The organism is Intrasporangium sp., from assembly GCF_039812505.1.
GTDB lineage: Bacteria > Actinomycetota > Actinomycetes > Actinomycetales > Dermatophilaceae > Intrasporangium_A.
Window position 1 is genome coordinate 1 of record NZ_JBDIAQ010000003.1, and the last position, 57091, is coordinate 57091.

Here is a 57091-nt window from a genome sequence, read left to right on the forward strand (position 1 = left end):
AAGAAGTTCTCCTCGCTGCAGACCGCCCAGGACCCGCACATCACCTTCACCTACAACCGCAAACCCAACCCGGCCGCGATCCCGGACCTGGGCGGGCCGGCGGACGGCGCGAACTCGTTCACGACCCCGGGCACCGGGACGGTGCTGTTGTTCACCAAGGATGCGACCCCGAAGCTCTACTCGTCGGCGACCGACCCGGACGCCAGCAAGGTCGCGGTCACCTTCGAGGTGCACACCACGACGACCTCACCGTCATCGGCGACCCTGGCCGCCTCGTGCGTCACCGGGTTGGGCGCCTCGGGCGCGAAACTGTCATGCCCGGTGGGCACGCCCCTGGCGGAGAACAGGACGTACTACGTGCGGGCCGCGGTCAGGGACGAGCGAGGCCTGTGGAACGGGTCCTGGTCACCGTGGCGCACCTTCTACACGCTCTGGTCCGCCCCGCCGACACCGAAGGTGTCCTGCGACCGCGGCTACACGGCCGGGACGTGGACCGACACGGACCCGGCCGGCCCGGTCACCTGCAGCATCACGGCGGCCGGGGTGGCCGGCACGTACCAGGCGCCCGGCTACCTGGATGTCACCGTCGACGGGGTGACGCAGCCACGGCTGGCGATCACCCCGACCAACGACCCGGCCGTGGTGCACAAGACGGTCACATTCGCCGCGACCGCACGCGGCTACCACGAGATCAAGGTGACCGGGGTGTCCCGGTCGTTGACGCTCTCCGCGCAGGCGGTGTCCGGGTTCGGGTGGGGCGCCGCGTCGCTGTCCGCCCCGGCCGCGGGCACCGCCTCCTCCGGCAGCGTGCGCGTCATCGCCGGTGGCCCACCGAAGGGCACCGCCACGAGCGTGACGGCCAAGCTGCGCTGGCGGGTCGCCGGCGCCGGGAACGAGGCCACCGGCTGGACCGATGCCGCCGCCGGCCCGGTGACGGTCACCCCGGCCGGGACGGACCCGGCCACCCACAGCGCGGTGTTCGACCTGACCAGCGCGACCCGCGGCAGGCCGACGCGTCCGTGGACCTGCCCACCCGCACCCCGGTGCGGCTGGACGTGCAGGTCTGCTTCACCTACACCGGCGCCTCGACCAGCACGCAGTGCACCTGGTCACAGTCCCCGGTCACCGTCACCCGGCTGCCGCACGCGTTCGGTGCCGGCTACCCCACCGCCGACACCGGGATCGGGCAGGTCGCCCTCTATACCGGTGAGGTGGCGCTCGAGGCGACCGACGTGTCGGTGCCCGGCTACAGCGGCCCGATCACCCTGTCCCGTTCGCACGTCTCGTTCGCCGGGGACCAGTCCCTGCCCGGCTGGCCGGCCGACCCGGTGACCGGGGTGTTCGGGCCGGGCTGGACCGCGTCCCTGCAGGGCGGCCCCGCCGGGCTGGCCGGGCTGCAGGTGCTCGACAACACCGGCATCGACGGGTCGATCGCGTTCGTCGACGAGCAGGGCGAACCGCTGGTGTACGCCAACCCGGCCGGCACCCGCAGCTACCCGACCGGGGGCACAGTGGTCTACGAGCCGGCCACCCTGGACACCGACGCGGCCGGGGTGCGCCTGGGCGTGACCGGCACCGGCACCGGGATGCGGCTGATCCTGACCGAGCACGACGGGACCGTCACCACCTGGGCGCCGCTGGGCGCACCATCCCTGTCGGGCACGACCTGGCGCCCGGAGAGCATCAGCGAGCCCGGCCAGACCGGCCAGACCACCTTCGGGCGGGACCCGGCCGGGCGGGTCACCCGGATCCTGGCGCCCGTCCCGGACGGGATGACCGGCACCGCCTGCCCCACCTCCGGCGCCCTGGCCCGCGGCTGCCGCGCCATCGACATCGGCTACGCCACCAGCACGACCGCGACCTCGGGCACCCCCGGTGATGTGAGCGGGCAGGTCAAGACCGTGACCGCGTGGCTGTGGAACCCGGCCACCTCGGCGATGACCCCCACGATCGTGGCGGCCTACGCGTACGACACCTCGGGGCGGCTCGTGCAGGTGCGTGACCCACGCACCGGCCTGGGCACCGACTACACGTGGGAGGGCGCCAGCACCCGCATCGCCTCGGTGCGCCCCAGCGGCCTGGCCGCGACCAAGCTCGGCTACAGCACTGGGAGGCTGACCCAGGTCACCCGGGAAGCGCCCACCGCCGGGCAGCCGGACGTGACGACCGGCCGGTACGTGTACGCGGTGGCCACCTCCGGGACCGGCCTGTCGGACCTGAGCGCGACCAGCGTCGCCGCGTGGGGCCAGGCCAAGACCCCGAGCACGGGGTACGCCGTGTTCGGGCCGGACTACACCGGCCCGGTCACCGGCCCGGGCGTGGACTGGTCCTACGCGGACCTGTCCTACGTCGATGACCTCGGCTACACCGTCAACACCGCCGGCTACGGCGCGAACGCGTGGCAGGTCACCGCCACCGACTACGACACCGCCACCGGCGCCCCCGTCCGGGAGCTGACCGCCACCGCGACCGCGGCCGCCGCGGACCCGGCGATGAGCCCAGCGCAGGCCGATGCCCTCTCGACCCAGACGTTCTACAACAGCGAACAGCAGGACGGCTCCGGCAGCGTGATCCTGCCCGCGGGGGCGCGGGTCACCGACACGTACGGGCCGGCCCGGCAGGTGGCCCTAAGCGACGGCACCGCGGTGATCGCCCGCCCGTACACCCACACCGACTACGACCAGGGCGCCCCCAACGGCGGGGTCAACCCGGCCACCGGGCAGGCCTACTCGCTGCCCACCACCGTCACCGTAGCCGCCGCCGGGATCGGCGCGGACCTCGAGACCATCTCGAGCACCACCACCGGCTACGGCAAGATCGACACCAACGATCCCGGCGAGGGCGACGGGTGGGCGCTCGGGCTGGCCACCACGACGACCACCGGTGGGATCACTCGCACCACCGGTTACGACACGCTCGGGCGGATCACCCAGACCCGCCAACCCCTCTCGACCGGGGCCGACGCGGGCACCACGAGAACCGTCTACTACCGGCCGGACGCCCCGGCCGGCGCGGACCCGGCCTGCGTGAACCGGCCCGAGTGGGCCGGGCTGACCTGCCGCACCTACCCGGCCGCCGCGCCCAGCTCCGGCCCAGCCCTGCCGGGCGCCACCACGACCGGCTACTCGATGTGGCTGGCCCCGACCAACGTGGTGCAGACCTCCGGGACCGCCACCCGCACCACCACCACCGGCTACGACACCGCCGGTCGGGCCGTCTCGAGCCAGACCAGCACGGCCGGCCTGCCGGGCTCGGCGGCCCGGCCCGGCAGCTACACCCGCTACAACAGCGATACCGGCCTGGTGGACTACACCGGCTGGCTCGATGCTGCCGGCAGCGACGCCGAGCCGGTCGGGCGCACCAGCACCGGCTACGACCGGTGGGGCCGGGCCACCACCGTGACCGGTGACGCCGGGACCGTCACCACGACCTATGACACCGCCGGGCGCGTCGCGGCCGTCACCGACGCGAACGGCACCACCGGGTACGGCTACGACGGCCCCGGCGAACGCCGCGGCCTGCCCACCACCCGCACCGTCACCCGCCCCGGCACCGGCGGCACCCTGACCTGGACCGCGACCTATGACCGGGAGGGCCGGATCACCCGGCAGACCCTGCCCGGGCGGCTGACGCAGGTCACCGACTACGACCAGGGCGGCCAGCTCGTGGCCCTGTCCTACCTCGGGCAGGTCACCCCCGTGACCGTCGGCACCGACCCGGACACCGGCGAGCCCACCTACACCCCCGCCACCCCGGTGCAGGACCAGCCCTGGCTGACCTGGGCCACGGTGGGCGACATCACCGGCCGGGTCCGGCTGCAGACCACCGGCACCGGCGCGGCGTTCGACCAGGGCGCCGGCGTGGCCACCATCGAGGACGTCGCCGACTGGAACGCCCAAGCCGTCGGAGCCGGCGCCGGCTACGCCCGCGAGTACCGCTACGACAGTGCCGGGCGGCTGACCTACGCCCGCCACGCCGAGGCCACCCCCGACCCGGCCACCGGCACCCTGGCCAGCACCTGCACCGAACTGGCCTACACCCTCGATGCGAACGGCCGCCGCACCAACCTGGCCACCACCACCCACGAGGACGGCGACTGCGCCACCACCGGCACCGTGAAGGCCATGAACACCAGCGGCTGGGACGACGCGGACCGGCCCACCACCAGCCGGGCCGGCACCGGGACCTACGTCTACGACCTGCTCGGCCGGCAGACCAGCCTCCCCGCCGCCGACGCCCCCAACCCCGGCAACGGGGCCATCACCCTCGGCTACTACGACGACGACCTGCCCCGGGCCATCACCCAGGGCGAGACCAGCACCACGTTCACCCTCGACGCGACCGGGCGCCGCGCCACCCAGACCAGCACGGGCCCGGCCGGGATCACCACCACGGTGCGCCGGTACACCGACGACTCGGACAACCCCGCCTGGGTCGAGACCACCGCCCCTGGCGCGAACACACCCGTCACCACCCGGTTCGCCGAAGCCATCGACGGCGACCTGTCCGCCACCATCAGCCAAGACGGCGCCACCAGCCTGAACCTGGCAGACCCGCACGGCGACACCCTCACCACCGTCACCATCGAGGCCGCCCAGGCGGGCAGCACTCCCGCCGTGACCATCAACGGCTGGGCCGGCTACGACGAATACGGCACCCCCACCGACCCCGCTGCGACCGACCAGGTCGACGGGCCCACCGGCTACGGCTGGCTCGGCGCCAAACAACGCTCCACCACCAGCGACACCGCCGGCCTGACCCTCATGGGCGTCCGCCTCTACAACCCAACACGAGGACTCGTCACCTCAACCGACCCCATCCCCGGCGGCAATACATCATCGTATGTTTATCCCACCGATCCAGTAAATCAATTTGACCTGGATGGGCGCTGGTGCTTCATGGGCGTGGGCACAACGTGCACTCGATGGGCGACAGACAGGTATGGCCTGACATTCCCCATCCGCCCAAGTGTTCGGAACAAACTGACAACCAAGCACGGGCTTTCCCTATATGCGATCCGGGAGATTGCTGCGCGAATCAAATACTCACGCGCTGAGGGAAGCGCGAGAGTCTATATTTCCACGTTTTATGAATACTCTTGCTCGCGCACATGGTGGTTCGGAACAAAATGCTGGAGGAATGGAAATACCGCCACCGTTAAAATGATTGTTGATACGCGATCGTATGGAGGCGGTGGCATTAAGGGCTTGGTGACTATGTATTGCCTTGGGCGAACGGTGTGTCCCACGTGGCTGAACAAGAACCCCTGGAAGTAGGGTTGCGGTGGAGATCGAGAATGTCACAGGCGAGACTTGGGCTTCTTCTCTCAAACGCGAGGTGCGTAGGCAGACAGCCTTAGCCGGTGCAGGCGCAGAACTTGAGGGCCTCGTAGTCGAGATTGTTAACGCACATATGCTCACCTTAACCTGGTCGCCATCGATTTGGAAAGGCCGCGCCGGGATCATGCTGGAACGCGGGATGTTGAACCGTTATGACCTGCTTCGAGACCGGAGCCTGCCAGAGTTGGCGTTTTATGTGGTTCACCTCGGTCTGTTGGAACCGCGTGACATAGATGACTTTGAACCGCCGGATACCAAGGAGGTAAGGTGGCTTGAGGCAGATCGTTGGATTCCGGAATTCGATGCATGATCATAGGCTTCACGAGTAACTATTCAGGACCCCGGCGTGGCGCGGGGCTGATGTGGCTGGTGGTTCGGTAGGTTCTGGAGATGCCCGGTGCGTCGCTTGAGGAAGTCCTCGCGACGGTGACGCGGCTGCAGGCCCGGGTGGCCGAGTTGGAGACGGCGAATGCTGAGCTGGTGAGGGCGAACGCTGAGCTGGCGACGCAGAACGTCGAGCTGCGCCGTCGGCTGGGTATGAACTCGGGCAACTCCTCGAAGCCGCCCTCGAGTGACGGTCCGGACAAGGCACCACCGAAGTCGTTGCGCAAGAAGACCGGCCGCAGGCCGGGTGGGCAGCCGGGCCGGGCGGGGTCACGGTTGGAGCAGGTGACCGATCCGGACAAGACGATCGTGCACCGCCCGGGCAGGCGCGCCGGGTGCGCCGGGGTGTTGGGCCCGGACGCGCCGGTGGCCGGCCGGCCGGTGTGCGCCAAGTGTTCGACCTGCCGCAGATCGCCGTGGAGGTGACCGAGCACCAGATGCTCGCGGTGACCTGTGGGTGTGGGCACACCACCCGGGCGCAGGCACCGGACCGGGTGGCCGGCCCGACCAACCTGGGCGAGGGGATCACCGCGGTAGCGGTGTACCTGTCCACGGTGCAGCTGATCCCGATCGATCGGGTCGCGGCCGCGATCGAGGCGCTGTACGGCATCGCCGTGTCGACCGGGTGGGTCAGCTCGGCGCTGGAGCGGGCCGCTGCGGCAGTGGAACCGGCGAGCGAGGCGATCAAGGAGCAGATCGCCGGGTCCGGGGCCGCGTTCTTCGACGAGTCGATGACCAAGGTGTGCGGCAAACGCGCCTGGTTCCACGCCGCGGCCACCGGCACGCTGACCGCCTACCACGCCGACGAGCACGGCCGCGGGTTGGGCGCGATCACCGCGTTCGGGATCCTGGATGCGTTCGCCGGGGTCGCGGTGCACGACGCGTACGCCGCCTACTACTCGGACGTGATCAACCAGGACGGGATCACCCACGCCCTGTGCATCGCTCATATCCAACGCGAGCTGCGCGCGGTCGCCGAGCACGACCTGGCCGCCGGCAAGGACGGGTGGGCCGCACAGCTGCAGGCGCTGGTTGGCGACATGTTCCGCTGGCGCGACACGTGGCACGCCGCCGGACACGAGCAGGTCCCCAAGTTCAAGCTGGACAAGATCATCGCCGAGTGGGACACCCTGCTCGCGCGGGCGTTGGACGTGCACCCGCACCAGCCCGGCCGCCTCGCTGGGCAGACCCACGCCCGCCGCCTCGCGCTGCGGCTACGCGACCGCAAGGATGACTACCTGCGTTGGCTGACCGACTTCACGATCCCGGCGACGAACAACACCGCCGAGCAGTCCGTGCGGATGATCAAGACCAAGACCAAGGTCTCCGGCGGGTTCCGTACCCTGGCCGGGCTGCAACAGTTCCTTACCCTGCGCGGCTACCTGGACACCCTGCGCAAGAACGGACGCCACCTCATCACCGACCTACGCCACGCCCTCCAAGGCAACCCTTGGATCCCAGCCCCCGCCTGAGACCTGAGTAGTTACCCCCAGCTCGGTCGCCGGGACCTTGACCTGCTCGGCGACGAACCCCACCACCTCGTCCGGCAGCTCTGAGGTCAGGGCAAGGAACTCGAACCGCGCGCTCAACGCTGCACGAACCGCCGGTCACGCGCGAAGGCGCGCGCCAGGCTCGGAGCGTCCTCCGGTACATCGAGTGCAGCAACCAACACGTCGAACTGCTCTGCCGACATGAGCGTGCGGTCCGCACGGACCTGAAGGTGCGGCACTCGATCGAGCACCGCCCCACGCACGAACTCCGTCGCGGTGGTCTGCTCCAAGGCCGCCGCCACGAGGATGGCGGCCTTGTTCCGCTGAGACACGCAACTCGATGCGATCGGTCTTCGTCATGGCGAGGTGGTACTACACGTGTCCGTACAAGAGACCTGTGTTCTCGACCGATTCTCACACGCAGCATGACGACAGTAAGATTCGCCATCGGGGCCGGAACTACCACGCTGAGACGGTGATCCCACCCAGATCTCTGCGCGTCTTGCCGAGGTCACCGGCGGCAGTCCGTAAGGTCGCTGTGTGCGTGTCGGGTTGTCCTCGCTGATGGATGCCGGGCTGTCGGGTCTGGCCGCGGAGACGCGCGCATTCTATGGGCTTCGCAAAGCTGGCCGAGGACCTGGCAGCCTGGACGAGCTTCGCACGGCTCGAGCCGCAGCTCTCGAACCTGCCAAGACCAGTCCTGCTCCGAGCACCGAGCTGGTCGGTGACGGATACCGTCGGGTCCCGGCTCGGATTCACCTGCCGGCTCGAGATCCTGCCCAGGGCGTTCTGCTGGACATTCACGGCGGCGGCTTCTACATGGGCTCGGCTGCCGGAAGCGACGTCCGCAACAGGTGCCTTGCCGATGCGCTGAACATCGCCGTGGTCAGCGTCGACTACCGCCTCGCACCAGAGCACCCGTGGCCGGCGGCGCCCAATGACTGCGAGACGGTTGCGCTGTGGCTGGCGGAGCACGCCGAGTCCCGGTTCGATACGGCGACTCTGGCGATTGGCGGCTTCTCCGCCGGCGCGACGCTCGCAGTAGCCACTCTCCTCCGGCTTCGTGATCGCGGGGTCACTGCGTTCCGGGGCGGCGTGTTGCAGTTCGGTACCTACGACCTGTCCGCGCAGACGCCCGCCGGTCGGCTCATCCGCGACGAGTACTTTCTCGACGCGTACGCCGGGGCAGCGCCAGACCGGACGCATCCCGATCTTTCGCCGGCGTTCGCGGAGCTCACGGGCCTGCCGCCGGTGTTGATGATCGTCGGGAGCGAGGATGTGCTGCTGGAGGACAACCTTGCGATGTCCGCGCGTTTGGCGGCTGCGGGCGTCGAGTGCGATCTGCGTGTCTACCCGGCCTGCCCGCATGGGTTCACCGGACATCCGACGCCGATGGCACGGGCAGCGCTGGACGGAATCGACGGATGGCTTCGGGGCATTCTGGACGCAGGGCTTGCCGCCGCCGAGTAGCCGCTGTACCCGCAGCAGCGTGCTGGCGCGCCTGCTCGAGACCGTCGTCCTTCCGGCACGGGTAGCGGGGCGCGGCAGCGCAGGCCAGGGGCTGCCTGGCCCCGGAACTGGTTGTGGCGCGCCGGCACACACCCGCCCCGAACCGGCTGAGCTGTTCTGCGCCGCCCGTGCCACACGCCGTCCCCGTGGCACGATGACGCCCATGACCACGCGGCTGCTGCTGCTCGACTCCGCGAGCCTGTACTTCCGGGCCTACTACGGCGTCCCCGAGCGGTCCGCCCCGGGCGGGGTGCCGACGAACGCGGTGCGCGGCTTCCTCGACATGCTCGCGGTGCTGATCGACCGAGTCCGGCCCTCCCACCTCGTCGCGTGCTGGGACAACGACTGGCGACCGGCGTTCCGAGTTGCGGCCATTCCGTCCTACAAGGGCCACCGGGTCGCCGACGCGAGCGGCGCCGAGGACGTGCCGGCCGCGCTGGAGGTCCAGGTGCCGCTCATCGTCGACACTCTGGCTGCCGTCGGCTTCGCCCGGCTCGGGTCCGACGGCTACGAGGCCGACGACGTCATCGGCACGCTGGCCGCCAGGTACAAGACGGCGATGCCCGTCGACGTCGTCACCGGCGACCGCGACCTGTTCCAGCTGGTCGACGACACCACGGGACCGGTCCGGGTGGTCTACACGGCCAAGGGGGGCGTGCGCTCCCCCGACCTCGTCGACGAGGCGTACCTGCGCGAGCGGTACGGCATCGACGGTGGCCCGGCCTACGCGGACCTGGCCGTGCTGCGGGGTGATCCCAGCGACGGGCTGCCGGGGGTGCCCGGCATCGGCGAGAAGACGGCGGCGGCGCTGATCACGAGGTATGGCGACCTGGCCGCCCTCCGGGCCGCGCTCGCCGCCGGTGACCCGGCCGTCAAGGGGGCCCAGCGGGCCCGCCTCGAGGGCTCGGCGGCATACCTCGACGTCGCGCCGGGCGTCGTCGCCGTCGCCCGTGACGTGCCGCTGGACGACGTGGACCTCGCGGTCCCCGACCGGGTGGCCGACCCGGTCCTGATGAGCCGGCTCGCGACCGAGCACCGGCTCACCGCCTCGTTCGACCGCGTCCTGGACGCCCTGGGGATCGGCTGAGCCCGCCCCGCTCAGTCGACGCGGTCGGCTGCCACGACGCCCCGCAGCACCGAGGCGGCCGCCAGCCGCGCGGTCTCCTGCAGGACCGGGTCGCCCGCGTCGGTGAGCTGGCCCAGCAGGTCGATGACCTGCTTGCACCGCCGCACGAAGTCGCCGGCCGCCAGGTCGCTGCCGCGCAGCACCTCCTCGAGGCTGCGCCCGACGGCCCAGCGATGCACCGCCCAGGCGATACCCGCGTCCGGTGCCGCGGTGCGGGGCAGGCCGCGCTCGGCCTCGGCCGCGTCGATGCCCGCCCAGATGTCGGACATCCACTCGGCCGCCTCCCGGACGTCCTCGGTCGGCCACCGCGGGTTCAGACCCACCTGCTCGCGGCGGGGTTCGTGGACCAGCACCGACACCGCGGCGGCGAGCCCGGCCGGGTCGAGGCGCGCCCAGACCTCCCGGCGTAGGCACTCGGCGGCGAGCAGGTCGCGTTCCGTGTACAGGTGGCGCAGCGCTTCGCCGGGCCCGGTCACGTGCTGCCCGTCCGGCTCGAGGTAGCCCATCAGGACCAGCAGGTCGCAGGTCCGGTCGAACGCCCCGGCCACCGTGCTGGTGCGGCCCGCGATCCGGCGCTGCAGCCCGTCCGTCTCGCGCTGCAGCCGCCCCCACCGCTCGGCCCAGCGCGCATGGGTCTCCCGGTCGGGACAGCGGTGGCACGGGTGCTGGCGCAGCCTGCGCCGCAGCTCGTCGACCCGGTGGTCGGCGGCCGGCTCGGACGCGGGCCGGCCCGCGCGGGGCGGCGGGTCGTGCGGCAGCGCGGCGCGCAGCGTCGCCGCGAGGTCGCGCCGGGCCTTCGGGTTCCTGGGGTTGAAGTGGCCGGGGACCCGGATGGCGCCCACCGGCTCGATCGACTCCGGGACGTCGTGCAGCGAGAGCCGGCGCAGGTGGTGGTCCTCGGTGACGACCGCCGGCGAGGCGGTCGCGCCCTTGCCGGCCCGCGCCGTGAGCACGACGACCGCGAGCCCCCGGTGGCGGCCGGCGGGGATGCGGACGACGTCGCCGACCCGCAGCGACTCCAGAGAGGCCGCGGCCGCCGCCTGGCGGGAGGCCGAGCGGGCCCGGGCACCCTCCTTCTCCAGCCGGCGCAGCTCGGCCCGCAGGGCGGCATACTCGGCGAAGTCACCACGGTCGCACCGCATCGACTCCGCGTAGCCGGCCAGGGCCGCCTCGTTGCGCCGCACCGTCCGGACGAGGCCGACGACGGCCCGGTCGGCCTGGAACTGGGCGAAGGAGCTCTCCAGGATCGACCGGGCCCGGTCGCGGCCGACTTGGTGCACGAGGTTGACGGCCATGTTGTACGTCGGCCGGAAGCTCGACCGGAGCGGGAAGGTGCGGGCCCGGGCCAGCCCCGCGACGGCCTCCGGGTCCAGCCCCCGGTGCCACAGCACCACCGTGTGACCCTCGATGTCGATGCCGCGGCGTCCCGCCCGGCCGGTCAGCTGGGTGTACTCGCCCGGGGTCACCTCGACGTGGCTCTCGCCGTTGAACTTCACCAGACGCTCGATCACGACGGTGCGGGCCGGCATGTTGATCCCGAGGGCCAGGGTCTCGGTGGCGAAGACGGCACGGACCCGGCCCGCGGCGAAGAGCTCCTCGACGATCTCGCGGAAGGTCGGCAGCATCCCGGCGTGGTGCGACGCGTACCCCCGCGACACCCCCGCCACGAAGTCCCAGTAGCCGAGGACCCCGAGGTCCTCGTCGGCCAGTCCCTGGACGCGCTCCTCGACGAGCCGGCGGTTGCGCTCCCCCTCGGCGTCGGGCACCAGGCGCACGCCATGGGCCAGCAGCTGCGCCACGGCGGCGTCACAGCCGGCGCGGCTGAAGATGAAGGTGATGGCCGGCAGCAGCCCGTCCCGTTCCAGCCGGGCGATGACCTCGGCGCGGGTCGCGCCCCCACCGGGCCGGCCGCCCCGGACGAACCCGCGACCGCCGGGCCCCCCGCCCGGGCCGCCGGGCCGACCCGGCCGACCCCGCTCGTCGCGGCCCCGGCCCCGTTCGTCGCGCCCCCGGACGCGGCCCGGCGGTCCCCACGCCTCCCGCGCCTCGATGCTCCGGATGCTCTCCAGCAGGTCGGGGTTGACCCTGATGGGCCCACCCGCACCGGTCGGCTCCTCGGCGAAGAGGTCGAACAGGGTCCGGCCGACCATCAGGTGCTGCCAGAGCGGGACCGGGCGGTGCTCCGAGACGACGACCCGGGTCGCGCCGCGCACCTCGGCGAGCCAGGCGCCGAACTCCTCGGCGTTCGAGACGGTGGCCGACAGGGACACCACCCGCACGTCCGGGGGCAGATGGATGATGACCTCCTCCCACACCGCCCCCCGGAACCGGTCCGCGAGGTAGTGCACCTCGTCCATGACCACCCAGCCCAGACCCGAGAGGGTGCTCGAGCCGGCGTACATCATGTTGCGCAGCACCTCGGTGGTCATGACGACGACCGGGGCGGCGCCGTTGACCGACGCGTCCCCCGTGAGCAGGCCGACCCGGTCCGGGCCGTAGCGGCGCGCCAGGTCGGCGTACTTCTGGTTCGAGAGCGCCTTGATCGGGGTCGTGTAGAACGCCTTGCGACCCTGCTGCAGGGCCAGGTCGACGGCGAACTCGCCGACCACCGTCTTGCCCGCCCCGGTGGGTGCGGCGACGAGCACGTCGACTCCGTCCTCGACGGCGCGGCACGCCTCGACCTGGAAGTCGTCGAGCCGGAAGTCGAGCCGGGCGGCGAAGCCGGCGAGCCGGGGCCGGTCCGGGGGGGTCATCGTGGTCCCGGCGACGGCGGCCGCGGCGCCACGACGCGCAGGGCCCCGGGCACGACCTCGACCTCCACCGGCAGCGGCGCGAACGGCTCGCCGTCGGCCTGCGCGCGGACGCCGACCGCCTCCAGCCGGACCCGCACGGCTCGCCTGATCTCGACGTACGGGTGGCTGACGTGCCGTCCCGAGTAGACGGTGGGGAACACCCGGAGGAACCTCGGGACCGAGACCTCGTGCAGGATGAGCACGTCGAAGCGCCCGTCCGTCGGGTCGGCGTCGGGACAGATGCGCATCCCACCGCCGAAGGAGGCCGTGTTCGCGACCGCGACGAGCATCGCGCGGGTCTCGATGCGCTCCCCGTCGCACTCGACGACATAGGGGATGGGGCGGAAGACCGGCAGCTCGCGCAGGATCGCCAGCCCGTAGCGCAGCTGCCCGCGGGGCCAGCGCATCGCCTCGGCCCGGGCCGCCACGACGGCGTCGAACCCGGCCCCGAGCACCCCGCCGAACCAGCGCCGGTCTCCCGGGGTGCAGACCCGTCCGGCATCGACCCGCCGGGTGTGCCCCGCCCGGATCAGCGATACCACGGCCTCGGGATCGCGCAGCGGAAGCCCGAGGTTGCGGGCGAAGTCGTTGCCCGTACCGGTCGGCACGAGAGCCAGGTGCACGGTTCGTCCCGCGGTCAGGTTCACGCCGAGATGGGCCGTGCCGTCGCCACCGACGACGCACAGGGTGTCGGCCCCCGCCTCGATGGCCGCCTCGGCCCGGGTCCGGGCGGCCGCCACCGAGTCGCCGCTCGCGTCCGTCACCCGCGCGCCGGCCCGACGGAGCAGCTCGATCGTGTGTCGGCCGGCCGACCGGCCGGCGCCCTTGCCCGCAGCCGGGTTGACCACGACGGCGACGTGCCGGGCCGCCGCCCCGGCGCCGCCGGGCGGCGCGGAAAGGTGCTCGGACACAGCCGAACGCTACAGGGCCGACGCCTGGTCGTCGGGGACGTCGAGCCAGTCCGGCTTGTTCCGCTCGCGCCGCCGGTCGAAGAAGAACGCCAGCCCGACCGAGGCGAAGAAGAGGACCACCATGGGCAGCGCCAGCACGATCATGGTGTACGCGTCCGGGGTCGGGGTCATGACCGCGGCGAAGACGAAGATCACCATGACGGCGGGTCGCCACGCCTTCAGCAGGGTGCGCGCCGGCAGGACGCCGGCCAGGTTGAGTGCCACGAGGAACACCGGCAGCAGGAAGGCGCACCCGAAGGCGAGGATGAACTTCAGCACGAAGTTGAGGTAGGCCGTGCCCTCCTGCAGGTTGTAGACCCCGGTCGGGGTGAAGTCGAGCAGCACGCCGACGGCCTTGGGCACCATGACGAACGCGGCGTAGCACCCGGCGAGGAACAGCGGCACGGCGGCGGCCGCGAACAGCCGGGTGACGCGCTTCTCCTTCTTCGTCAGCCCCGGGACGATGAAGCCCCAGATCTGCGACAGCCACACCGGCGAGGTGAGGATGACGCCGACGAAGAGCGAGACGGTGATCTTCGTCGCGAACGGGTCGGTCATCCCGCCGAAGTTGATGTTGACCAGACCCGCGTCACCGCGCTCGGCGGCGACGTCCTTGAGCGGTTTGAGCAGCCGGCCGATGATCGCGTCGTAGTAGATCCAGCCGACGACCGCCCCGGCGAGGACCGCCCCGCCCGAGATCATGACGCGGTTGCGCAGCTCCCGCAGGTGGTCGGCCAGCGACATCCGCCCTTCGGGGTTGCGTTTGCGCAGCACGGACGGCCTTCAGCTCACGACTCGGCAGGACTTCGTCGGTATGCCGCCCGGCTCACACCGTGGTGTCGCCGCGGAGCCGCTCGGCCTCCGCGCGCGCCTCGGCAGCCTTGCGCTCGGCCTCGTCCGCCCGGGCCTCGGCGGCGCGCCGCTCCTCGTCCTTGGTGACGACGTCGCCCTTGATGGTGGCCTGCGAGGCGGCGCCGTCCTTCTTCATCTCGTCGACCTCGGACTTGAAGACCCGGGCCGAACGGCCGACGCTGCGCGCCATGTCGGGCAGCTTCTTCCACCCGAACAGGGCGATGATGATGATCGCGATGATGATGAGCTCTGGGGCTCCCAGGCCGGCCATGGTCGTCTCCTCAGACGTCTGGGCCCGGCCGAGGGCCGGGGCGATGCGGTGCTGCGTCTGCCAGTGTACGTTGCCGGGCCGGGCCCGGTGCCGGCCTCAGCCCGCGCCCGGCCCGTCGCCCACGCCCGGCCCGTCGCCCGTGGTTGCACCCGTCCGGTAGGCCCGCAGCGCGTCGCGCGCCTCCTCGGCGATCCGGGCGGCCAGCTCGACCGGACGCACGACGCGCGCGGCACCGCCCAGCTGCAGCACCAGACGGCGGACGAGGGCGACGTCGGCGACCCGCAGCGTCACGAGCGCCGAGCCGTCGGCCCGGTGCTGCACCGACTCGGTCGGGTAGTAGTCGCCGATCCAGGCCGCCTCCGGGCTCGCCTCGATGACGACGACGATGTCGTCGTCGCCGGGCACGAAGACCTCGTCGCCGGGGTCGCGCGGTCGCGCCCCCTCCGGTGGCGTGCCGTCGACGGGCAGCACGGTGGCCGCCTCGACCCGGTCGAGCCGGAACATCCGCACCCCCTGCGCCCGGTGGCACCATCCCTCGAGGTACCAGTGCCCGTCCAGGTTGAGCACGCGCATCGGGTCGACGTCACGCTCGGTGGCCTCGTCGCGGGAGGGCACCCAGTAGGTCAGGTGCAGCCGCCGGTGGCCTCCGAGCGCGGTGCGGACCGGCCCCATCGCCGGGTGCCGGCTTCCGTCGTCGATCTCGAGGTCGAGGGCCGGTCCGTCCAGCGCCGCGCTCGCCGCGCGCAGCTTGGCCAACGTCCGTTCGACCACGTCGGGCCGCACGAGCGAGGCGACGAGCGCGTGCAGGCCCGCCGTCAGGGTGACCGCCTCGTCGCGTGTCAGCCGCATCGGCGCGGCGATGTCGTCGGCGTTGGACAGGTAGATGTGTCCGTCCTCCCACTGCGCGTCGATGAGCTCCGCGTGCGTGCCGCCGGGGGTGCCGCAGACGAACAGCAGGCTGAGGTCCTGCTCGACCTGCTGCGTGGTGACCCCGAACTCGGCCGCCGCCTGCGCGACCGGCACCCCGGGGTGCTGCAGCAGCCACGGCACCATCGTCAGCAGCCGCTGCAACCGCTGGGTCGCGGTCTCCGGCGGGCGGCCCCGCGGCGTCATCGCGCCGCCCACTCGTGGGCGTGGGCCGCGCCGGCGAGTGCGGCCCGGACCAGCTCGACCAGCTCGTCGGGCGCGAGGGCCACCGCCGCCGCGCCGAGCGCGGCCACCTCGTGCTCGGTCCGCCCGCGCACCCACGCCACCTCCAGCTCGACCCAGTCCGGCCCGGCCGGCGCCTCGCGCAACGCCTGCCGTCGCAGGCTGTGGCCCGTGCCCCGGCGCACGCGGACGAGGGCCGTGCCCGGCTCGTCGTCGGGCTCGGACGTCCGCAGGTCCAGCGCGATGCCGGCGTCGTGCGGCACCTCGTAGCAGCCCGGCCGACCCTGCCGGCGCACCGGGCCCACCACCCGGCCCAGGCGGAAGGCCCGCTGCTCGCCCCGGTCGAGGTCGTGCGCGGCCAGGTACCACCGGCCGTGCCAGCTCTTCAGGGTCCACGGCTGAACATGGCGGGTCGAGACGGTGCCGTCGGCCCGCCGGTAGTCGAAGACGATCGGCTGCCGGGCCAGGACCGCGGCGTGGACGGCGGGAAAGGCCGGCTCCCTCGTGCGGATCCGGGGCTCCACCCCCGCGGGCACCGACTCGTCGACCTCCACGCCGGCCAGCCGCAGCTTGCGCAGTGCCGCCGCCGCCGACCCGCTGATGCTGGCTCCCGACCAGGCCCGGGCGGCGAGGGCGAGGGCGACCAGCTCGTCCGGCGCGAAGGAGATCGCCGGCAAGGTCGTCTCCGATGAGTCGATCCGGTAGCCGACCTCGTCGTCGAAGAATGGGTCCAGCACGGTGGCCCGGACCTGGATGCCGAGCTCGCGCAGGTCGTCCTTGTCGCGCTCGAACATCCGGTCGAACGCCTCGACGGACGAGGCGGTGCGGTAGTCGTCGATCGACTGGCGCAGGCGCTGCTTCGAGACGGGCCGGCGCGCCGACTTCAGCGCGAGGATGAGGTTGAGCAGCCGCTCCGTCTTCTCGGCGGAGGGCGAGGCAGGGCTCATGGCGTCAACCTATCCGGTCGGTACATTCACGACATGATCCAGTGGCGGTCCGGTGTCGTCGTGCAGCAGCGCTCCGGCTGGGCGGGCGCGAGGGAGTATGCCGCTCGGCTCGACTCCGGCGAGACGGTCCGGGCGCTCGGGTACGTCGACGTGGTCGGCGAGCTCGCGCCCGGTACCCGGGTGCTGCTCAACACGACCGCGCTCGAGCGCGGCCTGGGCACGGGTGGCCTGGCCATCGTGGTGGCCGCACCCGACGCCCTGCCCCGGCCGGTGCCCGAGGTGACCGCGGTGCCGGGCCATCTCGTCAAGGCGCGCTACACACCGAGCCAGACGATGGTGCTCGGCGTGGACGAGCAGGACAGCGCGCACCACGCGGTCCTGCGGGACGCCGACGACCTGGCCGGTCTGCCGGTCGTCGTCGCCGACCTGCACTCGGCGCTGCCGGCGATCGTCGCCGGGGCGCGGGCCGTCGAACCGGCGGTCGTGGTCGCCTACGTCATGACGGACGGCGGCGCCCTGCCGCTCGACTTCTCCCGCACGGTCGCCGGGTTGCGGGACGCGGGCTGGCTGGCCGCGTCGATCACCGTCGGCCAGGCGCACGGCGGCGACCTCGAGGCGGTCACCGTGCACACCGGCCTGCTGGCTGCCCGGCACGTCGTCGGGGCGGACCTCGTGGTCGTCGCGCAGGGCCCCGGCAACCTCGGCACCGGCACCCGGTGGGGCTTCTCCGGCACGTCGGCCGGCGAGGCGGTCAACGCCGCCGGCGTCCTGCACGGGCGTCCGGTCTGCGCTCTGCGCGTCTCGCAGGCCGACCGGCGCGAGCGGCACCGCGGGCTCTCGCACCACAGCCGCACGGCATACGGGCGGGTTGCGCTGGTCGCCGCGGACGTGCCCGTGCCCGTGCTGCCCGGCGCCTTCGGGCAGCTGGTGCGAGCGCAGGCGCACGAGCTGTGCGCGGGTACCGCCGGGCGGCTGGCTGCGCACGACGTGTCCTGCGACGGCCTCGACGCGGCCCTGCGCGCGGTCCCGGTGCCGCTGTCGACGATGGGGCGGGCCTACCAGGACGACCGGGCCGGCTTCCTCGCCTCGGCGGTCGCCGGCCGGTTCGCCGCCGCCCTGCTGTCGGGGGCCGGACCGTGACGGGAACGCCGCGCGGCTACCGCACGTCCTCGAGGTCGACCACGAAGATGAGGGTCTCCCCCGGTCCGATCGCCGCGCCGGCGCCCTTGTCGCCGTAGGCGAGCTCGGGTGGGACGGTCAGCCGGCGCCGGCCACCGATCTTCATCCCGGCGATGCCGCGGTCCCAGCCGGGGATCACCATGCCGACTCCGAGGCGGAACTCCAGCGGCCGGCCCCGCCCCCACGAGGAGTCGAACTCCTCGCCGGTCGAGCGCGCGACCCCGACGTAGTGGGCGCTGACGGTGTCGCCGGCCTTCGCCTCGGGACCGTCGCCCACGATGAGGTCCTCGACGACCAGCTCGGTCGGGGCCTCGCCCTCGGGGAAGTCGATCTCGGGCTTGGTGCGGTGCGGGTCGAGGGCCATGCTGCTCTCCTGGCTGGGGGTCGTGCGTCGGGCGTCGTGCGTCGCTGGTCGGGTGGCGCCGGCCGAGCCGCCGGTCAGTACGCGTCGAGGATGTCGACGACGAAGACGAGCGTGTCGGTACCGGAGATCTTGTCACCCATGCCCTGGGCGCCGTAGCCGTCCGCCGGTGGGATGACGAGCAGCACGCGGCTGCCGACCTTCTTGCCGACGAGGGTCTTGTCCCAGCCGGCGATCACCGCCCCGACGCCGATCGGGAAGTCGGCGGGCGTCCCGCGCTGCCAGGACGAGTCGAAGACGGAGCCGTCCTTCCAGAGCACGCCGTGGTACTGGGCGGTGATCGTCTGGCCCTTCTGCACGGCCGGCCCGGTGCCCTCGATGAGCGTGGCCTGCTCGGTCCTGGTCGGCGCGGCGCTCTTCGGGATCGTCACGGTCGGCGCCTTGGTCGGGCCGTCGGGGAAGGTGACCGTGGGCAGACCGGCCGGGCTCGGCCGCTGCGTGCCGGTGATCTCGGTGAGCCCGGTGCGCACGCTCTTGACATCGGCGACCACGACGATCGTGTCGGTGGGCCCGATGCCGAGGTTCGTGTTGCCGGCACTGCCGAAGCCCTCGCCAGGCGGGATCGTGAACGCGACCCTAGAGCCTCGCTGGACCCCGGTCAGCCCCTTGGCGATGCCCTTGACGATGTCGGTGCGGGCGAGCCGGAAGCCCTCGGCGGTGCGGCCCTTGCCGTACCCGTCGTCGAGCAGCTTGCCGCTCGTCCCGTTGAAGATCTGGGCCCGGATGAAGACGGTGTCCTTCGCGGTCGACTCCGGCCCGGTGCCTTTCACCAGGACGTGGCTGGTGACGGTGCTCGTGGACACCGGTTTGGCGGTGAACTTGACCTTGGGGGCGGTCTTGAAGTCGACCGGCCCGCTCGCGGTGACCGCGTCGATGCCGACCGCACCGGGCAGTGGGGTGGCGACCGCCGCGGTGCCTCCGGTGGTGGCGCCTTGGGTCGCCGGCGTGCCGGACGAGCCGCACGCGGCGAGGAGGGACAGGCCGAGCGCGGCGACGATGGCCGCCGCTGGACGGGTGGGACGCACGAGGACCTCAGAGGTGGTAGGGGGCGCAGGCGTGGTCACTGTAACCCGCGAAGGTATGAGCGGCTGCGCCCGCCCGGACCGGTCAGAGCACGCGGTGGCGAGGCGGCGCGGACCGTTCGATCGACTCCATGAGCCGCTCGACCCGCTCGTCGACCGCGCGGAACGGGTCCTTGCACAGGACGGTGCGCTGCGCCTGGTCGTTCAGCTTCAGGTGCACCCAGTCGACGGTGAAGTCGCGGCCGTGGGCCTGTGCCGCCCGGATGAAGTCGCCCCGCAGCTTGGCGCGGGTGGTCTGGGGCGGGCGCACCTTGGCCTCGAAGATCTCGACGTCACTGGCGACCCGGGCAGCCCGGCCGTGCGCCTGCAGCAGGTTGAACAGACCGCGGCGCCGGTTGATGTCGTGGTAGGCCAGGTCGATCTGCAGCACCCGTGGGTCGGACAGCCCCAGCCCGTGCCTGGCCCGGTACCGCTCGATGAGCTGGTGCTTGATCACCCAGTCGATCTCCGTCGCGACGAGGTCGAGCTCGCCGGTGCCGATCGCGTCGAGCGCTCGGCCCCACAGGTCGAGCACGTGCTTGACGTCGTCCGAGACGATTCCCTCGCGGTCGACGAACCCGGCCGCCTGGTCGTGGTACTCCCGCTGCATCTCGAGCGCCGACATCTCGCGGCCGTTGGCGAGCCGCACGGTGGCCCGCCCGGTGACGTCGTGGCTGATCGTGCGGATCGCCCGGATCGGGTTCTCGAGGGTCAGGTCGCGCATGACCACGCCCGCCTCGATCATCTGCAGGACGAGGTCGGCCGACCCGACCTTGAGCAGGGTCGTCGTCTCGGACAGGTTGGAGTCGCCGACGATGACGTGCAGGCGCCGGTACTTCTCGGCGTCGGCGTGCGGCTCGTCGCGGGTGTTGATGATCGGCCGCGAGCGGGTCGTCGCGGACGACACGCCCTCCCAGATGTGGTCGGCTCGCTGGCTCACCGCGAACGTCGCCCCGTGCGGCGTGGCGACGACCTTGCCCGCGCCGCAGGTGATCTGGCGGCTGATCAGGAACGGGATGAACATGTCCGACACGCGCTGGAAGTCGCCGGCTCGGCTGTAGAGGTAGTTCTCGTGACAGCCGTAGGAGTTGCCCGCCGAGTCGGTGTTGTTCTTGAAGACGAAGATCTCGCCCTCGACGCCGTCGTCCGCGAGCCGCAGCTGGGCATCCTCGACGAGACCCTCGAGGATGCGCTCGCCCGCCTTGTCCTGGATGACGAGCTCGCGCACCGAGTCGCACTCGGCCGTCGCGTACTCGGGATGTGAGCCGACGTCGAGGTAGAGCCGGGCGCCGTTGCCCAGGAAGACGTTGCTGGACCGCCCCCAGGCGACCACCTTGCGGAAGAGGTAGCGGGCCACCTCGTCGGGCGTGAGCCGGCGCTGGCCACGCGTGGTGCACGTGACGCCGTACTCGTTCTCGATCCCGAAGATGCGCCGCTGCATGGATCCACTCTAGGTGGCCGGGCTTTCGCCCGCCGCGAACGCGGGTTCCCGCGGGCGGCCGGACGTGCTCTGCTTGCCGGATGGCTCGCGTCCTCGTCCTCGGTGGCACCTCGTGGCTCGGCGGCCGGGTCGCGCGGGTGGCGGTCGAGGCCGGGCACGACGTGACCTGTCTCGCCCGGGGCCTCAGCGGCCCGGTCCCGCGCGGCGCCCGCCTCGTGCGCGGCGACCGTGACGACGAGGGGGTGTATGCCGCCGAGCTCGGCCGCGGCGCCTGGGACCTGGTGGTCGACCTGGCCCGGGCCCCCCGCCACGCCCGCGGCGCCGTCCGGACCCTGGGCGGTGCGGCCCGGGCCTGGGTCCTGGTCAGCTCGGTCTCGGTCTACGCCCGGCACGACGAGCCCGGGGCCGACGAGTCCGCGCAGCTGCTGCCCGCCCTGCGGGCCGACTTCGCCGCGCCCGAGCAGTACGGCGAGGGCAAGGCCGCCTGCGAGGCGGCCGTCACCTTGGCCCGCGGTCCGGACGCGCTGCTCGTGCGGGCCGGGCTCATCGTCGGGTCGGGCGACCGCAGCGACCGGTTCGGCTACTGGCCCGGGCGCTTCGCCCTCGCGGCCCGCGACGGCGGGCCGGTGCTGGTCCCGCGGCGCCGCGACCGGCCGGTCCAGTGGGTCCACGTCGACGACCTGGCGCGCTGGGTCGTCTCGGCGGGGCTGGCCGGGGTCACCGGGTTCCGGAACGCGGTCGGCCCGGCGGTCCCGCTGGGCGCCGTGCTCGACACGTGCGCCGCCGTGGCCGGGTTCACCGGGGAGCTGGTGCCGGCCACCGACGACGCGCTGCAGTCCGCCGGGGTGCAGGAGTTCATGGGCCCGCACTCGCTGCCGCTGTGGCTGGCCGACCCGGCGTGGTGCTCGTTCATGGACCGCAGCGGGGCCGCGGCTCTGCGCGACGGGCTCACCCACCGGCCGCTCACCGAGGTGGTCGCGGACGCAGCCGCGTGGGAGACGCGGCTGGGCCCGGCCCGGACCCGCAAGGGCGCCGGCCTGGACCGGGCCGAGGAGCGCTCGGTCATCCGCCGGTTGCGCTGACCGGCGCGGGCGACCCGCGTCGGGACGCTGGGACGGCCGGGCGGTGGGAGGGCCGGGACGGTGCGACGCCCGGGGCGGGTCACTCGACGCGGGGGGCGAGCACCCCGTAGTCCTCGCGCGTCACGGCCCGGTCCTGCAGCTGTCCGCTCGCGTCCGGCACGGCCACGGGTCTGCCGTCCTCGACCAGCTGCACCCCGGTGGCGAGGGTGTCGGCGGTGATGGTGAAGACGAGCTGGCCGAGCGCGTTGACCTGCTCCTGGACCGGGAGCCGGTCGAAGCCCGTCGGGACGTCGACGCGGGCGATGTCCCCCCGGCCCATCGACCCCCGCAGCGGCTGGACCGAGACGGGGATCGCCGAGCGCAGGCCCTGGGCCTGCTCGTCCGGCGACAGCGGCGCCGAGAGGGCGGCGAGGGTGGGCTGCAGGCCCGGCCCGGGCGCGACGGTGCGCGTCACCCGGAACAGGTGCGCCCCCTTCAGCAGGTAGACCTGCATGCTGAGCGGCACGCCCGTCATCACCGTGGACGGCACGGGGGCCGCGGTCTGCGGGGGGATGCTGATGACCACCGGGCGGTCCTGCGGACCGATGCCGCAGCCGGCGAGCAACAGGCCGCAGGCGGCATACGACAGCAGCCGCGCCGGCCGGCGGGCACGGTCGCGGTCAGCTGCGGGCACTGGGCAGGGTGATGACAAACCGGGCACCTCCCCCCACGCGGTCCTCGATCTGGACCGTGCCGCCGTGCGCGGCCACGTGGCGGCGCACGATGGCCAGCCCGAGCCCGACGCCGCCCTCCGTGACGGCACCCGCGCGGGCGAACCGGTCGAAGACGAGCGAACGGCGCTCGGCGGCGATGCCGGGCCCACGGTCGTCGACCTCGATCCGCACGTGATCGTCGTCCGCCCGCGAGAGCCGCACGGCGACACAGCCCCCACCGTGGGACTCGGCGTTCGTGACGAGGTTGACGATGGCCCGCTCGAGGCGCCTGCGGTCCACCACGACGGTCAGGTCCCGGGCGTCGTCCGCGACGGTCGTCACCGCTCGGCCGGCCGCGCTGTCCGCGGCGATCCGGACCAGCTGCCCGATGTTCGCCGGCGCCAGCACGAGCCCCTCCCCCGCGTCGTGCCGGGAGATCTCGAGCAGGTCGACGACCAGCGCCCGGAACCGCTCCAGGTCGCCCTCGAGCAGCTCGAGCGGCTCGCGCAGCTCGGCCGGCAGCTGGTTCTCCCGGTTCTTGATCACCTGCATCGAGTTCAGCATCGTGGTGACCGGGGTGCGCAGCTCGTGGCCGACGTCGGCCGCGAACCGGGCATCGGCCTCCACCCGGTGCTGCAGCTCGCCGGCCGTCCGGTTGAACGAGGCGGCGAGCGGAGCCAGGTCCGGGTCGTCCCCGATCGACAGGCGCGCGTCCAGCTGCCCGCCGGCGACCGCCGCGGCGACCGCGTTGAGCTCGTTGAGCGGACGCAGCGCGATGCCGCTGGCGACCCGGCCGAACGCCGCGCCGAGCAGCGTCGTGGCCGCCGCCGCCCCGGTCAGCACCCAGGACAGCGTGCGCAGCGTGTCCTCGGTCTCGTCCATCGGGAACACCTCGAAGAAGGCGTCGTCGCTCTGGGCGAGCGGTATCCCGACCGCGAGGTAGAGGCTGTCCTCGAGCCGGATCCGCTGGGTGGCCGTCTCGCCCGCGATCGCCTCGGCGATCAGCTCGCTGGGCAGCGTGCCGGGCTGCACCCGCGGCGAGGTCGCGTACCACCGTCCCGCGACGACCGCGGTCGCACCGATCGACCCGTTGGTGGGCAGCCCGCCCAGCAGCAGGGCCACCGACTCCCGGCGCAGGGCGATGCCCTCCGATACGAGCGACCGGTGCAGGTCGGCCTGGGCCAGGGCCGCCGACTGGCGCTCGCTCACCAGGTACCTGGAGACCACGCTCCAGGCGACGAGGGACAGCAGGGCGGACAGGGCCAGCGCGAGCAGTCCGAAGGCGAGCGACATGCGCTCGCGCAGGCCGAGGCGTCGCCCGCCCGGGATCCGCGGACCACGCTCCCGGCCGCGCACTACCCCACCAGCCGGTAGCCGAGACCCCGCGCCGTCACGACGTGACGGGGGTTGGCGGGGTCGCGTTCGACCTTCAGCCGCAGGCGGCGGATGTGGACGTCCACGATCCGGCTGTCGCCGAAGTAGCCGTAGCCCCAGACCCGGTCGAGCAGGTGCTCGCGGCTGCAGATCCCCCCGTCCGCGACGGCGAGCTCGGCCAGCAGGCGGAACTCCGTCCGGGTCAGGCTGAGCTCCTCGTCGTCGCGCCGCACCACGCCGTCGTCGAGCCCGATGCTCAGCTCGCCGCACCGGACCCGTCGGCGGCGCTGGTCGCCGGCGGGCTCGACCCGGCGCAGCAGGGCCCGGATCCGCGCGGCCAGCTCCTTGGAGACCAGCGGCTTGGTGACGTAGTCGTCGGCTCCCGCCTCGAGACCCGCGACGACGTCGTGGCTGTCGGTGCGGGCGGTCACCATGATGACCGGCACGTCGCTGTCCTTGCGGATCTCCCGGCACACCGAGAAGCCGTCGCGGTCCGGGAGCATGACGTCGAGCAGCACGACGTCGGGTGGCTGCTCGCGCATGGCGGTGAGGCACTGGGCGCCGTCGGCCGCCTCGGTCACGTGGAACCCCTCGTCCTGCAGTGCCATCCGCAGCGCCCGCCGTACCCGGGAGTCGTCCTCGACGAGCAGCAGCTGGCGGGTCATCCCCACATTCTCTCCCACCCGGCCGGCCCGGACCGGTCGTCTCCACGGCCGGCCGGCGTCACGAGAATGTCACATTCACCTCACGTTCATGACGTAGTCATGACACTCGCGTGACACCTGGGCGGCGACGGGGTACAGGGACGCCACCACCTGCCTACGTTGGCAGCCCAAGGGCCGGGACCGGTCACCCCGGTCCGGCGCCGGATCCACGAGACCTGGTCTCGAAGGAGAGTGAGATGACAAACAGGACGAAACGGGTCGCGCTCGTCGCTGCCGTGTCGACGCTGAGCATGATCGGCCTGGCGGCGTGCGGCGGCTCGAGCACGCCGAGCACCGGGTCGACCGGCGGGGGCGGCGGCAGCTCCGCGACGCCGGTCAAGGGCGGCACGCTCAACATGCTGGGCTCGGGCGACATCGACTACATGGACCCGAACATCAGCTACTACAGCATCGGCTACCTGGCCCTGCGGCTGTGGAGCCGGCAGCTGTTCAGCTACCCGGCGATCGAGGGCAAGACGATGAGTGCGGCCCCCGACCTCGCCGACGCGATGCCGACCATCGGCAACGGCATCAGCGCGGACGGGCTGACCTACACCATCAAGCTGCGCGAGGGGGCCAAGTGGAACACCAAGCCGGCCCGCCAGGTCACCGCCGCCGACGTCGTCCGGGGTCTGAAGCGGACCTGTAACCCGGCCCAGCCCTTCGGCGGGCTGCCCGACTACGAGGACCTCATCGTCGGGATGACCCAGTTCTGCAACAACTTCGCGAAGATCTCCGACAAGTCGGCCAAGGGCATCGCGGCCTACATGGACAAGACCGACCTGCCCGGGGTCCAGGCCAAGGACGAGCTCACCGTCGTCTTCAAGCTGACCCACCCGGCGAGCTTCTTCACCGACATGCTCACGATGCCAGCCTTCTCGCCGGCGCCCAAGGAGTACGACCAGTACGTCCCGGCGAGCGCCGAGCTGGCCCAGCACACCATCTCCGACGGTCCCTACCAGATCGACAGCTACACGCCGACCAAGAACATCACGTTCTCGCGCAACCCGGCCTGGGACGGTGCGACCGACCCGATCCGCAAGGCGTACGTCGACAAGGTCATCATCAACGAGACCGTCACGCAGGACTCGACGCAGCAGCAGCTGCAGACCGGCGGCGCCAGCGCCGACATGGAGTTCGACAACTTCCCGCCGCCCTCGCAGATCCCGGCGCTGATCGCCAAGAAGGACCCGAACCTCAACGTCGGCCCGACCGCGTCGACCAACCCGTACATCGTGTTCAACACCGCCTCCCCGAACAACAACAAGGCGATGGGCAACGTCAAGGTCCGTCAGGCGCTCTCCTATGCGCTCAACCGCAACAACATCATCCAGGTGCTCGGCGGCCCCACGCTGAACAAGCCGCTCAGCCGCGTGCTGCCGTCGAACATCGTCGGTGGTGAGCAGGGCTTCGACCTCTACCCGTACGACCCGGCCAAGGCCAAGCAGCTGCTCGCCGACGCGGGCTTCCCGAACGGCATCACCCTCAAGATGCTCTACCGCAACTCGTCGGAGGGCAGCAGCAAGACCTTCCAGACGGCGCAGCAGGACCTGTCCAAGGCCGGCATCAAGGTCGAGGGCGTGCCCTCGCCGAACGCGGACTTCTACACCAAGTACCTGCAGGTGCCCTCCGTCGCGCATCGCGGCGTCTGGGACCTGGCGGTGGCCGGCTGGGCCGCTGACTGGTACGGCAACGCGGCCCTGTCGTTCTTCAACCCGCTGTTCTCCGGCAAGCCGAGCTTCCCGCCGGTCGGCAGCAACTTCGGCCTGTACGACAACCCGACGTCCGACCAGATGATCACCCAGGCCGCGACGGCGAAGACCGAGGACGAGGCCCGCACCCTCTGGGAGAAGGCCGACAAGCAGGTCATGTCGGATGCCCCGTTCTTCCCGATCACCAACCCGCAACAGGTCAACTACCACGCCGCGCAGGTGCACAACGCCATCTACGTCCCCGCGATCCAGAACTTCGACCCGACGAACATCTGGCTCGCCGCGGACAAGCAGGGCGGCTGACCGGAAGGAAGGACACGATGGCTCTCCTCGAGGTGCGCGACCTGCGGGTAGCGTTCAACACCCCTGACGGAGTCGTCGAGGCCGTGCGCGGGCTCACCTTCGATGTCGAGCGTGGCACCACGCTCGCCATCGTCGGTGAGTCCGGCTCGGGCAAGAGCGTCTCGACGCAGACGATCACCGGCCTGACCCGCGGCGCCCGGATCTCCGGCTCGGCGGTCTTCGACGGCACCGAGCTGATCGGCGCCTCGGCGAGGACGCTGCGCGGGATTCGCGGCAAGCGGATCGGGATGATCTTCCAGGACCCGCTCTCGAGCCTGCACCCGTACTACTCGGTGGGCTGGCAGATCGTCGAGATGATCCGGGCCCACGACCACCACACGTCCACCGCGGCGGCCCGCCAGCGCGCCGCTCACCTGCTCTCGCTCGTGGGGATCCCGCGCGCCGAGAGCCGGATCGACGACTACCCGCACCAGTTCTCGGGCGGGATGCGCCAACGGGTCATGATCGCGATGGCGATGGCCCTCGACCCCGACCTGCTCATCGCCGACGAGCCGACCACGGCCCTGGACGTGACCGTGCAGGCCCAGGTCCTGGAGGTCATGCGCAACCTGCAGGAGCAGTACGGCACCGCGATCATCCTGATCACCCACGACCTGGGCGTGGTGGCCGAGATGTCCGACGAGGTCGTGGTGATGTACGCCGGGGCGGTCATGGAGAAGGGCACCCGGCGGACCGTCTTCTACGACAACCACCACCCCTACACCGAGGGCCTGCTGGCCTCCCTGCCCGCGCAGGGTGAGATCGGCGCACGGCTGACCCCCATCGCCGGGGCCCCGCCCTCGCTGATCTCCCTGCCGCCCGGGTGCCCCTTCGCGCCGCGCTGCCGGTACGCCTTCGACCTGTGCTGGGAGCAGGTCCCGCCGCTGGCCGAGGTGTACGACGACCCGAGCCACCTGTCGGCGTGCTGGCTGTCGAGCAACCGCGAGATGCGCCACCTCGACCGGCAGCACGCGGACGAGACGGAGGCGACCGCCGCCGGGTCCGAGTCCGAGGAGTGGTCGGCATGACGGAGGGGTGGTCGGCATGACGGACCCACTGCTGCGCGTCGAGGAGGTCGTCAAGACCTTCCCGGTGCACTCCTCGAGCCTGTTCGCCCGCGAGCGCGTGGTGGTCCACGCGGTCGACGGGGTCAGCCTCGAGGTGATGCCCGGCGAGACGGTGGGCCTGGTCGGCGAGACCGGCTGCGGCAAGTCGACCCTGGCCCGGTGCGTGGCCCGCCTCTACCCGTTGACCAGCGGCAAGGTCTGGTTCGACGGCAGGGACATCAGCACCCTGTCGCGCAAGGACCTGCGCCCCATCCGGCGGGACATCCAGGTCATCTTCCAGGACCCGTACGGCTCGCTGAACCCGCGCCGCCGGGTCGGCTCGATCATCGGCGACCCCTTCACGATCCACGGGATCGGGTCGCGGGCAGAGATCAAGCGCAAGGTCCAGGACCTGATGGAGCGGGTCGGGCTGAACCCGGAGCACTACAACCGCTTCCCCGCCGAGTTCTCGGGGGGACAGCGCCAACGGATCGGCGTGGCGCGGGCGCTGGCCCTGCAGCCCAAGCTGGTCATCTGCGACGAGCCGGTGTCGGCCCTGGACGTCTCGATCCAGGCCCAGATCATCAACCTGCTGATCGACCTGCAGGACGACTTCGGCCTGACCTACCTGTTCATCTCGCACGACCTGTCGGTGGTGCGGCACGTCAGCGACCGCATCGCCGTGATGTACCTCGGCAAGATCGACGAGGTCGCCCCGGCGGAGGACCTCTTCGAGACGACCCGGCACCCCTACACCAAGGCCCTGCTGTCGGCCCTGCCCGTCCCCGACCCGGACGTGGCCGACAGCCGGCAGCGGATCGTGCTCGTCGGCGACCTGCCGTCCCCGACGAGCCCGCCGAGCGGGTGCCGCTTCCACACCCGGTGCCCGAAGGCCCAGCGCGACTGCGTCGTGACCGACCCGGTCCTGCAGCCGGTCCTCGGCGACCCCGCCACCCACCTGACGGCGTGCCTGCACCCGCTCGAGGTCGGCGAGGACCTGGCCCTGGCCCGGCCCCACATCGACGACTCGGAGATCGCCGGCGATGGCGCGACCCACGCCGGGGGCGCCACGACCGAGAGGAGCTGAGCAACCATGGCCGACTCGCAGCCCCCCGACCGGGCCCAGGGCACGACGGAGACCGAACCGGCCCCCGCCGATGCGGGCGGCGGACCGGGACGACCGGCAGGCAAGCGGATCGAGGGCCGCAGCCCGTGGCTGCTGGCCTGGCAGCGGCTGCGCCGCGACCGGGTGGCGATGATCTCCCTCGCGGTCATCGTGCTGATCATCCTCGTCGCGGTCTTCGCCCCGGTCGCCACGCTCATCACCGGTCACCCGGTCAACACGCAGTACCGGGACACCGGGCTGACCCCGGACGGCCTGCCGGTCGGACCGTCGCGGCAGTTCTGGTTCGGCACCGACGACCTCGGCCGGGACATCTTCGTGCGGATCGCCTACGGCGCGCGCATCTCGCTGCTGGTCGGCGTGGTCGCCACGGCCCTGACCGTCGTCATCGGCGTGGTCGTCGGGCTCGCGGCCGGGTTCCTCGGCGGCATCGTCGACACCATCCTGGCCCGGCTCGTCGACGTGATCCTGTCCGTCCCGTTCCTGCTGGTGGCGGTCGCGCTCGTGTCGATCACCGGCCCCAGCCTGATGGTCACCATCCTGGTCATCGGCTTCTTCAGCTGGGCCTCGGTCGCCAGGATCGTGCGCGGCCAGGTCCTCTCGCTGCGCGAGCGGGAGTTCGTCGAGGCGGCCCGCTCGCTCGGCGCCACGAACTCCCGGATCATGTTCGTCGACATCCTGCCGAACGTGCTGGCCCCCGTCATCGTCTACGCGTCGCTGCTGATCCCGGTCGTCATCGTGGTGGAGGCGACACTGTCGTTCCTCGGGCTCGGGCTGCCCCCGCCCACCGCCGACTGGGGGGGCATGATCAGCACCTCGCAGAACTACTACACCGTCGCCTGGTGGTTCGTCGTGTTCCCCGGCGCGGCGCTGCTGGTCACCACGCTCGCGTTCAACCTGTTCGGCGACGGCGTGCGGGACGCCTTCGACCCGCGCAGCGACCGGCTCTTCGCCGAGTAGGAGCAGACGATGTTGCGATTCCTCGTGCGCCGGTTCGCGCTCGGCGTGATCGTCATGTGGCTGATCACCGTGGCCGTCTTCGCGCTGTTCTTCATCGCCCCCAACGACGTCGCGCGCACCCTGGCCGGCCGGCAGGCGACCCCGGAGGTCGTCGCCCTGATCTCCCATCGGCTGGGGCTCGACCAGCCCATCTGGAAGCAGTACCTGGACTTCGTCGGCAACGCCCTGCACGGGGACCTGGGCTTCGACTACTACCACGGGGTGCCGGTCACCCAGATCATCGGCAACGCCCTGCCGATCACGTTGTCGGTCGTCATCCCGGGCGCGATCATCTGGCTCGTGCTCGGGGTCTTCAACGGGGTCGTCTCGTCGGTCCGGCCCCGGACGTTCGTCGACCGCGGCATGACGGTGTTCGCACTCTTCTTCTACTCGATGCCGACCTTCCTGCTCGGTCTGCTGTTCCTCTACTTCCTCTACTTCCGCCTCACCCTGGCCGGGGTGGCGATCTTCCCGGCGGGCGGGTACGTACCGCCCGGTGACGGACTGTACGACTGGTTCATCCACATGGTCCTGCCGTGGTTCACCCTCGCGCTCGTCTCGGCCGCGACGTACACCCGCCTGACCCGCGCCTCCATGCTGGACGTGCTCGGGGAGGACTACGTGCGCACGGCCCGGTCCAAGGGGATCGGCGAGCGGCGAGTCGTGCTGCGCCATGCCCTCCGGGCGGCGCTGACCCCGGTCGTTACCCAGTTCGGCATCGACGTCGGCGCGGTCCTGGGCGGGGTGGTGGTGACCGAGACGGTCTTCAGCCTGCCCGGGCTGGGCAAGACCGCCATCGACGCGATCAACCAGCAGGACCTGCCCGTCATCATCGGCATCGTGCTGTTCGCCTCGGCGGCGGTCGTCGTCGCGAACATCGTCGCCGACATCTTCTACGCCGTGCTCGACCCGCGCGTGCGGCTGCACTGACACCTCCCCGGGCCCCAGCGGCTCGCCCCGCCCCAGCGGCCCGCCTGCCGCTCGGCTCGCCCCGCCGAGCGGCAGGCGGGCGACTCGAGCGCCCGCGTGCCGCATCCAGCCGCCGGCGTTTGCCACAATGACCCACGTGACCGGTTGGCCACACTCCCCCCGACCCGTTCATTGGATGGCCATGATCGACAGACCCACCTTCAAGTTGTCCCGGCGCGGGTACGAGCCCGCCGACGTCGACGAGTTCATCGAGACGCAGAACCGCACGCTCGTCGCGGCGAAGAAGGACGCCTCGGAGCGCAGTGTCGAACTGGCCCGGGTCAACGCCGCGCTGGGCGACCTGCGCACCCAGCTGGCGCAGCAGGCTCGCACGATGGTCGAGCTGAAGCGGACGGCGAGCGCGTCCTCCGCCGCGCCGCGGTACACCGAGTTCGGCGAGCGGATCGGACAGATGCTGGCCCTCGCGGAGAGCGAGGCCGCCGAGCTGCGCAGCCGGGCCCAGGCCGAGGCCGAGGCGCTGACCGACCGGGCCGGCGAGGAGGCCGCGCAGCTGCGGGCCACGACGACGGCATACGCGAGCGAGGCCCGCAACCGGGCCGACGAGGAGGCTGCCCGGGTCATCGCCCAGGCGCAGCGCGAGGCCCAGCAGGTCGTAACCGAGGCGCGGGGGGTCGCGGCCGCGCACCGCAAGGAGGCGGCCGCCGAGTACGAGGCGCAGCGGGCCAAGGCCTCCGCGGTCACGGCCGAGCTGGAGACCAGTCTGGCCGAGCGGCGCGAGCAGGCCGCCCGGGAGTTCGAGACCCGGCGGGAGACCGAGGAGACGGCCCTGGCCCGGGTCGCGGCCCGCGCCAAGCAGCTGGCCGAGCGGTCCGAGCGCGATTCGGCCGAGGCTCGCACCCGCGCCAAGGCGCTGCTCGACCAGGCGCGCGGCGAGGCCGACGAGATCGTGTCCGAGGCACGCGACCACGCTTCCCGCGTGCGCGAGGAGAGCGACCGCGAGCTGGCCGCCGCGATGGCCCAGCGCGACAGCATCAGCGCGCAGCTGACCAACCTGCGCCAGATGCTCGCCTCCCTCGGCACCGGCATCGTGGCCGACGCCCCGGCCGCGGCCGGACGGCCGGCCCCGCCCGTCCCCGCGAGCGCACCGGCCCAGCCCGCCCGACCCGCACAGCCCAGGCCCGCGGCTACCGCCTCGCCGGCCGGGCCCGCCGCCGCCCGAGACCAGCAGCCCCGATCCGCCCAGCCGCCCGCCGGGCCGGCCCGGGCCCAGGGACCGGTGACCGGTCCGGCCGCCGCCCGGGCGAAGGCGCCGGTGTCCGGACCGGGGGCGGCCCCAGCCGGTCGGCCCCAACCGGCCAAGGGCGACCCGGCACCCGACGCGAAGCCGGGGCCTACGCGAACCACAGCGGCCTCCCAGGACCGCACCGGGGACGCGCACCACTGAGCGGACCCCGGTGGCAGCGGAGCGATTCTTGCTGTGTCGCGCCGGTGCTTCCGGTCCCGCCCGAGGTAGTTGGCCATAACCGGCCGGGCCGGTCAGCCGATGAGCCGGACGTGGCCGCGGTCGTCCGGGACGAGCGCGGCGGCCAAGGCGCGGTCGAAGGTGACCAGCACGGCGGCGTGGCGGGCCGCCAGGTCGACCAGGTGCAGGTCGGTGACCTGACGATGACCGGACAGCCCCACCAGGTCGATCCACGGCTCGGCCAGGCTGGCGTCATCGGCCAGGAAGCTGGCACGCGGGTCGGCCCGCAGACTTCGCAGCGACGCCAGCGCGGCCGTCGGGGTCGCCGCCGCCTCACCCACGACCTTCGCGTCCAGTGCCAACCGCACCAGCCCGGCCTCGGTGACCGGTGTGGTCGCGAACCCGGTGGTGCCCCCGAACCAGGCGTGCGCCAGCTGGTGATGCACGTGATCGGGATGGACCAGCGCCAGCAGCACGTTCACATCGGGTATCGCCAGCGGCTCACTCCTCGACGAGGGCATCGGCCACCATGGCGTCGGTGATGACCTGCCCGGGCGTGCTCGGCAGCAGGACCAGCCCGGACCGCGTCTTCTGCCCGGACAGCTGCTGCTCGGCCTCCAGCCCGGCCAGGGCGAGCTCGGAGACGGCCGAGCCGAGGGTGACGCCGCTTGCTCGGGCCCGGGCCCGCGCGGCCGTCAGGACCCTGTCGTCCAGGTCGAGCGTCGTCCGCATGCTTCCATGGAACCGCATCACGCATCACGCATCAGATCCCCGGGCGGCGCACATCGGTCGCGCCAGTCCCGCCAAAGGGTGGGCGGCCGCGTCCTCAGGCGGAGCCGGCCGGTGGCTCGTCCTCGCCGGTCAGCACGTCCGGGTGGCCCGGATGCCGCTCGTCGGAGGCGGGTGTGCCGCTCGTGGGGTCGGCGGGGCTCAGCAGTCGTTCGAGCAGGGAGCCCTGGATCCGACGGAAGCTGCGCCGCCCCCGTTCGCGGTCGAGGACGGCCACCTCGAGCTGGTCCGCGGCCAGGTCGCGCCGCTCGGCCCCCTCGCTGGGCGGTGCCCCGAGGACGTCGACCGCCGTGCGCAGGGCCTCGGCGAGCGACATACCCGACTGCCAGTCGGCCGCCAGCCGCCGCTCGGCCTGCTCGCTCGCGCCGCCCATGGCCACGTACCCGTGTACGTCGGCCACCGAGCCGTCGTAGGTGAGGCGGAAGATCTGGTCGTCCTCGGGTCGGCGGCCCACCTCGGCCACGACGATCTCGATCTCGAAGGGCTTGCTCTCCTGCACGAAGATCGCCCCGAGGGTCTGCGCGTAGGTGTTGGCCAGGGCGCGGGCGGTGACGTCGGTGCGGTCGTAGGAGTAGCCGCGCACGTCGGCGTACCGGATACCCGCGACCCGCAGGCTCTCGAACTCGTTGTACCGTCCGACGGCGGCGAAGGCGATCCGGTCGTAGATCTCGGACACCTTGTGCAGCGCGCTCGACGGGTTCTCGGCGACGAAGGCGATGCCCTTGTCGTAGCCGAGGACCACGACGGACCGGCCCCGGGCGATCCCCTTGCGGGCGAAGTCGGCCCGGTCCTTCATGATCTGCTCGGGCGGGACGTAGAACGGCATGCTCATCGCGCACCTCCCGGGTTGTCGCGCCGCGCCGCGATGACCGACTCGACGACCTGCTGCAGGACCTCGTCGGCCACGAAGCTCACCCCGGACGAGTCGACCACCGCCACGCTCGGCCAGATCTGCCGCCCCAGGTCGGGCCCGCCCGTGGCCGAGTCGTCGTCGGCGGCATCGTAGAGGGCCTCGACGGCGACCTCGACCCCCCGCTCGCTGGTCAGGCCTGGCTGCCAGAGCTTCTTCAGCGCCCCGCGGGCATACGGCGAGCCGGAGCCGATGCTGTGATGGCTGCCCTCGGTGTAGCAGCCGCCGGTCACGTCGTAGGAGTAGATGCGCCCGCTGTCGGTGTCGAGGTCGTAGCCGGCGTAGACCGGCACCACGGCCAGACCCTGTAGGGCGAGGCCGAGGTTGCCGCGGATCATCGACGCCAGCCGGTTGGCCTTGCCCTCGAGCGACATCAGGATGCCCTCGATCTTCTCGTAGTGCTCGAGCTCGACCTGGTACAGCCGGACCAGCTCGATGGCGACACCGGCCGTGCCGGCGATCCCGACGACCGAGTAGCCGTCGGCGGCGAAGACCTTCTGCATGTCGCGGTTGGCGATGAGGTTGCCCATCGTCGCGCGCCGGTCCCCGGCCATGACGACCCCGTCGGCGGTCAGCAGCGACACGATCGTCGTGGCGTGCGGCGCCTCGATGCCGGCGGTGGGCGGCAACGGCCGCCCCGAGGGCAGCAGCTCGGGCCGGTAGGAGGCGAGGAAGTCGGTGAAGGACGAGGTCCCTGCGGTCAGGTAGGCGTCATCGAGGCGCCGGGCCCGCGGCTGGGGCCGCCCGTTCACTGGCCGCCCTTCTGGACGAAGCCGCGCACGAACTCCTCCGCGTTGGTCTCGAGGACGCCGTCGATCTCGTCCAGGACCGAGTCGATGTCGTCACCGAGGCCCTGCTTGACGTCCGCTCCGGCCGGGGCGGCGGGCGGGGTCTGCGGCACGTCGGCCGGCTCGTCCTCGCGGCGCTGGGGCCGGGCATGTTCCTGTGCGGCCATGACTACCTCCACTGGCTGACGGCGATCCAATACCTCGACCCTAACCCGTTCGGCGGCCTGGTCGGTGCCGACCCGCGCTCACCCTGGGCGGTCGGGTCACTCGGGCGCAGCCAGCCCGGCCAGCAGCGAGTGCACGTCGGGGCTCTGGTCGAGCAGCTCGCCCACCTGCTCGCGGGTGCCGCGCTCGGGCTCGAGGATCGGCACCCGCTGCAGGCTGGTGTGCCCCGGCACGTCGAAGACGACCGAGTCCCAGCTCGCGGAGAAGATGTTGGGGGCGAAGCGGCGCACGCAGGTGCCCCGGAACCAGGCCCGGGTGTCCTCGGGGGGGTCGACCTGCGCGGCCTTCACCTCCTCGGACGAGACCAGCTCACGGGTCCGGCCGCGGTCCCGCAGCCGGTGCACCAGGCCCTTCTCGGGCCGCACGTCGGCCCACTGGATGTCGATGGCCGCCAGCCGGTGGTCGTCCCAGTGCAGGCCATCGCGGGTGCGATAGCCCTGCAGCAGCTGCAGCTTGGCGACCCAGTCGATGTCGGGTGCGCACGACATGACGTCCCTGCCGAGCCGGGTCAGCACGTCCTCCCACAGCGTCATGACCTGCTCGGTGGCCTCCGGGACCGGGTCGTCGCGCCGAGCCTCGAGCCAGGCCCGGGCGGCCTCCAGATAGGACCACTGGATGTCCAGGGCGGTCATCACGCGGCCGTCGAGCAGCTCGAGCCGCAGCGTGAGCGAGGGGTCGTGCGAAACCGCCTGCAGGGCCGCCACGGGTCGTCGGACCGACAGCGGCTCGGCGAGGTGGCCGGTCTCGATCATCCCGAGCACCAGTGAGGTCGTGCCCATCTTGAGCAGGCCCGCGACGTCGAGCTGGTTGGCGTCGCCGATGATGACGTGCAGCCTGCGGAACCGGTCGGCCACGGCATGCGGCTCGTCCCGGGTGTTGACGATGGGTCGTTTCAGGGTGGTCTCGAGACCCACCTCGGTCTCGAAGAAGTCGGCCCGCTGGGAGATCTGGAAGCCCGGCGCCTTCGAGTCGACCCCGATCCCGACCCGACCGGCACCGCAGATCACCTGGCGGGTGACGAAGAAGGGGATCAGGTACCGGACGATGTCCGGGAACGGGGTCCGGCGCGGCATCAGGTAGTTCTCGTGCGCACCGTAGGACTGGCCCTTGCCGTCGGTGTTGTTCTTGTAGAGGTTGACCAGCTGGTGGTCGGGCCGGTCGGCGAGTAGCCGCACCGACTCCAGCGCGATCGCGTCGCCGGCCCGGTCCCAGACCACCACCGCGCGGGGGGTGGTGACCTCCGGCGAGCTGTACTCGGGGTGCGCGTGGTCGACGTAGTAGCGGGCCCCGTTCGGCAGCACGACGTTGGCCAGGCTCGGGTCCTCGGAGTCGGTCAGCTGGCTCTCGTCGGCGTCGGCGCGGCTCATCTGCCAGCCCCGCGCGTCGCGCAGCGGATCCTCGAAGGCGTAGTCCCAGCTCGACTGGTTCGAGCGGATCCCGTGTGCCGCCGCGTAGACGCTGACGACCTGCCCGGACAGGAACATCGGGTTGGCCAGGGGGTCGCCCGGCACGGAGATGCCGTACTCGGTCTCGATACCCATGATCCGCCGAACCGTCATGGCCACGACGATAACCGCAACGCTGGGAAATCCCACCCGTGGCCGCACCGGTCACCGCGGACTGCTCCAGTAGGCTCGGGCCCGTCCCCGTCGAGAGGATGCCTGCGGTGAACGACGTCGTCGTCTTCAGCGGCTCGGCCCACCCGGCCCTGGCCGAGCGGATCTGCACCCATCTCGGGGTGCGCCTGTCCCCCGTCGACCTGCGGCGGTTCAGCAACGACTGTCTGCAGGCGCAGCTGCTGGCCAACTGCCGCAAGCAGGACGTCTACCTGATCCAGCCCCTCGTGCCGCCCACGCAGGAGCACCTCATGGAGCTGCTGCTGATGATCGACGCCGCCCGCGGGGCCTCCGCCGGCCAGATCACCGCGGTCATGCCGCACTACGCCTACGCGCGGTCCGACAAGAAGGACGCCTCGCGCATCTCCCTGGGCGGCCGCCTCGTCGCCGACCTGATCCGGACCGCCGGTGCGGACCGGGTGCTGACCATGGCCCTGCACGCGCCCCAGGTGCACGGCTTCTTCCGGATGCCGGTCGACCACCTGACCGCGATCGGCGTGCTGGCCGACCACTTCCGGGACCGCGACCTTCGCGACGCGATCGTGGTCAGCCCCGACCTGGGCAACGCCAAGGTCGCCACGACCTTCGCTCGGCTGCTGGGCCTGCCGGTCGCCGCCGGCTCGAAGCAGCGGGTCGCCGACGACCACGTCGTGATCGACTCGATCGTGGGCGACGTGCGGGGGCGGCGGGCCATCGTGCTCGACGACGAGATCGCGACGGGTGGCTCGATGGTCGAGCTGATCGACCGGCTGCGCGACGAGGGCGCCACCGGCGCCTCCGTCGTCTGCACGCACGGCCTGTTCACCGGCAAGGCCGTCGAGCGGCTGCGCGGCCACCCGTGGGTCACCGAGGTCGTCACGACCGACACCGTCCCGCGCCCGGCCGACTGGCCCGAGCTGCGCACCATCTCGGTCGCCCGGCTCTTCGGCGAGGCGATCAGCCGGATCCACCTCGGCCGGTCGGTCTCGTCGCTGTTCGAGGGCGTCGACCCGACCTGTGCCCCGCCGCAGGCGCAGCTGCCCTTCGAGACGGCCGGATGAGCCGGACCGGGCCCGGCCGGCAGCTGCGCTGGCTCGCCCTCGACGTGGTGCTCGTGCTCGGCTTCGCCGCGGCGGGCCGCGCCACGCACGAGCAGGCGGCCACCGTCACCGGTGCCCTGCTGACCGGCTGGCCCTTCCTGGTCGGCACCGCCGCCGGCTGGGGCCTCGTGCGGACGCTGCGGCGGCGGTGGCCGCTTGAGGTCGGCCCGGGGATCACCGTCTGGTTCGTCACCGTCGGCGGCGGCATGGTGCTGCGCCACCTGACCGGGCAGGGCACCGCGTGGCCGTTCGTCCTGGTCGCCGGGGCCACGCTCGCCGTCCTGCTGCTCGGGTGGCGGGCCCTGCGGCAGTGGCGGCACCGTGGGTATGCCGCCCACCCGGCCGCGCGCGTCGGCGAGCCCTCGCGCGGGGCGCGCTGAGCGGCATACCGCGGCCGCCGGAGGCCTCAGAGGTACTGACCGGTGTTGGCCGTGGCGATCGACCGGCCGGGCGAGCTGCCGTCCTTGCCCTTGATCAGCGTGCGGATGTAGACGATGCGCTCGCCCTTCTTGCCGGAGATCCGCGCCCAGTCGTCGGGGTTGGTGGTGTTGGGCAGGTCCTCGTTCTCCTTGAACTCGTCGAGACAGCTGGTCAGGACGTGCTCGACGCGGATGCCCTTCTGTCCCGTGGTCAGGTAGTCCTTGATCGCCAGCTTCTTGGCGCGGTCGACGATGTTCTGGATCATCGCGCCGGAGTTGAAGTCCTTGAAGTACAGGATCTCCTTGTCGCCACCCGAGTAGGTGACCTCGAGGAAGCGGTTGTCCTCGACCTCGGAGTACATCCGCTCGACGGCCGCGGTGATCATGTCCTCGACCGTCGCCCCGCGATCGCCCTGGTGCTCGGTCAGGTCGTGCTCGTGCAGCGGCAGGTCGGTGGTCAGGTACTTGGTGAAGATGTCGCGGGCGGCCTCGGCGTCGGGGCGCTCGATCTTGATCTTGGCGTCGAGCCGGCCGGGCCGCAGGATGGCCGGGTCGATCATGTCCTCGCGGTTGGACGCGCCGATCACGATGACGTTGTCGAGCCGCTCCACGCCGTCGATCTCGGCGAGCAGCTGCGGCACGATGGTCGTCTCGACGTCGCTGGAGATGCCCGAGCCGCGGGTGCGGAACAGCGAGTCCATCTCGTCGAAGAAGACCACGACCGGCGTGCCCTCGGACGCCTTCTCCCGCGCGCGCTGGAAGATGAGCCGGATGTGCCGCTCGGTCTCGCCGACGTACTTGTTCAGCAGCTCCGGGCCCTTGATGTTCAGGAAGTAGCTCTTGCGCTCGGTCGGGTCGACGCCCTCGCGCTCGGCGACCTTGCGGGCCAGGGAGGCGGCGACGGCCTTGGCGATGAGGGTCTTGCCGCAGCCGGGCGGACCGTACAGCAGGACGCCCTTGGGCGGTTTGAGGGCGTGCTCGCGGAACAGCTCAGGGTGCATGAACGGCAGCTCGACGGCGTCGCGGATCTGCTCGATCTGCCCGGCCAGGCCCCCGATGTCCTCGTAGGCGACGTCGGGCACCTCCTCGAGGACGAGCTCCTCGACCTCCAGCTTGGGGATGACCTCGTAGACGAAGTTGCTGCGCGGGTCGAGCGTCAGGGCGTCGCCGACCCTGACGTGCTCGTCGCGAAGCGTCTCGGCGGGCCGGCAGACGCGTTCCTCGTCCCCGTGGGTGACCACCACGAGCCGGCCGTCGGACAGCTTCTCCTTGATCGTCACGACCTCGCCCACCCGCTCGTACCCGTGGACGGACACGACGTTCAGGGCCTCGTTGAGCATGACCTCACGGCCCGCGCCCAGCTCTCGCGTGTCGACCGACGGGCTGACCGCCACGCGCATCTTGCGTCCACCGGTGAGGATGTCGGCCGTGCCCTCCTCGTCGACGTCGACGACCAGCCCGAACGTGCTCGGTGGCTGGGCCAGCCGGTCGACCTCCTTCTTCAGGGTGACGATCTGCTCCCTAGCCTCCTTGAGGGTGCGCACGAGACGCTCGTTCTGGGTCGACAAGGTGGTCAGGGAGGTCTGGAGATGGTTCAGGCGGGCCTCGAGCTCACGGGCCCGCTCGGACCCCGAGGCGGTCCGGCGCAGGCCGTGGACCTCCGACTGCAGAGCCTCCCGGTCGCGATCGCCCGGCGCACCGCCGGTTGGCGTCCCACGGGTCTCGTCGGTCATGTCGGCCTCCTCGTCCGCGCTACCTGACACTTCGACAGTAACTCGCACTCCTGTCTATCCGTCGGATGTTTCGGTGAGTGAGCGTCGCAGTCGGCGCAGCCGCCGGTCTGACTTGACCTGTTCGCCGAGGGCCGCCGGGGTCCAGCGCGCGTCGTCGAGACCGCCCGGGATGCCGGGGTCTGCCGCCGTGGTCGCGCCGGCGGCGTCGTCCGGGTGCCCGCTCCCGGGATAGGAGCCCTTCGCGGGACGGCGCGTGCGCTCGGGCGGCAGCACACCCGGGGCCAGCCGCCGGGTCGTGATGAGGAAGCCGGTGTGGCCGTGCATCCGGTGCTGGGGCCGGACGGCCAGGCCCTCGAGGTGCCAGCCCCGCACGATCGACTCCCAGGCGTTCGGCTCGGTGAACCCGCCCTGGGCCCGGATGCCCTCGGCGAGCCGACTGAGCTGGGTCGTGGTCGCGACATAGCAGATCAGCACGCCCCCGGGACCCAGTGCCGTCGCGACCGCCTCGAGGCACTCCCACGGGGCGAGCATGTCGAGCACCACGCGGTCGACCGACCCCGGCCCGAGCTGCTCGGGCAGGCCCTCGACGAGGTCGGCGACGTGCACCGACCACGCCGGGTGGTCCCCGCCGAAGAAGGCCCGGGCGTTGGCGCGGGCGATCTCGGCGAAGTCCGCACGTCGCTCGAAGCTGACCAGCCGGCCGGAGACGCCGACCGCGCGCAGCAGCGACATCGACAGGGCACCCGAGCCGACCCCCGCCTCGACGACGACCGCGCCGGGAAAGATGTCTGCCATCTGGACGATCTGGCCGGCGTCCTTGGGGTAGACAACCGCAGCCCCCCGGGGCATCGACATGACGTAGTCCGGCAGCAACGGGCGCAGCGCGAGGTACTGGACGCCCGCGGTGTTGGTGACGACCGACCCGTCAGGGCGGCCGATCAGGTCGTCGTGCGGCAAGTAGCCCCGGTGCGTGTGGAACTCGCGCCCGGGCTCGAGGGTGATCGTGTGCAGCCGCCCCTTCGGGTCGGTCAGCTGGACCCGTTCGCCGGTCTGGAACACGCCACGCCGGTGGCGCAGTGGCTCGCCGTCGGCCGGTGGCGCGGGGCTGGTCATGGCAGGACAGTCTAGGTGCCACGAGGCACGCCCCTGGCCAGCCGCCGCAGGGCCGTGGCCTCCACCTCGTAGCGGCTCTGCCGCCCCGCCCCGACCGCGAAGAACCGGCGCCGCAGCGCGCCCTCGACCTCGACCCAGTCGCCCTCGCGCAGCCCGCCCGCGGACCGCCTGGTGCAGGCGGACCAGCACACGACGTCGATGGTGTCGACGGCCCGGCGGGGGGTCCGACCCCCGTCCCGGCCGGCGCGGGCCGGGTCGGGCGGGCGCGGGACGACGACCCGGAGCACGACGATGCGGTCGCCGCTCGGCAGCACCCGCTCCTCGGGCTCGGCCGGCACCCGACCGGAGAGACCGACCTGGTTGCGGGGTGCCGGCCCCGGCGCCGGGGCCGTCCGGCGGCTGGCTGCCGCTGTCATGTCGAGCTCCTTCCGGTCCCGGCCATCGGGCCCGGTCCCAGAGTGCCGGGGGGTACGCGGTGGGACCAGGTGGGTGCGCGGCCCAGTGGACGACGCGTTGGTGGGCTCGGGGGTTGTGCACGGGTGGCCGGCGTGGGCGGATGTTTCGTCAACGACTGTGGTCCGGGTCGGTGCTGCCTGAACCGCGTGCTCCGGACCGGCGCTGCCTGAACCCCGTGCTCCGGGTCGGGAGCCCCGTGCTCCGGCTCGGCGCTGTCGCGTGGTCCGGGTCAGCGGTGCCGGCGTCGGGCGAGCTCGGCCCCGACGACCTCGTTGACCCGTTCGGCACGGGCGACGCCCCGTACCGCCCTGGTCTGCTCGTCGACGACCACGGCGACGGACAGCGACCGCTCCCCCATCAGCCGCACGAGGTCGGTGAGCACCGCGTCGGCCGGCAGGGCCACGACCCAGTCGCGCCGCTCCGGCTGCAGGGTGGCCGACAGGCTGGTCGTCGCGCGCCGCGACTCCGGGACGTCGGTGATCGCCGAGCCCGGCACGACCCCGACGGGCCAGCCGGCGCTGTCGGTGCCGATGATCACCACGGGTCGCCCGCCGGCCGACGCCGCGGTGACCGCCTGGGCCACGGTGCTGGACGTCGGGACGAGAAGGGCCGGGTCGAGGACCGGCTCGACCGGCCCCGCGGTGGCCTCGTGGATGTGCCCGGAGCGGATCGCGTCAGAGGCGCCCTTCCAGAGGAAGGCGGCGATCAGGACGGCCCAGAGCAGGGTCGTGGTGTCCGGCTGGCCGCCCTGCAGCAGGGGGACGCCGACCAGGTAGGCGACGCCTCCCACCGCCAGCACTCGCCCCAGCCAGCCCGCCGCGACCAGGCCCGTGCCCTTGCGTCCGGTGACCTTCCATACGAGCGCGCTGACGATCTGCCCGCCGTCGAGGGGCAGCCCGGGCAGCAGGTTGAACAGGCCCACGAGCAGGTTGGCCCAGGTGACCACGCCGACGAGCAGCTGCGCGGTCTCGCCCGTGACCAGGGGCAGCACGAGGTACCCGAGCACCGCCAGGACCAGGTTGGCCAGCGGGCCGACGACGGCGATGACGGCGGTCGCGCCGGGGTGCGATCGGGTCGCGTCGTAGACGGTGTGGCCACCCCAGACGTCGGCGACGATGCGGTCGACCGGGTGGCCGCTCCACCGGGCGGCCAGCGCGTGGGCCGCCTCGTGGACCAGGACCGAGACGAGCAGCAGCACGGCATACCCGAGCGCGACGAGGTAGCCGTAGGCCGGGCCACGGCCGGCCGTCCCGAGCCGCGGCCCGAACAGCACGATGATCACGACGGCGATGATCGGCCAGGACCGGCCCAGGTAGACGGGGATGCCGCCGAGGGACCCCATCCGCCAGCCGTGGGGCGAACGGGGCTGGCCTCCCGGTGTCGTCATGGTGGGACACTACGGCACCGCCCTCAGCCGTCGCCGCCGGTCGGGACTGTCGCCGGGGCGTCATACAGTCGGGGGCATGCCGGCCGCCCTCTCGCCCAGCCGGGCCGCGGACTTCATGGCGTGCCCGATGCGCTACCGCTTCCGGGTCGTCGACCGGCTGCCGTCGCCACCGACCCCCGCGAGCGCGCGCGGCACCCTGGTGCACGCCGTGCTGGAGCGGATCTTCGACCTGCCGCCCGCCGGGCGCACCCTCGATGCGGCCCGGCGTCTGGTGCCCCGGGAGTGGCAACGCCTCGTGCTCGCCGAGCCCGGCCTGGCCGACCTGCTCGCCGAGCGCGCTGGGCACGCCGACGAGTGGTTCGCGGCGGCCGCTGCGCTTCTGGAGACGTGGTTCGGCATCGAGGACCCCACCCGACTCGAGCCGGCCGAGCGGGAGCTGTACGTCGAGGCCGACCTCGACGGCCTGCTCCTGCGCGGCTACGTCGACCGGCTCGACGTCGCGCCCGACGGCGCGCTGCGGGTGGTCGACTACAAGACCGGCCGCTCCCCGTCCGAACGCTTCGAGGCCCGGGCACTGTTCCAGCTGAAGTTCTACGCGCTCGTGCTGTGGCGCCGGCGCGGCACGATCCCGCGAATGCTGCAGCTGGTCTACCTCGGCAACGGCGAGCTGGTCCGCTACGAGCCCGACGAGCAGGACCTCGTCGGGGTGGAGCGCAAGATCCGGGCGCTGTGGGCCGCCATCGGGCGGGCCGCCGCGACCGGCGACTGGCGGCCCAGCCCGGGCCGGCTCTGCGACTGGTGCGAGTACCGTCCGATCTGCCCGGCCTGGGGCGGCACGCCGCCACCGCTGCCGGACGATGCGGGCACGCTCGCCCTCGCCCCGGCTGCCTCGGACCCACTGGAGGGGGCCGGGTGAGCGCATTCGGCTGACCGTCGCGGACCGACCATGGCACCGGGCCTCGGTCGGCCACGACGGGCGCCGCCGAGCGACGCCCCGGGTCAGGCCGCGGGCGGTCTGTCCGGGCAGCCGAAGGGGCAGGCCCGGGCGCCTCTTCGGCACGCATCCGCCCGCCGGCGCCCCGGGCCACCCGCGCCGTCCCTAGCATGGACAGGTGAGCCTCCAGGCCAGGCTGCGTCACCCACTCGTGGATCCTTCCGAAGTGCAGCACACCGCCCGTCCTGCGCATGCCCCGGGGCCTGTCCCGGGTCGGCCGCCCTCGCCGCAGCTGGTGCTCTCGCTCCAGCGGGCCGTCGGCAACCACGCGGTCGCCACCCTGCTCGGCGGACCGAGCGTGCAACGCCTGGTCAGCAAGGACGACCTCTGGGACCACTACTTCGACGCCTACTCGTCGCGGATGAGGACCCGCGGCCGCATCGACCAGCGATGGACCGACGTGTTCTTCCACTTCGAGAACCGGCTCTACGGCGCCAAGGCCCAGGTCGCGACCGTCGGCGACGCCGCCTATGACGCGGCGGGGGTCCAGGACGCCCACGACAACCTCGCCGCACTGGGCTTCGCGGCGCTGCCGCCGAGCCCGGACCCGAACGTCGCAGCGGCACGCGCCGTCATCACCGTGGCGAACACCAGGTGGAGCGCCTTCCGGGGCAACGGCGGGCTCAACCGGGGCGCCTGGGCCGGCTCGGCCACCCACGGGGAGCAACCACCCAACTACGTGCAGACCGCAGCGGGGGTCATCGCCGAGCTGCGGAACATGCAGCTGGCCCAGGCGGGCCGGATCGGCTCGTGGTGGCTGATGGCCAGCGACACGGCACCATCCGGGAACGCGCTGCACCGTGGCGGCGTCGACGCGCGGGGCGACTTCATCTACCACCTGTGAGGTCCGCGGGCGCGCCGGGCCGCGCGCCGTCGAGCAGGCGCAGCAGGTCCGCCGGGCCCACCCCCGCCAGGGTGCGGATCTGGACCGCGCCGGCCATCTCGGGGACCGGGACCACGTGGGGGATGGCGAGGGTGGGCACCCCCGCGGCCGTCGCCGAGCGGACGCCGGCCGGGGAGTCCTCGAGCGCGACGCACGCCGCCGGCGGCAGATCCAGCAGCCGGGCCGCGGCCAGGTACGGTTCGGGGTCCGGCTTGCCGCGGCGAACCTGGTCACCGGTCACCATCCCGCGGAAGGACCCGGTAGGCAGCCGGCCCACCACGGTGTCCGCCAGCGAGCGCCACGACATCGTCACGAGCACCGAGGGGACCCCGGTGTCGACCAGGCCCTGCAGCAGCTCGCGGGCTCCCGGCCGCCAGGGCACCTGCGCCCTGACGCGCTCGACGACCCGGCCCAGCAGCGCCTGGACCACCTCGGAGACGGTCAGCGGCAGCCCGGTCCGCTCCAGGATGATCGTGGCCGACACCTCGAGCGCGTTGCCGACCAGCGCGGCGGCGTCCTCGTCGGTCCACACCCCGCCGTGCTCGCCCACGAGCTCGTGCTCGGCCGCCATCCAGTACGGCTCGGTGTCCACGAGGGTGCCGTCCATGTCCCACAGCACTGCGGCGGGCAGGCCCGGGCGGTGCATCGTCAGTCCTCCGGGTCGTAGGCGAGGGTGGCCGACAGCCAGCGCTCGGCCTCGGTGATGGTCCAGCCCTTGCGCCGGGCATAGTCGGCCACCTGGTCGCGGCCGAGCCGGCCCACCACGAAGTACTGGGACTGCGGGTGCGAGTAGTACCACCCCGACACCGACGCACCGGGCCACATCGCCATCGAGTCGGTCAGCTCGATGCCGGTGTTGGCGTGCACGTCGAGCAGGTCCCAGAGGGTCTGCTTCTCGGAGTGCTCGGGGCAGGCCGGGTAGCCCGGGGCCGGCCGGATGCCGACGTACTGCTCCTTGATCAGCTGTTCGTTGCCCAGGTGCTCGTCGGGGGCGTAGCCCCAGAACTCCTTGCGGACCCGTTCGTGCATCCGCTCGGCGAACGCCTCGGCCAGCCGGTCCGCGACCGCCTCGAGGAGGATGGCGTTGTAGTCGTCCAGGTCCGCCCGGTAGGCCGCGACCCGGTCCTGCGCGCCCAGGCCGGCGGTTACCGCGAAGCCGCCGACGTAGTCGCGGATGCCGCTGCCCTTGGGGGCCACGAAGTCGCCGAGCGAGCGGTTCGGGATGCCTTCGCGGTGCTGGCCCTGCTGGCGCAGGTTGCGCAGGATCGTGTGTGGTTCCGTCCGGCTCTCGTCGAGGTAGATCTCGACGTCGTCGCCGACGGCGTTGGCCGGGAAGAGCCCGATGACCGCGTTGGCCTGCAGCCAGCCCTCGTCGACCACGCGGTCGAGCAGCGCCTGGGCGTCGTCGTAGAGCTTGCGGGCGGCCGGGCCGCTGGCCGGGCTGTTGAGGATGTCGGGGAAGGAGCCCTTCATCTCCCAGGCGTTGAAGAACGGCTGCCAGTCGATGTAACGCCGGATCTCCTCGAGGGGGTAGCCGTGGAAGACCCGGACGTGCTGCGAGGCCCCGCGCCGACCGGTGACCGGCGAGACGTCCTGGTCCTGGCGCAGCAGCAGGTGCGGGCGCGGTGGGCGGTATCCCGACCAGTCGATCGGGGTCCTTGCCTCGCGGGCCTGTCCGATGGTCAGCAGGGGGCGGTCCTGCTTGGCGGCGTGCCGCGCGCGCAGTGCGTCGTAGTCGGTCTTGATCCCGGCCAGCAGCCCCGGCCGCTGCTCGTCGCTGAGCAGTGCGGCGGCGGTGGGGACCGACCGTGAGGCGTCCTTGACCCAGACGACCGGACCGTCGTAGCGGCCGTCGATCCGGACCGCGGTGTGGGCCCGCGACGTGGTGGCGCCGCCGATCAGCAGCGGGATCGTCATCCCGGTGCGCTGCATCTCGCCGGCGAACGAGGCCATCTGGTCCAGCGAGGGCGTGATCAGGCCCGAGAGCCCGATCAGGTCGGCCGAGTGCTCCTCGGCGGCCGCCAGGATCTTCTGGGCCGGCACCATGACCCCCAGGTCGATGACCTCGTAGTTGTTGCACGACAGGACCACCCCGACGATGTTCTTGCCGATGTCGTGCACGTCGCCCTTGACGGTCGCCATGACGATCGTGCCGTTGGTGTCCTTCTGCGCGGCCAGCTCTGGGTTGTTGGCCTTCTCCTCCTCGATGAACGGGATGAGGTGGGCGACGGCCTTCTTCATCACCCGGGCGCTCTTGACCACCTGGGGCAGGAACATCTTGCCGGCCCCGAACAGGTCGCCGACCACGTTCATGCCGTCCATGAGCGGGCCCTCGATGACCTCGATCGGCCGCCCGCCGGCCGCGGCGATCTCGGCCCGCAGCTGCTCGGTGTCGGCCTCGACGTGGGTGTCGATGCCCTTGACGAGGGCGTGCGTGATGCGCTCGCGGACCGGCAGCGCGCGCCACTGCTCGTCGGCCACCTCCGGGGCGTCGCCGGAGCGGTTGTAGCGCTCCGCGATCTCGAGCAGGCGCTCGGCCGCGTCGGCCCGGCGGTTGAGCACGACGTCCTCGATCCGCTCGCGCAGCTCGGGGTCGACCTCGTCGTAGACGGCCAGCGCGCCGGCGTTGACGATGCCCATGTCGAGGCCGGCCCTGATGGCGTGGTAGAGGAACACGGCGTGGATCGCCTCGCGGACCGGGTTGTTGCCCCGGAAGGAGAACGAGACGTTGGAGATCCCCCCGGACACGTGCACCCCGGGCAGGTGCTGCTTGATCCAGCGGGTCGCCTCGATGAAGTCCCTGCCGTACGAGGCGTGCTCCTCGATACCGGTGGCGACGGCGAAGACGTTGGGGTCGAAGATGATGTCCTCGGGCGGGAAGCCGACCTGTTCGGTGAGGATCCGGTAGGCGCGGGCGCACACCTCGGTGCGCCGCTGCAGGTTGTCGGCCTGGCCCTGTTCGTCGAAGGCCATCACGACCGCGGCCGCGCCGTACTTGCGCACCAGCCGGGCCTGCTCCACGAACGCCTCCTCGCCCTCCTTCATCGAGATCGAGTTGACGACCGGCTTGCCCTGGATGCACTTGAGCCCGGCCTCGATGACCTCCCACTTGGAGGAGTCGACCATGATCGGGACGCGGCTGATGTCCGGCTCGCCGGCCACCAGCTTCAGGAACCGGTCCATCGCGGCGACGCCGTCGATCATCCCCTCGTCCATGTTGACGTCGATGACCTGCGCGCCGTTCTCGACCTGCTGCGCGGCCACCGAGAGGGCGGTGTCGTAGTCGCCGTTCTTGATCAGCCCGCGGAACCGGGCCGAGCCGGTGATGTTGGTCCGCTCGCCGACGTTGACGAACAGGCTCTCCGCGGTGACGGTCAGCGGCTCGAGGCCCGAGAGCCGCAGCGCCGGGACCGCCACGCCCGGCACCCGCGGTGCCACGTCCGCGGTCGCCGCGGCGATCGCCGCGATGTGCGCCGGCGTGGTGCCGCAGCAGCCGCCGACGATGTTGACCAGGCCGCTGCGGGCGAACTCCCCGATCGTGGCCGCCATCGTCTCGGGGGACTCGTCGTACTCGCCGAACGCGTTGGGCAGCCCGGCATTGGGGTAGGCCGAGACGAAGGTGTCGGCGAGCCCGGCCAGCTCGGCGACATACGGCCGGAGGTCCCTGGCCCCGAGCGCGCAGTTGAACCCGACCGCGAGCGGCTGCACGTGACGCACGGAGTTCCAGAACGCCTCGGTGACCTGTCCGGACAGGGTCCGGCCGGACGCGTCGGTGATCGTCCCGGAGACGACCACCGGCCAGCGCCGGCCGCGCTCCTCGAAGAGCGTCTCGAGCGCGAAGATCGCCGCCTTCGCGTTCAGCGTGTCGAAGATCGTCTCGACGAGCAGCAGGTCGGCGCCGCCCTCGACCAGGCCCGAGGCCTGCTCGTGGTACGCCTCGACCAGCTCGTCGAAGGAGACGTTGCGGGCACCGGGGTCGTTGACGTCGGGCGAGATCGAGGCGGTCCGGTTGGTCGGGCCCATCGCGCCGGCCACCCAGCGGGGCCGCTGCGCGGTGGCCACCTCGTCGGCCGCCCCGCGGGCGAGGCGGGCGCCCTCGAGGTTGATCTCGTAGGCCAGCCCCTCGGTGCGGAAGTCGGCCTGGGCGATCCGGGTCGCGCTGAAGGTGTTCGTCTCGACGATGTCGGCCCCGGCGTCCAGGTACTGCCGGTGGACGCCACGGATGAGGTCCGGCTGCGTGAGCACCAGCAGGTCGCTGTTGCCCTTGACGTCGACCGGCCAGTCGGCGAACCGGTCCCCGCGCCACTCCCGCTCCCCCGGGCCCTCCTGCTGGATCATCGTCCCCATGGCCCCGTCGATCACGACGATGCGCTCGCGCAGTGCGGCCACGAGGGCGGCAGTGGCGTCAGGTCTGATCAGGCTGGAGTCGGGCACGGGGCTCCTCTCCGGGCTGCTCGCGCAGCGGCTGGGAACAGGGGACCGACTGATTCTACGTACGCGCCCCGGCCCGCTCCCGCGCGCCCGGGCCCGGGCCGGCGGACGGGGGGCGGCACGGGGCCGTCGGGCGGGCCCGACACCCGGCACCGGCATAGGCTGGAGGTGTGGCCGAAACGGTGGCCACGCCCATCGTCAAGGAGACCAGGTGCTCGACTTCGAGGAGCTTCCGGAGCTGCACGATCCGATCCTCATCGCGGCCTTCGAGGGCTGGAACGACGCCGGTGAGGCGGCCTCCGCGACGGTCCGCCACCTGGCCGAGTCCTGGGACGCCGAGGTCGTCGCGGCCTTCGACCCGGAGGACTACTACGACTTCCAGGTCAACCGGCCCCGGGTGCAGACCGAGGACGGCGCACGGGTCCTGGTCTGGCCGACCACGCGGATCCTGGTTGCCAGCGAGACCGGTTTCGACCACGACGTCGTGCTCGTGCAGGGCATCGAGCCGTCGATGCGGTGGCGGGCGTTCTGCGTCGAGCTGCTCGATCTGGCCGACCGGCTCGGGGTGCAGGCGATCGTCACGATCGGCGCGCTGCTCGCCGAGGTGCCGCACACCCGGCCGATCCCCGTGACGGCGACCGGTGAGGACGACACCGTCCGGCAGCGCTTCGACGTCGAGGGCAGCCGCTACGAGGGCCCGACCGGCATCGTCGGCGTCCTCACGCACATGGCCGGCGACCTGGGGATCCCCTCGCTGTCCGCGTGGGCGGCGGTGCCGCACTACGCCGGTGCCGCGCCCTCGCCGAAGGCGACGCTGAGCCTGCTCAAGCGGGTCGAGGCGCTGCTCGGGACCAGGGTGCCGCACGGCGAGCTCGAGGAGGACGCCCAGGCCTGGGAGCGCGGCGTCGACGAGCTGGCCCGCACCGACGACGAGGTCGCCGAGTACGTCCAGTCCCTCGAGCAGGCCCAGGACACCGCCGACCTGCCCGAGGCCAGCGGCGACGCGATCGCCCGCGAGTTCGAGCGGTACCTGCGCGGCCGCGACGACGAGGCCGGCCGCTGAGAGGAGCGACATGTCGAAGGACAACGTCCCGGTCCCGGGCAGCTCCCGCGACCTTCCGGAGTCGGCGCACGTGCTGGGCCCGGTGGCCCGCGACGAGATCGTCGAGGTCACCCTGGTGCTGCGCCGGCGCGCAGCACTGCCCGACCCCGCGACAGGGGCACGGCTGACCCGTGAGCGGCTCGAGGCGGCATACGGCGCCGCCCCGGCCGACGTGGCGCTGGTGACCGACACGCTCACCCGGGCCGGTCTGACCGTGCTGGACGTCCACCCGGGCACCCGCCGGGTGCGGGTCTCCGGACCGGCCACCGCCGTCGAGGCGGTGTTCGCCACCCGGTTGTCACAGGCCCGGGTCGAGCACGCCGGCGCGGTGCGCGAGGTCCGTCTGCGCACCGGCGAGGTCACCGTCCCGCCGCAGCTCGACGGTGTCGTCACGGCGGTGCTGGGCCTCGACACGAGGCCGCAGGCGCGGCCCCGGTTCCGCACCGGCGTGGTCGGCTCGCCGGCCGGGGCCCGGGCAGCCGGCACGAGCTACACGCCGGTCGACCTCGCCCGGATCTACCGGATGCCGCCCACGGACGGCTCGGGGCAGACGATCGCCCTGATCGAGCTGGGTGGGGGCTACCGCCCGGCCGACCTGACCCACTACTTCGCCGGGCTGGGCATTGCCCTGCCCCGGGTGACCGCCGTCGGGGTGGACGGGGCGACGAACGCACCGACCGGCGACCCCACCAGCGCCGACGGTGAGGTCGTGCTCGACATCGAGGTCGCCGGGGCCGTCGCACCGGCGGCCGCGCTGCTCGTCTACTTCGCCCCGAACACCGACGCCGGGTTCCTGGACGCCATCAGCACCGCGGCCCACGCGACACCCACGCCGACGGCGCTGAGCATCAGCTGGGGCCAGAGCGAGGACCAGTGGACCGCCCAGGCCCGGGCCGCGATGGACGACGCCTTCGCCGACGCCGCCGCACTGGGCATCACCGTCACGGCTGCCGCCGGTGACAACGGCAGCGCCGACGACCCGGCCGGGACCGGGGTGCACGTCGACTTCCCGGCCTCGAGCCCGCACGTGCTGGGCTGCGGCGGGACCAGCCTGCTGGCCGACCCCGCGACCGGGGTGGTGACCAGCGAGAAGGTGTGGGACGACGGGCCGGGCCGGGGCGCCACGGGTGGCGGGATCAGCGACGCCTTCGCGCAGCCGGGCTGGCAGGCCGGCGCATCGGCCGCACCGTCGGTCCACGGCCGGGGCGTGCCCGACGTGGCCGGCGACGCCGACCCCGCCACCGGCTACCGGATCTACCTCGACGGGACCAGCGCCGTCTACGGGGGCACCAGTGCGGTGGCCCCGCTGTGGGCCGCCCTCGTCTGTCGTCTCGCCCAGTCCGTCGGGCAGCCGCTGGGCCTGCTCGCCCCCCGGCTGTACGCCGGGGTCCGGCCCGGGACGGTCCAGCCGGGCTTTCGCGACATCACGAGCGGCAGCAACGGCGCGTACCGGGCCGGGCCCGGCTGGGACCCGTGCACCGGGCTCGGGGTCCCCGAGGGCACGGCGCTGCTCGGCGTGCTGGGCAGCGCCGGCGCCGCCTGAGGGGTCAGAGCCGGACGCCGAGCAGGGCGTCGACGGCGGCGTGCAGCCGGGCGGGCGCCTGCGGGTCGCCGGGTGCGTCACCGGTCCGGGCCTGACAGACCCACCGGTCCACGGCGGCCAGCGCGCGTGGGCTGTCGAGGTCGTCGGCCAGGGCCGCGCGCAGCTGCCGGATCGTCGGCTCGGGGTCGGGGCCGCGGCCGGCCGCCAGCGCCTCGCGCCACCGGTCGAGGCGCTGCACCGCGAGCTCGAGCGCCTCGTCGGTCCACATCCAGTCGGTCGCGTGGTGGTGCTCCAGCAGCGCGAGCCGGATCGCCATGGGGTCGGTCCCACCACGGCGCAGGGTCGAGACGAGCACCAGGTTGCCCTTGGACTTGCTCATCTTCTCGCCGTGCAGCCCGACCATGCCCTGGTGCACGTAGGCCCGGGCGAACGCCGGCTCCTGCGCGAGCACCTTGGCGTGCGAGGCGCTCATCTCGTGATGCGGGAAGATCAGGTCGCTGCCACCGCCCTGCACGTCGATCGGGATGCCGAGCCGGTCCATCGCGATGCAGGCACACTCGATGTGCCAGCCGGGCCGGCCCGGCCCCAGCGACCCGCCGTCCCACTCCGGCTCCCCGGACCGCGCGGCGCGCCACAGCAGCGGGTCGAGCGGGCCGCGCTTGCCCGGCCGGTCGGGGTCACCGCCCCGCTCGGCGGACAGGGCGAGCATCGTCGCGGCGTCGTAGTGGCCGACCGAGCCGAACGTCGGGTCGCTGGTGACGTCGAAGTAGTAGTCGGCGGCCCCGGTCAGACGCGCGTCGTCGGCCGGGACCGGGTAGGCCGCGCCGCGTGCGACCAGGGCCGCGATCGGGCGCACGAAGGTCGGGATGCTCTCGACCGCGCCGAGGTAGGCGTCGGGGGCGATGACGGCCAGGGCCTGCATGTCCTCGCGGAAGAGGTCGATCTCGCGCAGCGCGAGGTCGCGCCAGTCGATCCCGTCGCGGGCGGCCCGCTCGAGCAGCGGGTCGTCGATGTCGGTGATGTTCTGCACGTAGGCCACCGCGACCCCGGAGTCGCGCAGCACCCGGCCGAGCAGGTCGAAGGTCACGTAGGTGGCCGCGTGGCCCAGGTGCGTCGCGTCGTACGGCGTGATCCCGCAGACGTACAGCGTGGCCGTGTCACCCTGCGCGGCCGGGACCTTCGACCCGGTGGCCGTGTCCCTCACGACGACGCGGGGGGCGCGGCCGGGGAGGTCGGGAATGCTCGGCGACTGCCACGATTTCACTCCGGCAGCCTATCCGGCGGCGACCGAGGGCCCCGCCGGGTGGGGTGCCGACAGGGTGGGCTCAGAGCGGCGGCCAGGGCACCGACGGCCACCCGCTCGAGGGCAGCGGGTGGCGCCGGGTGCGCAGCAGCGCGCGCGTGCGTCGGCCCAGGGCCGTGACGTCGTCCTCGGGCAGCAGCACGCCGAGGGCGGTCGCGACCGCGTCCTGGTGCAGGGCCGCCTCGAGCCGGGCCAGCCGAGCCACGTCGGCGGCCACCAACGGCTCGCCGGCCCAGCCCCACAGGACGGTGCGCAGCTTGGGCGCGGGATGGAAGCACACGCCGTGGTCGATCGCCCAGAGCCGGCCGGTGCCGTCGCGCAGGCAGTGCGACCCCTTCCGGTCGGAGTTGTTCAGCACCGCGTCGAGCACGGCGAGCGAGCGCACGTCGGGCGCGTCGACGTGCACCAGGGTGACCACCTGCCCGTCGGTGGTCTCGCCGTCGAACACCTCTAGCCACCCCGGGGGCACCTGGCCCGCGGGGACGACCGTGACCACCGCGTCATCCGCGACGGGGTGGTGGGGGTCGCCGATCCACAGCTGGACCGAGCCGGACCCACGCGGTCCGTCGCGCATGATGGTCGGCGGCACCAGCTCCCAGCCCCCGAGCCGCGAGACCAGGTGGGCCGCGACCTCCCGGCCGGCGAGCGTGCCGTCGGGAAAGTCCCAGAGCGGCCGTTCGCCGCGGACCGGCTTGTAGATGACGTGGTACCCGGTACCGGCCAGCCGGCAGAGCAGCGCCCGGTTGGACGACTGCGCGACCCTGCCGACGACCTCGAGGCTCCCGGTCAGGTCTGGCTCGCCCGTCGGTCGGGAGGCGCCGCCCGGATCAGCGCCGGTAGCCATTGGCCCGCGGGCAGATGTGGCCCTCGGGGTCCAGCGGCCCACCGCAGAAGGGGCACGGCGGTCGGCCGGCTGCGACCAGCGCGGCGCCGCGGCGGGCGAACGCGCGGGCGGCTGACGGCGCCAAGGTCACGCGCAGCGAGTTGCGGTCCAGGGCGGTCGCGGCCCCCGCGTCGTCGTCGGGAAAGTCGTCCGGGTCGTGGTCGTGGCACTCGATGACCATCAGGTGACGCTCGTCGTCCCACGAGAGCGCCAGCGTCTGGACGCGCCAGTCCTCGTCGAAGGGGGTGACCAGCGGCTCGGCGTCCTCGCTCGCACCGCCGGGCCGGCCCGGCTCGACCGCCTCGGCCGGGGCGAGCTGGTCGAGCACGTCGTTGATGCGGTCGGCGAGGATCTCGACCTGCTGCTTCTCCAGGCCCACCGTGAGCAGCTGCGTGCCGTCGGTGGCCTGCAGGTAGAACGCCCGCTGACCGACCGGCCCGACGGTCCCCGCGACGAAGCGCAGGGCCGGGTCGAACTCGTGCAGCGTCATGGATTCGACCTTATCCGACCGTCCCCGAGCCACCGCCGACGACGCCGTCGCCCGCCGCTCCCGACTCGGCCTCCGGCGGGCGCAGCCCGGCCAGGTCGCCTCCCGTGTCGTTGACGCGCAGCACGAGCGGGCGGTGGCTCGTGTAGTGCACGACGCTCACCGACCCGGGGTCGACCTGGATGCGCTGGAACTCGTCGAGGTGGGCCCCGACGGCGTGCGCGAGCAGGGACTTGATGACGTCGCCGTGCGAGACCGCGACCCAGACGGCGTGCGGGCCGTGCTCGTGCGCGACGCGCTCGTCCTCCTCGCGGACCGCGCGCAGCGCTCGCGTCTGCATCGCCACCAGCGACTCCCCCGGGTATGCCGCCGAGCTCGGGAACGCCGCCTCGCTCGGCCGGTCCTGCACCACCCGCCACAGCCGGTCCCGGGCGAGCTCGGTGAGCGGCCGACCGGTCCACGCGCCGTAGCGGCACTCCCCGAGCCCGGCGTGCACGCTTCGAGGCACCGAACCGAGGGCGGCGGCGATCCGCTCGCCGGTCTGGACGCACCGGTCGAGCGGGGAGCTGACGATCCGGCGCACCGTCAGGCCCGCGTCGGCGATCCGCTTGCCGACCGCGTCGGCCTGGCGCGCGCCGGCGTCGTCGAGGAACACCCCGGGCATCCACCCGGCCAGCGTCCCGGCCGTGTTGGCGCTGGACCGGCCGTGCCGGACGTAGAGGACTGTGGGCACCTGGCCAGCGTAGACACCCCGGCCCGACGACGCGCCACCCGGCCCGGGACGTGGTGAGGTAGGGGGGTGATCGTCGACCAAGCCATCTACCGGGACGGCCAACGGCACCCGTGCACCGACCTCGGTGACGAGCTGGACCGGCTGCGTGAGGGGCAGGACGGGTTCCTCTGGATCGGCCTGAAGGACCCGACCGCCGAGGAGTTCGCCCTCGTCAACCGCAAGCTGCACCTGCACCCGCTCGCCGTCGAGGACGCCGTCAAGGGCCGCCAGCGCGCCAAGATCGAGCAGTACGAGTCGTCGCTGTTCGTGGTGCTGAAGACGCTGCGCTACCTCGACGAGACCAGCGACATCGAGACGGGGGAGCTGATGCTCTTCACCGGCGACCGGTTCGTGGTCACGGTGCGGCGCGGCGAGGGCAACCCGCTGGCCGGGGTGCGCCAGGCGCTGGAGGCGACCCCGGAGCGGCTGCAGTTCGCGGCGAAGGGGGTGCTGCACGCGGTCGTCGACTCGGTCGTGGACAACTACCGCCGGGTGGACCAGGAGCTGCAGCACGACCTCGAGCAGATCGAGCAGACCGTCTTCGGCGACGGCGCGGGCGGCGACGCCAACGTCATCTACCGGCTCAAGCGGGAGGTGCTCGAGTTCCGCAGGGCGGCCGTGCCGCTGGCCGAGGCGCTGGAGGAGTTCCTGACCCGGGGCGCCGGACGGGCCTTCGAGGCCGACCTGCACCACCTCTTCCGGGACGTCATGGACCACCTGCGCCAGGTGGTCGACCACACCGAGTCGTACGACCGGCTGCTGACCGACATGCTGAGCGCCCACCTGGCGGGCGTGTCGGTCAAGCAGAACGAGGACATGCGCCGCATCTCGGCCTGGGTGGCGATGGCCGCGGTGCCGACCATGATCGCCGGGATCTACGGGATGAACTTCGAGTTCATGCCCGAGCTGAGCTGGCACGTCCGGGTGGCCGGGCACGAGCTCTACCCGGGATACTTCCTGGTGCTGCTGCTGATGGCCGTCATCTGCACGGTCCTCTACCGGGCGTTCAAGCGGTCCGGCTGGCTCTGAGCCTGAGGCGCGACTGCGCGGCGCGGCCGGCCCGCGGCCCTCAGGTCGCGCTCATCCACCCGGCTGCGAGGGTCAGCACGAGCGCGGCGCCGAGAACCACCCGGTACCAGACGAAGGCGAGCAGGCTGTTGCCGGCGACGAAGCGCAGCAGCCAGGCGATCGAGGCGTAGGCGACCCCGAAGGCCACCACCACGCCCACCAGCATCTGGCCCACGCCGAAGCCGGCCAGCTGGGTGCGCTCCTGCACCGCCTCGAACAGGCCCGCGGCGGTCAGCGCCGGGATGGCCAGGAAGAAGCTGAGCCGGGTGGCGGTGACCCGGTCGATCCCGCGGGCCAGACCGGCGGAGATCGTCGCGCCGGACCGGGACACGCCCGGTACGAGCGAGAAGCACTGGACCAGCCCGATGACCAGACCGTCGAGCGGGGTCACCGAGTGCTCCCCCCGCACGACGCCGCGCCGGTCGAACCTCGTGTGCATCCGCTCGGCGACCACCATCACCACCGACCAGAGGACGAGGGCCGCAGCGACGACCCACAGGCTGCGCAGCACCCCCGAGATGACGTCCCGGGCGAGGAACCCGACGATGCCCAGCGGGATCGACCCGACGATGACGGCCCAGGCCAGGCCGTAGTCGGGGTCGCGGCGGGCCTCCTGCCGCGCCAGCCCGCGGAACCAGGCCAGCGCGAAGCGCACGATGTCGCGCCAGAAGTACAGGAACGTGGCGAGTATGGCGCCGAGCTGGATGATCGCGGTGTAGGCCGTGACCGCCGG

Annotated in this window: 51 protein-coding genes and 1 pseudogene (1 of these 52 cut by a window edge); 22 read left to right on the plus strand and 30 right to left on the minus strand. The window is 72.6% G+C overall.

The window, feature by feature from the left end:
- The 5 genes and pseudogenes from WMI84_RS00795 to WMI84_RS00815 form a co-directional block, all read left to right on the plus strand.
- Positions 1-1332, plus strand: a pseudogene (locus tag WMI84_RS00795) (hypothetical protein); the annotation flags it as partial.
- Positions 1239-5276 carry a hypothetical protein gene (locus tag WMI84_RS00800; protein ID WP_347350153.1) on the plus strand — a complete coding sequence of 1346 codons (4038 nt, stop codon included), beginning with the start codon at positions 1239-1241 and terminating at the stop codon, positions 5274-5276. The pseudogene WMI84_RS00795 and the gene WMI84_RS00800, both read left to right, overlap by 94 nt.
- Before the next feature lie 7 nt (positions 5277-5283).
- Positions 5284-5649, plus strand: a complete 366-nt coding sequence (locus WMI84_RS00805) for a hypothetical protein (protein WP_347350086.1) — start codon at positions 5284-5286, stop codon at positions 5647-5649.
- Between the two features lie 80 nt (positions 5650-5729).
- Positions 5730-6149, plus strand: a complete 420-nt coding sequence (locus tag WMI84_RS00810) for a DUF6444 domain-containing protein (protein WP_347350087.1) — start codon at positions 5730-5732, stop codon at positions 6147-6149.
- The gene (locus WMI84_RS00815; protein WP_347350088.1) at positions 6116-7195 is read left to right on the plus strand and encodes an IS66 family transposase; all 1080 of its coding nucleotides are present in this window, start codon (positions 6116-6118) and stop codon (positions 7193-7195) included. The genes WMI84_RS00810 and WMI84_RS00815 overlap by 34 nt, the downstream gene beginning before the upstream one ends.
- Before the next feature lie 113 nt (positions 7196-7308).
- Here WMI84_RS00815 and WMI84_RS00820 read toward each other — a convergent pair whose 3' ends face one another.
- Positions 7309-7545, minus strand: coding sequence for a DUF1778 domain-containing protein (locus tag WMI84_RS00820; RefSeq protein WP_347350089.1), 237 nt, complete (start codon positions 7543-7545; stop codon positions 7309-7311).
- A gap of 208 nt (positions 7546-7753) precedes the next feature.
- On the opposite strand from WMI84_RS00820, the gene WMI84_RS00825 reads away from it, so the two are divergent.
- Positions 7754-8683 carry an alpha/beta hydrolase gene (locus WMI84_RS00825; protein ID WP_347350090.1) on the plus strand — a complete coding sequence of 310 codons (930 nt, stop codon included), beginning with the start codon at positions 7754-7756 and terminating at the stop codon, positions 8681-8683.
- 193 nt (positions 8684-8876) lie between these two features.
- On the plus strand, positions 8877-9809 hold the full coding sequence (locus WMI84_RS00830) for a 5'-3' exonuclease (protein WP_347350091.1): 933 nt from the start codon (positions 8877-8879) through the stop codon (positions 9807-9809).
- A gap of 11 nt (positions 9810-9820) precedes the next feature.
- On the opposite strand, the gene WMI84_RS00835 is transcribed toward WMI84_RS00830, so the two are convergent.
- From WMI84_RS00835 to WMI84_RS00860, 6 genes are all read right to left on the minus strand, one after another.
- Positions 9821-12601 carry a DEAD/DEAH box helicase gene (locus tag WMI84_RS00835; RefSeq protein ID WP_347350092.1) on the minus strand — a complete coding sequence of 927 codons (2781 nt, stop codon included), beginning with the start codon at positions 12599-12601 and terminating at the stop codon, positions 9821-9823.
- Positions 12598-13551 carry a YegS/Rv2252/BmrU family lipid kinase gene (locus tag WMI84_RS00840; RefSeq protein ID WP_347350093.1) on the minus strand — a complete coding sequence of 318 codons (954 nt, stop codon included), beginning with the start codon at positions 13549-13551 and terminating at the stop codon, positions 12598-12600. The genes WMI84_RS00835 and WMI84_RS00840 overlap by 4 nt, the downstream gene beginning before the upstream one ends.
- A gap of 9 nt (positions 13552-13560) precedes the next feature.
- Positions 13561-14364, minus strand: coding sequence for a twin-arginine translocase subunit TatC (tatC, locus tag WMI84_RS00845; RefSeq protein ID WP_347350094.1), 804 nt, complete (start codon positions 14362-14364; stop codon positions 13561-13563).
- Positions 14365-14416: 52 nt separating this feature from the next.
- Complete coding sequence (gene tatA / locus WMI84_RS00850; RefSeq protein WP_347350095.1) at positions 14417-14713, minus strand: Sec-independent protein translocase subunit TatA; 297 nt, start codon at positions 14711-14713, stop codon at positions 14417-14419.
- A gap of 96 nt (positions 14714-14809) precedes the next feature.
- Positions 14810-15826 (minus strand): WYL domain-containing protein, encoded by a 1017-nt coding sequence (locus WMI84_RS00855; RefSeq protein ID WP_347350096.1) that lies wholly within the window; start codon positions 15824-15826, stop codon positions 14810-14812.
- The gene (locus WMI84_RS00860; protein ID WP_347350097.1) at positions 15823-16809 is read right to left on the minus strand and encodes a WYL domain-containing protein; all 987 of its coding nucleotides are present in this window, start codon (positions 16807-16809) and stop codon (positions 15823-15825) included. The genes WMI84_RS00855 and WMI84_RS00860 overlap by 4 nt, the downstream gene beginning before the upstream one ends.
- A 33-nt stretch (positions 16810-16842) precedes the next feature.
- Here WMI84_RS00860 and WMI84_RS00865 point away from each other — a divergent pair, with 33 nt between their 5' ends.
- Positions 16843-17949, plus strand: coding sequence for a DUF3866 family protein (locus tag WMI84_RS00865; protein WP_347350098.1), 1107 nt, complete (start codon positions 16843-16845; stop codon positions 17947-17949).
- Between the two features lie 16 nt (positions 17950-17965).
- Here WMI84_RS00865 and WMI84_RS00870 read toward each other — a convergent pair whose 3' ends face one another.
- From WMI84_RS00870 to pafA, 3 genes are all read right to left on the minus strand, one after another.
- Entirely contained in the window at positions 17966-18352 is a 387-nt protein-coding gene (locus tag WMI84_RS00870; protein ID WP_347350099.1) for an FKBP-type peptidyl-prolyl cis-trans isomerase, read from the minus strand.
- Between the two features lie 74 nt (positions 18353-18426).
- Positions 18427-19434: an FKBP-type peptidyl-prolyl cis-trans isomerase gene (locus WMI84_RS00875; protein ID WP_347350100.1), complete on the minus strand. Its 1008-nt coding sequence runs from the start codon at positions 19432-19434 to the stop codon at positions 18427-18429.
- Between the two features lie 82 nt (positions 19435-19516).
- Positions 19517-20911 carry a Pup--protein ligase gene (gene pafA, locus WMI84_RS00880; RefSeq protein ID WP_347350101.1) on the minus strand — a complete coding sequence of 465 codons (1395 nt, stop codon included), beginning with the start codon at positions 20909-20911 and terminating at the stop codon, positions 19517-19519.
- An 80-nt stretch (positions 20912-20991) separates the two neighbouring features.
- Between pafA and WMI84_RS00885 the strand changes: the two genes are divergently transcribed.
- Positions 20992-21993: an NAD-dependent epimerase/dehydratase family protein gene (locus WMI84_RS00885; RefSeq protein WP_347350102.1), complete on the plus strand. Its 1002-nt coding sequence runs from the start codon at positions 20992-20994 to the stop codon at positions 21991-21993.
- Between the two features lie 79 nt (positions 21994-22072).
- On the opposite strand, the gene WMI84_RS00890 is transcribed toward WMI84_RS00885, so the two are convergent.
- The 3 genes from WMI84_RS00890 to WMI84_RS00900 all read right to left on the minus strand — a co-directional run bounded on the left by WMI84_RS00890 (position 22073) and on the right by WMI84_RS00900 (position 24724).
- Positions 22073-22666 carry a GerMN domain-containing protein gene (locus WMI84_RS00890; RefSeq protein ID WP_347350103.1) on the minus strand — a complete coding sequence of 198 codons (594 nt, stop codon included), beginning with the start codon at positions 22664-22666 and terminating at the stop codon, positions 22073-22075.
- A complete protein-coding gene (locus tag WMI84_RS00895; protein ID WP_347350104.1) occupies positions 22653-23978 on the minus strand; it encodes a HAMP domain-containing sensor histidine kinase in 1326 nt (441 codons plus the stop codon). The genes WMI84_RS00890 and WMI84_RS00895 overlap by 14 nt, the downstream gene beginning before the upstream one ends.
- A 62-nt stretch (positions 23979-24040) precedes the next feature.
- Positions 24041-24724: a response regulator transcription factor gene (locus WMI84_RS00900; RefSeq protein WP_347350105.1), complete on the minus strand. Its 684-nt coding sequence runs from the start codon at positions 24722-24724 to the stop codon at positions 24041-24043.
- Positions 24725-24960: 236 nt separating this feature from the next.
- Between WMI84_RS00900 and WMI84_RS00905 the strand changes: the two genes are divergently transcribed.
- The 6 genes from WMI84_RS00905 to WMI84_RS00930 all read left to right on the plus strand — a co-directional run bounded on the left by WMI84_RS00905 (position 24961) and on the right by WMI84_RS00930 (position 32359).
- The gene (locus WMI84_RS00905) at positions 24961-26778 is read left to right on the plus strand and encodes an ABC transporter substrate-binding protein (protein WP_347350106.1); all 1818 of its coding nucleotides are present in this window, start codon (positions 24961-24963) and stop codon (positions 26776-26778) included.
- A gap of 17 nt (positions 26779-26795) precedes the next feature.
- Positions 26796-27845: an ABC transporter ATP-binding protein gene (locus tag WMI84_RS00910; protein ID WP_347350107.1), complete on the plus strand. Its 1050-nt coding sequence runs from the start codon at positions 26796-26798 to the stop codon at positions 27843-27845.
- Positions 27846-27861: 16 nt separating this feature from the next.
- Positions 27862-28950: an oligopeptide/dipeptide ABC transporter ATP-binding protein gene (locus WMI84_RS00915; protein ID WP_347350108.1), complete on the plus strand. Its 1089-nt coding sequence runs from the start codon at positions 27862-27864 to the stop codon at positions 28948-28950.
- 6 nt (positions 28951-28956) lie between these two features.
- Positions 28957-29946: an ABC transporter permease gene (locus WMI84_RS00920; protein WP_347350109.1), complete on the plus strand. Its 990-nt coding sequence runs from the start codon at positions 28957-28959 to the stop codon at positions 29944-29946.
- 9 nt (positions 29947-29955) lie between these two features.
- Positions 29956-30915 (plus strand): ABC transporter permease, encoded by a 960-nt coding sequence (locus WMI84_RS00925; protein WP_347350110.1) that lies wholly within the window; start codon positions 29956-29958, stop codon positions 30913-30915.
- Positions 30916-31096: 181 nt separating this feature from the next.
- Positions 31097-32359 carry a hypothetical protein gene (locus WMI84_RS00930; RefSeq protein ID WP_347350111.1) on the plus strand — a complete coding sequence of 421 codons (1263 nt, stop codon included), beginning with the start codon at positions 31097-31099 and terminating at the stop codon, positions 32357-32359.
- Between the two features lie 92 nt (positions 32360-32451).
- Here WMI84_RS00930 and WMI84_RS00935 read toward each other — a convergent pair whose 3' ends face one another.
- From WMI84_RS00935 to dop, 6 genes are all read right to left on the minus strand, one after another.
- Positions 32452-32859, minus strand: a complete 408-nt coding sequence (locus tag WMI84_RS00935) for a TA system VapC family ribonuclease toxin (RefSeq protein WP_347350112.1) — start codon at positions 32857-32859, stop codon at positions 32452-32454.
- Between the two features lie 19 nt (positions 32860-32878).
- Positions 32879-33109 carry a hypothetical protein gene (locus tag WMI84_RS00940; protein WP_347350113.1) on the minus strand — a complete coding sequence of 77 codons (231 nt, stop codon included), beginning with the start codon at positions 33107-33109 and terminating at the stop codon, positions 32879-32881.
- 94 nt (positions 33110-33203) lie between these two features.
- Positions 33204-33998: a proteasome subunit alpha gene (prcA, locus tag WMI84_RS00945; RefSeq protein ID WP_347350114.1), complete on the minus strand. Its 795-nt coding sequence runs from the start codon at positions 33996-33998 to the stop codon at positions 33204-33206.
- The gene (gene prcB, locus WMI84_RS00950; protein ID WP_347350115.1) at positions 33995-34828 is read right to left on the minus strand and encodes a proteasome subunit beta; all 834 of its coding nucleotides are present in this window, start codon (positions 34826-34828) and stop codon (positions 33995-33997) included. The genes prcA and prcB overlap by 4 nt, the downstream gene beginning before the upstream one ends.
- Positions 34825-35031: a ubiquitin-like protein Pup gene (locus WMI84_RS00955; RefSeq protein WP_347350116.1), complete on the minus strand. Its 207-nt coding sequence runs from the start codon at positions 35029-35031 to the stop codon at positions 34825-34827. The genes prcB and WMI84_RS00955 overlap by 4 nt, the downstream gene beginning before the upstream one ends.
- 96 nt (positions 35032-35127) lie before the next feature.
- Positions 35128-36648: a depupylase/deamidase Dop gene (gene dop, locus WMI84_RS00960; RefSeq protein ID WP_347350117.1), complete on the minus strand. Its 1521-nt coding sequence runs from the start codon at positions 36646-36648 to the stop codon at positions 35128-35130.
- 107 nt (positions 36649-36755) lie between these two features.
- Between dop and WMI84_RS00965 the strand changes: the two genes are divergently transcribed.
- Together WMI84_RS00965 and WMI84_RS00970 are read left to right on the plus strand one after the other, a co-directional pair.
- Positions 36756-37745, plus strand: a complete 990-nt coding sequence (locus WMI84_RS00965) for a ribose-phosphate pyrophosphokinase (protein WP_347350118.1) — start codon at positions 36756-36758, stop codon at positions 37743-37745.
- On the plus strand, positions 37742-38164 hold the full coding sequence (locus WMI84_RS00970) for a DUF3054 domain-containing protein (RefSeq protein ID WP_347350119.1): 423 nt from the start codon (positions 37742-37744) through the stop codon (positions 38162-38164). The genes WMI84_RS00965 and WMI84_RS00970 overlap by 4 nt, the downstream gene beginning before the upstream one ends.
- A 26-nt stretch (positions 38165-38190) precedes the next feature.
- On the opposite strand, the gene arc is transcribed toward WMI84_RS00970, so the two are convergent.
- From arc to WMI84_RS00990, 4 genes are all read right to left on the minus strand, one after another.
- Positions 38191-39936, minus strand: coding sequence for a proteasome ATPase (gene arc / locus WMI84_RS00975; protein WP_347350120.1), 1746 nt, complete (start codon positions 39934-39936; stop codon positions 38191-38193).
- A 54-nt stretch (positions 39937-39990) separates the two neighbouring features.
- Complete coding sequence (locus tag WMI84_RS00980) at positions 39991-41049, minus strand: tRNA (adenine-N1)-methyltransferase (protein ID WP_347350121.1); 1059 nt, start codon at positions 41047-41049, stop codon at positions 39991-39993.
- Between the two features lie 11 nt (positions 41050-41060).
- On the minus strand, positions 41061-41465 hold the full coding sequence (locus WMI84_RS00985; RefSeq protein WP_347350122.1) for a single-stranded DNA-binding protein: 405 nt from the start codon (positions 41463-41465) through the stop codon (positions 41061-41063).
- A gap of 269 nt (positions 41466-41734) precedes the next feature.
- Complete coding sequence (locus WMI84_RS00990) at positions 41735-42892, minus strand: site-2 protease family protein (protein WP_347350123.1); 1158 nt, start codon at positions 42890-42892, stop codon at positions 41735-41737.
- Between the two features lie 76 nt (positions 42893-42968).
- Here WMI84_RS00990 and WMI84_RS00995 point away from each other — a divergent pair, with 76 nt between their 5' ends.
- Both WMI84_RS00995 and WMI84_RS01000 read left to right on the plus strand, forming a co-directional pair.
- Entirely contained in the window at positions 42969-43808 is an 840-nt protein-coding gene (locus WMI84_RS00995; RefSeq protein WP_347350124.1) for a PD-(D/E)XK nuclease family protein, read from the plus strand.
- A 244-nt stretch (positions 43809-44052) separates the two neighbouring features.
- Complete coding sequence (locus WMI84_RS01000; RefSeq protein ID WP_347350125.1) at positions 44053-44730, plus strand: hypothetical protein; 678 nt, start codon at positions 44053-44055, stop codon at positions 44728-44730.
- On the opposite strand, the gene WMI84_RS01005 is transcribed toward WMI84_RS01000, so the two are convergent.
- Both WMI84_RS01005 and metH read right to left on the minus strand, forming a co-directional pair.
- Entirely contained in the window at positions 44714-45415 is a 702-nt protein-coding gene (locus WMI84_RS01005; RefSeq protein WP_347350126.1) for an HAD family phosphatase, read from the minus strand. The two genes, WMI84_RS01000 and WMI84_RS01005, sit on opposite strands and share 17 nt — an antisense overlap.
- A 2-nt stretch (positions 45416-45417) precedes the next feature.
- Entirely contained in the window at positions 45418-49116 is a 3699-nt protein-coding gene (metH, locus tag WMI84_RS01010) for a methionine synthase (RefSeq protein WP_347350154.1), read from the minus strand.
- A gap of 295 nt (positions 49117-49411) precedes the next feature.
- Here metH and WMI84_RS01015 point away from each other — a divergent pair, with 295 nt between their 5' ends.
- Both WMI84_RS01015 and WMI84_RS01020 read left to right on the plus strand, forming a co-directional pair.
- Positions 49412-50263 (plus strand): PAC2 family protein, encoded by an 852-nt coding sequence (locus WMI84_RS01015; protein WP_347350127.1) that lies wholly within the window; start codon positions 49412-49414, stop codon positions 50261-50263.
- Positions 50264-50273: 10 nt separating this feature from the next.
- Positions 50274-51845 (plus strand): S53 family peptidase, encoded by a 1572-nt coding sequence (locus tag WMI84_RS01020; RefSeq protein ID WP_347350128.1) that lies wholly within the window; start codon positions 50274-50276, stop codon positions 51843-51845.
- A gap of 4 nt (positions 51846-51849) precedes the next feature.
- On the opposite strand, the gene mshC is transcribed toward WMI84_RS01020, so the two are convergent.
- The 4 genes from mshC to WMI84_RS01040 all read right to left on the minus strand — a co-directional run bounded on the left by mshC (position 51850) and on the right by WMI84_RS01040 (position 55251).
- Entirely contained in the window at positions 51850-53109 is a 1260-nt protein-coding gene (mshC, locus tag WMI84_RS01025) for a cysteine--1-D-myo-inosityl 2-amino-2-deoxy-alpha-D-glucopyranoside ligase (RefSeq protein ID WP_347350129.1), read from the minus strand.
- 61 nt (positions 53110-53170) lie between these two features.
- Positions 53171-53992: an SCO1664 family protein gene (locus WMI84_RS01030; protein WP_347350130.1), complete on the minus strand. Its 822-nt coding sequence runs from the start codon at positions 53990-53992 to the stop codon at positions 53171-53173.
- The gene (locus WMI84_RS01035) at positions 53976-54521 is read right to left on the minus strand and encodes a DUF3090 domain-containing protein (RefSeq protein ID WP_347350131.1); all 546 of its coding nucleotides are present in this window, start codon (positions 54519-54521) and stop codon (positions 53976-53978) included. The genes WMI84_RS01030 and WMI84_RS01035 overlap by 17 nt, the downstream gene beginning before the upstream one ends.
- A gap of 10 nt (positions 54522-54531) precedes the next feature.
- Positions 54532-55251, minus strand: coding sequence for an MSMEG_4193 family putative phosphomutase (locus tag WMI84_RS01040; protein WP_347350132.1), 720 nt, complete (start codon positions 55249-55251; stop codon positions 54532-54534).
- 66 nt (positions 55252-55317) lie between these two features.
- Between WMI84_RS01040 and corA the strand changes: the two genes are divergently transcribed.
- Complete coding sequence (gene corA, locus WMI84_RS01045; protein WP_347350133.1) at positions 55318-56319, plus strand: magnesium/cobalt transporter CorA; 1002 nt, start codon at positions 55318-55320, stop codon at positions 56317-56319.
- Between the two features lie 40 nt (positions 56320-56359).
- On the opposite strand, the gene WMI84_RS01050 is transcribed toward corA, so the two are convergent.
- Positions 56360-57091, minus strand: the 3' portion of a protein-coding gene (locus tag WMI84_RS01050; RefSeq protein WP_347350134.1) for an undecaprenyl-diphosphate phosphatase. Its footprint extends 129 nt past the window's final position; 732 of the gene's 861 nt are visible here — the last part of the coding sequence; the start codon falls outside the window, past its right edge; its stop codon occupies positions 56360-56362.

Excerpts from the sequence above, each read along its gene's own strand:
- WMI84_RS00970 (WP_347350119.1), top strand. The coding sequence starts at position 37,742 with ATGAGCCGGACCGGGCCCGGCCGGCAGCTGCGCTGGCTCGCCCTCGAC.
- WMI84_RS01035 (WP_347350131.1), bottom strand. The coding sequence starts at position 54,521 with ATGACGCTGCACGAGTTCGACCCGGCCCTGCGCTTCGTCGCGGGGACC.
- pafA (WP_347350101.1), bottom strand. The coding sequence starts at position 20,911 with ATGCAGCGGCGCATCTTCGGGATCGAGAACGAGTACGGCGTCACGTGC.
- WMI84_RS00940 (WP_347350113.1), bottom strand. The coding sequence starts at position 33,109 with ATGCGGACGACGCTCGACCTGGACGACAGGGTCCTGACGGCCGCGCGG.
- WMI84_RS00915 (WP_347350108.1), top strand. The coding sequence starts at position 27,862 with ATGACGGACCCACTGCTGCGCGTCGAGGAGGTCGTCAAGACCTTCCCG.
- WMI84_RS00925 (WP_347350110.1), top strand. The coding sequence starts at position 29,956 with ATGTTGCGATTCCTCGTGCGCCGGTTCGCGCTCGGCGTGATCGTCATG.
- WMI84_RS00955 (WP_347350116.1), bottom strand. The coding sequence starts at position 35,031 with ATGGCCGCACAGGAACATGCCCGGCCCCAGCGCCGCGAGGACGAGCCG.
- WMI84_RS00905 (WP_347350106.1), top strand. The coding sequence starts at position 24,961 with ATGACAAACAGGACGAAACGGGTCGCGCTCGTCGCTGCCGTGTCGACG.
- WMI84_RS01020 (WP_347350128.1), top strand. The coding sequence starts at position 50,274 with ATGTCGAAGGACAACGTCCCGGTCCCGGGCAGCTCCCGCGACCTTCCG.
- WMI84_RS00990 (WP_347350123.1), bottom strand. The coding sequence starts at position 42,892 with ATGACGACACCGGGAGGCCAGCCCCGTTCGCCCCACGGCTGGCGGATG.
- WMI84_RS00900 (WP_347350105.1), bottom strand. The coding sequence starts at position 24,724 with ATGACCCGCCAGCTGCTGCTCGTCGAGGACGACTCCCGGGTACGGCGG.
- WMI84_RS01005 (WP_347350126.1), bottom strand. The coding sequence starts at position 45,415 with ATGCACCGCCCGGGCCTGCCCGCCGCAGTGCTGTGGGACATGGACGGC.
- prcA (WP_347350114.1), bottom strand. The coding sequence starts at position 33,998 with ATGAGCATGCCGTTCTACGTCCCGCCCGAGCAGATCATGAAGGACCGG.
- WMI84_RS00910 (WP_347350107.1), top strand. The coding sequence starts at position 26,796 with ATGGCTCTCCTCGAGGTGCGCGACCTGCGGGTAGCGTTCAACACCCCT.
- WMI84_RS00860 (WP_347350097.1), bottom strand. The coding sequence starts at position 16,809 with ATGAGCCCTGCCTCGCCCTCCGCCGAGAAGACGGAGCGGCTGCTCAAC.
- WMI84_RS00855 (WP_347350096.1), bottom strand. The coding sequence starts at position 15,826 with ATGACGCCGCGGGGCCGCCCGCCGGAGACCGCGACCCAGCGGTTGCAG.
- WMI84_RS00920 (WP_347350109.1), top strand. The coding sequence starts at position 28,957 with ATGGCCGACTCGCAGCCCCCCGACCGGGCCCAGGGCACGACGGAGACC.
- WMI84_RS00870 (WP_347350099.1), bottom strand. The coding sequence starts at position 18,352 with ATGGCCCTCGACCCGCACCGCACCAAGCCCGAGATCGACTTCCCCGAG.
- WMI84_RS00895 (WP_347350104.1), bottom strand. The coding sequence starts at position 23,978 with ATGTCGCTCGCCTTCGGACTGCTCGCGCTGGCCCTGTCCGCCCTGCTG.
- WMI84_RS00830 (WP_347350091.1), top strand. The coding sequence starts at position 8,877 with ATGACGCCCATGACCACGCGGCTGCTGCTGCTCGACTCCGCGAGCCTG.
- arc (WP_347350120.1), bottom strand. The coding sequence starts at position 39,936 with ATGACCGACGAGACCCGTGGGACGCCAACCGGCGGTGCGCCGGGCGAT.
- WMI84_RS00810 (WP_347350087.1), top strand. The coding sequence starts at position 5,730 with ATGCCCGGTGCGTCGCTTGAGGAAGTCCTCGCGACGGTGACGCGGCTG.
- WMI84_RS00995 (WP_347350124.1), top strand. The coding sequence starts at position 42,969 with ATGCCGGCCGCCCTCTCGCCCAGCCGGGCCGCGGACTTCATGGCGTGC.
- tatA (WP_347350095.1), bottom strand. The coding sequence starts at position 14,713 with ATGGCCGGCCTGGGAGCCCCAGAGCTCATCATCATCGCGATCATCATC.
- WMI84_RS00885 (WP_347350102.1), top strand. The coding sequence starts at position 20,992 with ATGGCTCGCGTCCTCGTCCTCGGTGGCACCTCGTGGCTCGGCGGCCGG.
- dop (WP_347350117.1), bottom strand. The coding sequence starts at position 36,648 with ATGACGGTTCGGCGGATCATGGGTATCGAGACCGAGTACGGCATCTCC.
- WMI84_RS00835 (WP_347350092.1), bottom strand. The coding sequence starts at position 12,601 with ATGACCCCCCCGGACCGGCCCCGGCTCGCCGGCTTCGCCGCCCGGCTC.
- WMI84_RS00930 (WP_347350111.1), top strand. The coding sequence starts at position 31,097 with ATGATCGACAGACCCACCTTCAAGTTGTCCCGGCGCGGGTACGAGCCC.
- WMI84_RS00865 (WP_347350098.1), top strand. The coding sequence starts at position 16,843 with ATGATCCAGTGGCGGTCCGGTGTCGTCGTGCAGCAGCGCTCCGGCTGG.
- WMI84_RS00980 (WP_347350121.1), bottom strand. The coding sequence starts at position 41,049 with ATGACCAGCCCCGCGCCACCGGCCGACGGCGAGCCACTGCGCCACCGG.
- metH (WP_347350154.1), bottom strand. The coding sequence starts at position 49,116 with ATGGGGACGATGATCCAGCAGGAGGGCCCGGGGGAGCGGGAGTGGCGC.
- WMI84_RS01030 (WP_347350130.1), bottom strand. The coding sequence starts at position 53,992 with ATGGCTACCGGCGCTGATCCGGGCGGCGCCTCCCGACCGACGGGCGAG.
- WMI84_RS00985 (WP_347350122.1), bottom strand. The coding sequence starts at position 41,465 with ATGACAGCGGCAGCCAGCCGCCGGACGGCCCCGGCGCCGGGGCCGGCA.